Raw genomic sequence first — 55,618 nt, forward strand, 5'->3', positions numbered from 1 at the left:
ACCTTTTTTGGGCGAAAATCTGGTTTTTTTGGCGATGAGACACAAGACGAGATGCCAAATCTTGCCTCAATAAACCGAAAACTTGCTCATATAAAATCTCACATACTACATAAATAAGAGCAAGCTAACCGCCATGACCGTCATACCGGCAATCAGGCCGTATATGGATTTATGTGCTTCATCATATTTTTTGGCAGCGGGTAACAACTCATCTAATGAAATAAACACCATTATCCCCGCCACGGCAGCAAAAATAATACCGAACACTAAATCTGTTAAATAAGGCAGTAAAACTAAATATGCAACAAGAGCTCCGAGTGGTTCGGATAAACCGGATAAAAAAGATAACTTGAACGCCTTCCTTTTACTCCCTGTTGCATAATATACCGGAACCGATACAGCGATGCCCTCAGGTACATTGTGAATAGCAATGGCAACCGCAATTGAAATACCTAATGTCGGATCTTGCAGAGCTGAAGCAAAAGTGGCAATCCCCTCTGGAAAATTATGAATCCCTATAGCCAAGGCTGAGAAAATCCCCATTTTCATTAAACCCGGATCGTCCGAAGTTAAGCCCGGTCTGTCCTTCATATCTTCCACTTTCCTTAACTCATGTGGATTATTCTGTTTTGGAATTAATTTATCAATTAATGCAATCAATAACATACCGGCAAAGAAACTAATAACGGTAATCCAATTTCCTGCAGGGCTACCAAGTTCTGAGACCAGTGCGTTTTGTGCCTTTACAAAAATTTCAATCATAGAAACATAAATCATCACACCCGCGGAAAACCCTAATGCTAACGAAAGAAATTTTGTATTTGTGGTTGAAGTAAAAAATGCTAAGACACTTCCGATTCCGGTCGCCAAACCGGCCAATAATGTCAGACTAAAGGCGAATAATACATTTATATCCATCCTGGTTTCTCACCTCAATTCACAAAAATAATATGCTACTATTGTTTAAGAAATACAAAATTTCCCCTTAATGACTCATCTTATATTCCCATCTAAAAAGTTTGAGTCAACGAGAAAGATAAGTTGGAGGGACTTTTCACTTTAAGTATCGAGGCAAGAATTTTTCCTAATATAAACATTTAGTAGTGAAAAATTGATAGGATCATATGAATTATTTTATGACAAAAAAACCAGCCTATGCAAGACTGGTTTCTTTTGTTTGATGAAAAGCCACATTTGCCGTAGCTTTATAATGAAGTTTTAAAACCACCACTCTCAGACAAGTGGGTGTTTGCAATAGTGATCCTGCTTGCCCTCCACGTCATATAGACAGAGATTTGTCATTCACACTATATTCTCTTAAACTCCCTATAAATACTTAGGTGAAAAACTTAATTATTTATACGAACAATGCAGCTTACATTTTGATAATAAACTATTCTCCCGTAAAATTCAATGGAAAATTTATGTTGATTTGGTAGCGCTGTCATTTGTTTTTTAAAAATGTTGCCGGCATAATGACCGCAACTACTTCTCCTTTGACACAGAGAATATCCCCGGCATATACTTCTGTTAAAACTTTCCATTTTTTCGGATGAATTTCCTCTAACTTTCCAATAGCTTTTAATACCACGTTTTGCGGGGTCGGCTGTAAAAAGTCAACATGCAATGAACCTGTTACAAATCTTGGCGGTTCGATACCGTCACCGAGTTCATGTCCATTTTTATAGTGTAGTGCTAATGATGCAGACCCTGTACTATGGCAATCAACAAAAGAAGCAAGTAAACCTCCGTAAACGAAACCCGGGATAGCTGTATGTTCCGGTTTTGGTTGATAATAGGTGACTGTTTTCTCTCCGGGTGTTAACCAGCCTGTCCGAAAATGATGACCTTTTTCATTTAGTCTGCCGCACCCGTAACACCATGCAATTTCTTCCCCATAATAATCTTGAACTGCCTGTTCGACCAATTCTTCCATATGAAATCCCTCCTTCTATAACATTATACGATAAACGATTAAGAATAATATATTCATAGTTAAAATTTTTCAAGGGATTCGGGAAAATTGGCTGTTTACCATATTACAATTACTTGTTTTCCTATTCCATAAAAATTTTGGTTGAAAAAGCTGAATTATATTCTCTTTTTCAAGACTCATTTTATATTCTCTTGATAGGTAAGTTTATTCAAATCTTTTTCTTTTGGAATAACATCGTTTTCACAATTGACAAAACCACTGTCAGAAACTAAGATTTAGTTAAAATGATAATTTCATATAAGAAATAGGTGGCTCATTTAAATATGAGTCTTAAAAGGGAAGTTCGGTGCAAATCCGACGCGGTCCCGCCACTGTAATTGGGAGTTCTCTATCGGATACCACTGTTTTCATAACGGGAAGGTGTAGAGAATGATGAACATAAGCCAGGAGACCTGCCTGTTTCAAACGCCATAACCCTACGTGGATATAGGGGGTGTGTCTGTTGCATTGAAAAAGTAGTTTAATATAACTTCATGCACAAATACATCTCCTCCATGAGATGTTTTTTTATGGCAAAAAACAACAAAAGGAGGAATGATTAGTGAATTTCGCAAACAGAGTAGGAAAAAGAATTTTCGTTTTTATCGCATTAATTTTACTGATTACCCAAAGTAGTATCTCTTCTTTACACCACGTTTTAGCAGATACACCTGAAAATAAGGTCAATGTTTCCGTTATGAAAGAAGATGGCAGCTTTTTGATCGAGCGCTCAGTCGTTGATTTTTCCGATGGGGATACGGCTGGTGATGTGCTAAAAAAGGCTGCAACCGATGTCACCTTTGAAGACTCCGATTATGGCCCTTATTTAAAAGCAATAAAGGGTGTTGTTGCTGAAGGAAACAAATATTGGGGATTTTTTGTAAATGGAATCGCTTCAAATACTGGTGTAATGGATAGCAAAGTAAAGCCGGGTGACCAGTTGCTATTTCGAGTAATTGATTGGACAAAGAACCCTACTGTGCAACCAGAAGAGATCTCATCAATTATTGAAAAAACAGCGGCTCATTTGCTTAGTAATAATTCTCTTGATTGGTATGGAGTCCTTACTTTAGGCATTTTAAATAAAGATATTCCACAATCCATAATTGATTCAAAAATTAATGAAGTTGTGGCCAATAACGGTGAGTTTCGGAAAGTAACCGATTTGGAGAACACAATTATTTTATTATCTGCTGCCGGTAAAGATGCAACAAATATCAAAGGCATCAACTTGATCGACCTTTTAGTTACACACGAACGAATGACGAATCAAGGAAATAATGGGCCGATTTTCGCCTTATGGGCACTTGATAGTGGTAATTATACTATTCAAAATCCAAATGCCGAATGGACAAGGGAAAAATTAATTAACCATATAATAGGTGCCCAATTAGACAATGGTGCATGGTCCCTATACGGCCCGACTCCTAGTGTGGATATAACGGCAATGACACTGACGGCCATGGCTCCTTATTCAAATCAGGAAAACGTAAAAGCGGCCATTGAGAAAGCTGTAACTTGGCTCTCAGCGAATCAAGCAGACACTGCAGGGTACTACGATACTTTTAACGGTGGAGAATCAAGTGAATCGATTGCCCAAGTAATTATCGGATTATGTGCTAATAACATTGATCCAACCGGTAAACAGTTTACAAAATCTGATTTGAATTTAGTTCAGCGTCTTCTTCATTTTCAAAGTGATGACAATGGATTTGCCCATTTACTGACACAAGGCTCAAATAGCATGGCAACGAATCAAGCATTTTTCGCATTAGCCTATTACCAAAACTTTTTAAAAGGTGAAGTACCTAGTAAAGAACCAAATCAGCCTGAAGTACCCGAACCAACAACTCCAGAAACACTTTCACCGGAAGAATTTGCAACGGCTTTAAATAGTAGCCGTCAATACTTGCTTGACCATCGTGTTAATGATTTGTATAGTACCGTTGCATTTAATGCTTTAGGGGTAACGATTCCAAGTGATTATATTGATCAGTTAATAAACCAGGTTACTGCCAATAAAGCTGAGTTTCGTAAAGTAACTGATTTAGAGAGTATTATTTTATCTTTAACCGCTGCTGGCAAAGATGCGACAAAGATTGCCGGCTATAACTTAATTGAACAGTTGGTTAATCATAAAAATATGACGAATCAAGGAAATAACGGGCCTATCTATGCCCTGCTTGCTTTAGATAGTGGTGGCTATCCTGTTAATGAAAAGGCTGACTGGACAAGAGAAAAGATAGTTGACTATATTGTAAAAACTCAACTTAATAACGGGGCATGGTCTTTAGCAGGAGAAACGCCCAGTGCAGATTTAACCGGGATAGCGATTGCTGCTCTTGCTCCCTATTCAGAAAATGAAAATGTTCAAGCAGCCATTGAGAAAGCTGTAGACTGGCTTTCCAGTAATCAAACGAGCTCAAGCGGATTTTATGATACTTTCGCTGGAGGAGAAGCAAGTGAATCGATCGCATCTGTCATTATCGGTTTATCAGCAGCAGGAATTGATCCGACAGGTAGTGATTTTACAAAAGCAGAAGGGAACCTAGTCAAACGATTATTGGACTACAAAAATGCTGATGGCGGATTTTCTCACCTTATATCGGAACGTGAACCCAACCCGATCGCTAGCTCTCAGGCAACTTTGGCTCTCGCTGCATATCAGAAATATAAAAATAATCAAGGTTCTGTATTCCATCTCGTTGGCGACCTCGAACCGGTTCCAATAAAAAATTCGGTCGAAATAAGTAAAGAACAAGATCAACAGGTGAGCAAAACCGAAGCAACGAAAGATTCTGCCGCAAATCAAAACGGCAAAGAACAAAACAATTCAGAGAAGACACTGCCAGAAACTGCAACGAACACATATCTCTTTCTATTCATCGGGATCGTACTCGTTACACTTGCAGTTACGGTAACTGTTTATCAGCATAGGAAAAAGGCTGTTATCAAGTAATTTCAACACGTATCAGCGTTTCGATTAGAGTTATCAAAATTGTTTATCAAGTACTAAACATATATCAGCTCCTCGAGGGGAGTCAAGCATCTTAGAATCTGTAGACATCATGCTCGATCAGTGAACTGGCCACGCCTTAAAGAATAAGGATACTGGACACGAAAATTGTTTGGAGGCCTACTTTAAAATTGAATTTACCCGGTAAATGATTCTTAATAAAGGAGGGTTATCGTGAGAAGCGAGAGCCCTCCTGTACAACCAAATCATGGTTTTGGACGGAAAGCCACGAAGAGACGCTTATTCAACCATTCAAGGAGGGAGAATCATTGAAACTTTGCAAAAAAGCACTATTTATCTTATTATCCGCTTTCATCCTATTGTTTGCAGTCGGTTGTCAAAAAGACAGTGCATTACCTAAAAACGAATCTGAAACGCTTTCCGAGAAAACAACACTCGAAAAACCTTCTAAAGAAGAACCTGAACTGAAAGGAAATCAGGAAAACGGTTCAACAGAAGAGGGGAATTCAGAAAACAATTCAAAGGAAAGTGAGGCAAAAGCTACTACTGAAAACAAACAATCAAATTCAAACACAGATAAAGCAACTGAGAATACAAGCAAAAAGCAAGAAAATACAAATACCAATACAGCAAATAAAGCGAATACCCAAACTTCTAAATCCGTTGAAAACAAAGGTACAACACCGGCACCGAAAACTGAATCCGGACAGCCAGTGAACGGAGGAGGGCAAACTCCCGCTCCCGCTCCTGCTCCAAAACCGAAGAAGGATACCGTTACTGTATCGGTTGATGGTTACCAGGGGCCATTAAATGCACCAATTCCAACCGTATTTCTTTCCCCGACAGAGGTAGAAATTGAACCGGGAAATACCGCACTCGATGCCACATTAAAAATTTTAAAAGAAAAAAAGATACAGATTAGTGTCAGAGGATCCGGAGCAACCGCTTATGTCGAGGGAATTAACAACATATATGAATTTGACTATGGCCCACTAAGCGGCTGGTTAATCGAAGTAAATGATGTATTAATAGATAATAGCGCGGGGATTGAGCCAATAAAAAATGGTGATAAGATTGAATGGATCTATACACTAGACTACACGAAAGATACAACCTACTAAAAATTTACAGGTGATAAATAATGATGATCAGTAAAAGACAGACAGTTGGAGGGGGCAAAGCTGATGGATAACGGATTCCGCTCTCTCCATCCTTTTGTCATATTTCTCTATTACGTTTTAGCCATTGCCATGATTATGCTCTATCAGCATCCATTTTTTTTGACCTTTGCTTGTCTTCTTCTCGTGATTTTTAACTTTGCCTTAGATCAGGGGAAAATGCTAAAAAAATGGGTGTCCATGATGATTGTTTTATCCTTGTTATTCCTGATTTTAACACCCTTGACGAACCATCGCGGTAATCATGTTTTGTTTTATCTATTTAACAGTGCAATTACATTGGAAGCATTGATTCAAGGATTGCTAAATGCCTTGACCCTTATCGCCATTCTTACTCTAACGATTACTTTTAACTATTGCATGACTGCGGATAAATTTTTATTTTTATTTTCCAAGTGGATGCCAAAATGGTCTTTGTTAGCCATGCTTTCTGTTCGATTTGTTCCCTTGCTGAATAGGCGGATTGTGGAAATCATAACCGTACAAAAAGGAAAGGGCTTATCCGTTACTTCCGGTCCTCTTAAACAAAGAGTCAAACATGGTTTATTGCTTGTTCAAGTGTTACTCACTTGGTCACTGGAAGATGGTATTCAAACAGCTGACTCGATGTCAGCAAGGGCTTATGGATTACAAAAAAGAACGAAATATACCCCCTATAAACTACATATGAATGATGGTTTCATGATACTCATCCTGACAGGTTTAACAGGCACCGGCATATTTGGCTGGTGGTTGGGTGATGGCGTCCTTACCCTAACACCATTTTTAGAACCAACCATTTTATATGGGCGTGAATGGGTATTTTTTACGATTTATGTTCTCATCATTGGATTTCCGCTAATTGTGGAAGGAAAGGAGGCTATACAATGGCAATATTGGAAACGGTAAAGGTAAGTTTTACATACCCGGATCAATTGCTACCAGCCCTCAATCAAGTTTCATTTTCTGTTGAACCCGGAGAGTTTATTGTCATTTGTGGGCCTTCCGGAAGTGGTAAATCAACTTTGCTCCGAATGGTAAAACAAGAAATTGCCCCCTACGGAGAGCGATCCGGCGAGATTTTTTATAATGGAAAAAAATTGACCGAATATGAACCTGTCAAAATCGCTAAAGAAATTGGAATGGTGTTTCAAGACCCTGAAAATCAAATCGTGATGGATCGGGTATTTGAAGAACTTATTTTTGGATTAGAAAACATCGGCATGCCGACGGAAACCATGCGAACAAAACTTGCAGAAATGGTCCATTTTTTCGGAATCAATCACCTTCTTGATAAGAAGATTCATCTTTTATCCGGCGGGCAAAAACAAATTGTCAATCTTGCCTCCGTTTTGCTAATGGAACCGCGGATTCTTTTACTTGATGAGCCAACAGCCCAACTCGATCCCGTGGCCGCAAAGGATTTCCTTCATATGGTAAAGCAAATGAATGATGAATTTGGAATAACAGTTCTTATTGTCGAACACCGATTGGAAGAAGTCTTTCCTTTAGCCGATCGGGTTTTCGTTTTCGACCATGGTTCGTTAAAAATATCCGGTCCACCAAAGGATGTGATTGCGAAAGTTTGGCAAGAACAGTACCGACCATTATTTCCTTATTTGCCAAGTACGGCATTATTATATTTGGAACACGCAGATAACTTACAAATTGCCGATATTCCTTTAACCGTCAAAGAAGGAAGGAAATGGGCTTCTCAACTGAAGACTCACCAGTCCGATACCTCCTTCAAAAAACAAGAAAATTATAATGAAAAACAGAACCCTATTCTGCAAGTAAAAAACATTTATTTTCAATATGAAAAAACAGGCAAAAAAATATTACAATCTTTATCTTTAACTATTAATGAGGGGGAATGGTTAACAATTGTTGGTGCCAATGGGACTGGAAAATCGACATTACTTAAGGTGATGGCCGGTCTTGAAAGTCCCCAGCGAGGGAAGCTAATTTATAACGGGAAAAAGTATTCAAAACCAATTTCCACTGATATTGCCTACTTACCGCAAAACCCGAAGCTCCTCTTTATACAAGATACCGTCCGAGGAGAATTAATCGAAACGGCACAGCAATTTCATCTTGAAAATTATGAAGAGAAAATAAATTGTTTGGTAGAGTTATTAGGAATTCAGTCCATCCTTGATCGTCACCCGTATGATGTAAGTGGCGGGGAAATGCAAAAAAGTGCATTAGCGTGTGTATTATTACCACAACCGAAAATACTCTTACTCGACGAACCAACGAAGGGACTCGATCCGGAAATGAAAGTTGCGTTAGGCAAATGGCTTAAATCGATGCAAAGCCGCGGCTTAACAATTGTAATGGTTACGCATGACATTGAATTTGCCGCACGTTTTTCTGACCGCAGTGCGATGATGTTTCAAGGAGAAATTACTGTCACTACTTCTACAAAAGACTTTTTTAAAGGTAATGCTTTTTATACAACGGTAGTTAATCGGATGACACGGGACGGAAACATTCCAGAGGTGGTAACAGTTGAGGAGGCTGAAGAAAAATGGGGTTCTCAGAAAATCAAAAACTAAAAAAACAGAAATATAAAAACTTGCTTATTGCTGGGTTACTAATCCTGTTAGCAGTCCTGCTCATCTTTGTACCATTATTGGTTGAAGAACAATATATGTTGGCAAGTATTCTATTTATGGTTTGTTCCTTTTTTCCTTTGATGATTAAGTATGAACATAAAAAGGTTACCAGTAAGGAACTCGTTTTAATCGCTATTCTTGGGGCAATTGCTGCCGTGAGTAGAGTACCTTTTGCCAGCATTCCAAGTGTCCAGCCAACTACCTTTGTTATCATTATGGCCGGCGCTGTTTTTGGGGCAGAATCTGGTTTTGTTGTAGGTGCATTAGCTGCTATCGTGTCAAATATTTTTCTTGGCCAAGGACCTTGGACACCTTGGCAAATGTATGCCTGGGGAATGGTTGGCTTTGCTGCCGGGCTTTTAAAAAACACTTGGGTTATGAAAAGTTCAGTAGGACGCTCGATTTTTGGCTTTATCACCGGCTTTTTATTTGGATGGTTTATGAATCTTTGGGTTGTACTGACCTTAATGAATAGTTTTAATTGGGCACAGTTTATCGGGTTTTATACGGCTAGTTTCTATTTTGACTTGGCCCATGCTTTATCAAATGTTTTCTTTTTACTTGTATTTTCGCAAAGCTGGCTAAAGATTTTAAAAAGATTTCAAAAGAAATATGGTTTGTTGACAGCATACGGATAAGATGAGCGAATGACCCCCTCTTACCGGCATCTTGTACTTCACGAATGGGGTTAACCGAAATACTGACACCTTGATGGTTTGTAGCTTTTGATTTAGACGACAATAGAACGAACAGGTACATTACCTTTTTGGTGGTATTTTACTCAGAGTCAGAACAATGGGGAATCTTTCCAAATCCATTGGATCAAGCTTTTAAATCATAAAGGGGCACATCCATAAGTCAAAAAATGACTTTGCGGACAGCCCCTTCATTTCATTTGATGCCGTTTAAACGCTTCTATAAATAATTGGGGATCTGAATGTAAATGATACGTATAAACACCATGGTTTGTATGCAAATACAAAGTGCCCCCTTCACTTCCAAAGGGTTTATAGGAAAGGTCGAATATAGTTTCTAAGGGGAATTCATGATACCGGGTCACAAGTTTATCTTTATATAAGTACATATATCGTTCCTCTTCAATGTACTTTTGTTGGAATCCAATGTAATCGACTTCACGCTGAACCTTTATATATTTTAGCACCGCTAAGATTTCCCTCATAGATTTACCTCCTCGACAATCACCTGTATTGCTAAAGGTATCTTTAGTTTATCAAGAACAAACTTCCTTTTTAAAGATGTTACTCTGTGAAAAAAAACTCGGCAATCACCGAGTTTTCTTTGTAGATATATTAGGATGTGCAAAATATTGGTAAACAGCCTTTAGACAAGTTTAGATTCGGGCACTCTTCCCTTTTCTTACAAAAGGATTTGCATATAAAAATACTGGTATACAATCTTTAGACCATTTTAACCTAGCCTTTGGCGCCACCCGCCTGCTTTTCTTATTCTCCCAATTCTTTTTTATATTGCTCAAATTCCTTGCTTGTACAACGGACCCAATGGTGAGGTCGAATTTCGCGGAACTTTGGTTCTTCACTTGTATCATGAATCGATGGATCATAAGTAATCCGCGTACGACCCCGTTCATATTCAGGATCCGGCAGCGGTATCGCTGACAGTAATGATTTTGTATACGGATGGACCGGATTTTTATATAATTCTTCACTATCCGCCAACTCTACCATATGTCCAAGATGCATAACCCCAATCCGATCACTGATGTATTTAACCATGGAGAGGTCATGAGCAATAAACAAATACGTTAATCCACGTTCTTTTTGAAGTTTTTTCAATAAATTTACAACTTGTGCTTGAATCGATACGTCCAAAGCAGAAATCGGTTCATCACAAATAATTAATTCCGGTTCTACGGCAAGGGCACGGGCAATGCCAATCCGTTGCCGTTGACCGCCACTGAATTCATGCGGAAAGCGTGTCGCATGTTCTTTATTCAACCCAACCGCTTCCAACAGTTGTTCCACTCTTTCTTTCCGTTCTTTTTCATTTTTTACGAGGTGATGGACATCTAATCCTTCCGCAATAATATCCAATACAGTCATCCGGGGGTTGAGCGATGAGGATGGGTCTTGGAAAATCATTTGCATTTTCCGGTTAAATTTCAATTTTTCCGCTCTTGACTTTTTCGCATGAACATTTTCTCCGTGAAATAATACTTCCCCATCCGTCGCATCGTAAAGTCGGATAATTGTCTGACCGGTTGTTGATTTACCACTGCCGGATTCTCCAACTAGCCCGAACGTTTCTCCTTTGTAAATATCAAAAGAAACGTCATCAACAGCTTTAATTAGCCTATTTCGTCCGGCAGGGAAATATTTCTTCAAATGCTTGACTTCAAGAATTTTTTCCGTTTTCATCACGTTCATTCTCCCCCTTTCTTACCGGTTTTGGCAAAGCCTTCAATTCTCCGTCTTACGGACTCAGGCATTTCAATTTTCGGTGCATTTTTATGAAGTAACCAAGTTGCCGCATAATGTGTATCCGACACTTTAAACATCGGCGGTTCCATCACCGCATCGATTTCCAAGGCAAATTCGTTCCTTGGTGCAAAAGCATCACCCTTTGGCGGATTCAACATATCCGGCGGTGTACCCGGGATCGTATAAAGTTCTTCATCTTCTGCATCCAATGTCGGCATGGATCCAAGTAAGCCCCAAGTATATGGGTGTTTCGGGTTATAGAAAACATCGTCAACCGTTCCGATTTCAACAATTTTTCCGGCATACATTACCGCTACCCGGTCTGCTACATTAGCCACAACCCCTAAGTCATGAGTAATAAAAATAATGGATGTTTTTGTATCTCGTTGAATTTCCTTCATTAGTTCAAGAATTTGGGCTTGAATCGTTACGTCCAGCGCCGTTGTTGGTTCATCGGCAATTAATATTTTTGGGTTACATGCAAGGGCGATGGCGATGACAACCCGTTGCCGCATACCGCCGGAAAATTGGTGCGGATATTGATTTACCCGAATTTCCGGATGTGGAATGCCAACTTGATCCAAAAGTTCTATTGCCTTTTTCTTTGCTTCTGCACGATTCATGCCTTGATGTTTGATTAAACCTTCAATAATTTGATTCCCGATTTTCATTGTCGGGTTTAATGAAGATAAAGGATCTTGGAAGACCATCGATATTTCTTTTCCACGGATTTTTTGCATTTCCTTTTCGGATTTTTTTACTAAATCCTCTCCCTGAAAAAGGATTTGACCGCTTTTAATAACGCCTGCCGGTTTGGGAAGAAGCCCCATTAATGTCGAAGAAGTTACCGATTTTCCTGAACCGGACTCTCCAACAATAGCCAATGTCTCACCTTCATTCAGGTCAAAACTTACACCTCGAACAGCTTGTACTTCACCGTTGTAGGTGTTAAATGAAACTCTTAAATCTTTCACTTCCAATAGTTTACTCATTTAAAGACACCTACCTTGATTATTTATGCATTTTCGGATCAAACGCATCACGAAGACCATCACCTAAAATATTAAATGTGATCATGATGAGCGAAATTAATATCGCCGGATAAACCAATAAATGCGGGTAGATCCGTAAGTTTTGGAACCCGATATTGATCAATGAACCTAACGATGCTTTTGGTGGAACAATCCCTAAACCGATAAAGCTTAAAAATGCTTCAAAAAATACCGCACTTGGAATGGAAAACATCGTGTTAACAATAATAATCCCCATAATATTCGGCAATAAATGCTTTCTAATAATAGAACCGTTTGATGTACCTAATGTTCTTGCAGCTAATACAAACTCCTGATTCTTTACCTTCATGACTTCACCGCGAACAATCCGCGCCATACCGGTCCATCCGGTTATCGCAAGGGCGATGACAATTGACATAATCCCCGGTTGCATAAATAACATCATTAGTAAGATAATAACTAGGTTTGGAATACCTACCAGAATTTCAATAACCCGTTGCATATAATTATCTACTTTTCCGCCAAAGAAACCGGAAATCCCACCATAGGCAACACCGATTAAAAGGTCTAAAAGAGCTGCAACAAAGGCTATAATTAAAGAAACCCGAGTTCCTAACCAAAGTCTTGTCCATTGGTCACGGCCTAAATGGTCCGTACCTAACCAGAAATACTGATCTCCCATACCTTTTGCTTCATATACGTGATAAGTAGCTTCTACTTTAGCTGAATTTCTTTCGCCATTTCCTTTACTTTTTACTTTAAAATCAATAAATTTTCCTTTATTCTCCTTATCAAAACGAAGAATTGCTTTCCTCTTTGCCTCTTCCACAGTGGAACCTTTAAAATCATCGGTTAAAGTACCGTCGAATCCAAGCCACGATATTTTTTCTAAAACCGGTGCATGCGGCGGTAATTTTGCACGACTTAAATTTTGGTCATCATTTCCGTATTCAGTCATATGAGGACCAACGATACTCATAATAATAATGATGACTAATAGCATGAGACTGATTAGCGCAGGTTTATTTTTAAAAAATGTTCTTTTTGCCTCCTGCCCGAATGTTCGACTAGGTTTAGAAATTGTCTCACTTGTATCTTCCTTACGTACTAGAGGTTTAAATAGATCTTTCGGTAGATTATTTAAATTGTTGTTTTCCATATTATTTATTCCCTCCAGTCACTCGAATTCTTGGATCAATTAATCCGTAAAGGAGGTCAACGATTAAAATAATAACGATAAAGGCAAATGCATAAAGAAGGGTTGTTCCCATAATTGTCGGATAGTCATTGACTAGAACTGAGGAAACAAATTGTTCCCCAATACCGGGGATTGCGAAAATTTGCTCAATAACCATAGAACCGGTCATTATGTTTACAGCCATTGGTCCAATAACCGTTACTAGTGGAATAAGAGCGTTCCGAAATCCGTGTTTCCATACCCGACCGGCTTGACTAATCCCTTTAGCTTTAGCAGTAAGCATATAGTTAGAACCTAATACGTCAACCATCTCAGTTCTGATAAACCTTGCTGCTGTTGCTAATGGAGTAATTGCCAATGCAATTGTCGGTAAAATCGTATGTTCAGGTTCACCCCAAAGAGCTACCGGAAACCATCCCAGTTCAACTGCAAATACATATTGAAGAAGTCCGGCAAATACAAAGGAAGGAATAGAAGTACCCAGTACAGCGATTATTGTTGAGGTATAATCCAGAAAACCATTATGGAAAACAGCAGCAATCAATCCTAATGCGATACCTAAAATCGTTCCAATTACCATGGCTTGAAAACCTACAAGTGCTGATGGCCCTATTCGATCCATTAATATTTGGGTAACCGGGGTATTATCAAATTTAAATGAAATTCCTAAGTCCCCTTGGACAAGTCCGGTCAAATAACGAACATATTGAACCGGAACCGGATCATTCAACCCGTATTTTTCTAAGACGATCGCTTTTTGTTCTTCACTCAATTTATCTTCTGCATTCAGCGGACTTCCAGGTAACATTTTCATGAGGAAAAATGAAAGTGTTGCAATAATAAATAGTGTTACAATCATATATCCTAAACGACGTAGAATATAGCGAGCCATTTTGCCACCTCCTAAAAAGTAAAAAAAATAAATGTTCTCTATTGTATGAAATTTATAGTTACATGAGGAAAGAGAGCGCACGCCAACATCTTGGCATACACTCTCTAATTTTAACTCCAGTTCAAAATATTAGTAAATATATTTTTTCATTTATTTAATATAAGCCCATTTCCATTCATAGTCAGCACCAACTTGGTTGGCAATAATGTTATGAACTTTTGGTGAGCTTAATAATGCCAATGAACGTTGATAAATCGGTGCAATCGCAGCATCTTCAAGCAAGATTTTTTCTGCTTGTAACATAGCTTCATAACGTTTGTCTTGGTCATTCGCTAATGTTGTTTGGGCATCTTGAAGCAGTTTATCATATTCCGGATTTGAATAACCCATATGGTTGTTTGGACCATCGGTAACCCATAGACTTAAGAAAGTATATGGATCTAGGTAGTCCGGACCCCAACCGGAAAATTGGATATCATAGTCCTCGGCTGTATCAAGATCAAGTCTTTGTTCAAATGGAACGTTTTTAATGGTAATTTCCAATCCCGGTAAGTTTGTTTTTAATTGATTGGCAACATATTCATTAAAGACTTTTGCATTTTCACCGTCATCGCCTAAGAACTCTAATGAAACACTAGTCACACCAAGTTCTTTCAAACCTTGTTCCCAATATTTCTTCGCTTCTTCTTTATTATAGACAGCTAAGTCACCGCTTGCTGCACGGAAATCTTTATCCTTACCCGGTACTTTCACAAAATCTTTTGGTATTAACCCGTTGGCAGCGATGGAACCGTTATTGAGAATTTCATTAACGCCGGCTTCTTTATCGACTGCCATCATGATTGCTTTCCGAATATTGACATTTGCCAATGGTGTTTTTTCACCGTTACGTACTTGGTTTAATTTTAAATAGAATACGTTAGCTTGCGGAATGGTGATAAAATCGTCATTGGAAGAATACATGTCAACTAAATCTGAAGATAAACCTGCACGGTCCACTTGGCCTTTGTCATATAAATCAACACCGGCTTGCGGGTCTTTCACGACAACAAATGTAATTTTATCCAATTTAACGGAATCTTTATCCCAGTAATTTTTATTTTTTACAAGTTCCCATTTATTAGAAGTACTTGTCCATTTCTCTAAAGTAAATGGTCCGTTGAATAGTAATGTTTCGGTACTTGTTGCATATTTATCACCTTGAGCTTCAACGAATTTTTGATTCAATGGTAGGTAAGTTCCGAAAGTTGTCAGTGATTCAAAATATGGTGTAGGGTTTTCTAATTCTACCACTAAAGTATAGTCGTCTTCTGCCCGCACACCCAGTTGTTCAACAGGTACTTCACCTTTGTTAACGGCTGTTGCGTTTTTAATGACGCCACCCATCATATATGGACCATATTCTGAACCTGTTGCCGGGTCAACTGCACGGCGCCATGCGTATACGAAATCATGCGCTGTTACAGGGTCACCGTTAGACCATTTAGCATCTTCCCGTAATTTAAACGTCCAAGTTAAACCATCGGCAGATACTTTATGTTCGGTTGCTATTCCATCCTCAATTTTCCCGTCTTTCCCTAAGCGATATAAACCTTCCATTGATTCGCCCAAGAATTGAAAGGCAAATGTGTCAGTTGCCAGTGAAGAATCCATAGTCGGAATTTGATCAGCATTCATTAAACGTAATACTTGTTCCGAATCCTTTGATCCTTTTCCAGAACTCTTATCTGAGCCACCGCCACAAGCTGCTAAAACTGTGCTTACTAATAATAAAGCAGCCAGTAACAGCGACCACTTATTCTTCTTCATAAATATTGCCCCCCTAAATTTTAATCTTCTGAAATTTGGGACTGTACGTCCCTGTAAAGGATATATTACGAAGTATACAGTTAATTATTATTTTTGTAAAGAAAAAATTTTATATTAGTATAAGATTTATCAGGACTATTCATAATTTACCAAATTAGGTATTTTACGGTTTACTTTGTGTATGCATAATTTTAACATTTTTTAATTTATTATAATAACATAATAATTAAACAATTTTCCTGCAGTTATTAAACAAATCTGTAGAAAGTAGTTTTCACTAATCTGTACATGGTATAATGACAACGACTACTTAAAATAGGTGAAATCAATGATAGAAAAACGACAAGCAGGTTTATTTTTAGTGAATATGGCAGTTATTTTCGTAGTTTTTTTCTTTGGGTCCGAACATACTTTAATCAGTTTCATTAATACCGTGTTTTACATCGGGTTGATTTATGTGGTAACTGTCTTGTTCATGTTCACGGTAAAGGGTGGATTTTTTGACGGGCTTGTCTTTGGATTTAGGCGATATAACCATATTATGTTTAAAAGAAAAGATTATTTGGAAGAATGGAAGAAAAAACCTCTTCCGTCAGAATCGTTCAATATCCGATTATACCGATTATTACAATTTCAATGCTATATCCTAGTAGGAGGGTTAATTGTTCTACTTATCATATATTACATGGTTCGATAACTTTAGGGAGAACTCAGCCATAAATATATTTTTAACTGACTACTAAATGGGATAGTAGTTAATTAAACTATTGAAAGAGGTTAGTTTCCATAATCGATCTAAAAATGCCCGGCTTCCACAAACATCGGAAACCGGGCATTTTCATTATATCTATTCTATTATTCTAGTGATTATTTTCCGGCTACAGCAGCTTCTACTTCACTCATCGAGATGCCCAATGCTTTTGCCACCCCTTCACCATAAGCCGGATCCGCTTTGTAGCAGTTTGTAATATGACGTAATTGAACTTCTTTTGTCGTTCCTTGCATATTACGGGCTGTATTTTCAAATAATCTTTGTTGCTCTTCCGGTGTCATGAGGCGGAACAATTTACCCGGTTGTTCATAATAATTGTCATCATCTTCACGAAAATTATGATAATCAGCAGTACCGAAAATATCTAGAGCCGGTTCCTGATGTTCCGGACTATCTTCCCACTCACCGTAGCTGTTCGGATAATAAGAAACGGATCCTCCTTCAGCCGCATTGAAAATTCTCATTGCACCGTCACGATGATAGGGATGGAAGTTTTTCGCATTTTTTGGATAATTTACCGGAATTTGCCAATGATTTACTCCTAATCGATAGCGTTGGGTATCCCCGTAAGAGAATAGACGTCCTTGCAACATTTTATCCGGGGAAAATCCAATACCCGGCACAATGTTTGTAGGTGCAAATGCTGCTTGCTCTACTTCGGCAAAATAGTTTTCCGGGTTGCGATTTAATTCAACCACACCGACTTCAATTAATGGGAAGTCTTTTTGATACCATACTTTTGTTAAATCAAACGGGTTATATGGTAGATTGCGAGCTTCCTCTTCGGTCATGACTTGAATGTACATAGTCCATCTCGGATAATCACCACGTTCGATAGCTTCATATAAATCTCTTTGATGGCTGTCACGGTCACGGCCGATTAATTCTTGTGCTTCTTGATCGGTTAAGCATTTAATTCCTTGTTGTGTTTTGAAGTGGAATTTTACCCAAATGCGTTCATTATCTGCATTAAACATCGAATACGTATGACTGCCAAACATATGCATATGTCTGTAGCTTGCCGGGATACCACGGTCACTCATGGTAATCGTCACTTGGTGTAAAGCTTCAGGTAGAGAACTCCAGAAATCCCAGTTTGCCTGCGCACTATGCATGTTTGTTTTTGGGTCACGTTTGACTACGTGGTTTAAGTCAGGGAAACGTTTAGGATCTCTCATGAAGAATACAGGTGTGTTATTACCAACAAGATCCCAATTTCCTTCTTCTGTATAAAATTTCATGGCACAACCGCGAATGTCCCGCTCGGCATCTGCGGCCCCCCGTTCTCCGGCTACCGTTGAAAAACGAATAAACATATCTGTTTTCTTACCAACTTCAGAGAAAAGAGCTGCCTTTGTATATTTCGTAATATCATTTGTTACAGTAAAAGTTCCGTATGCACCCGAACCTTTTGCGTGCATCCGCCGTTCCGGAATGACTTCCCGGTCAAAATGAGCTAATTTTTCAATAAACCAATAATCCTCCATCAAAAGCGGGCCACGTGGACCTGCCGTTTTCGAATCCTGATCATTTGGCACCGGAGCACCGAAAGCTGTTGTCAGTTTTTTCTTTTCACTCATCCTATGTACACCCCCAAAGTTTTTAAACTGATTAATAGCTATACTATATCATAATTATTTTTACTTTACAATTATTATAACTTAAAAATCGCAACTCCCTTATTTCGACAAAATTAACCAATTATTTAGGTCTTTATTTTGATATAATACTTATTAGATCAAGTGTCAGGCGGGATTACACTAAAAAATATTAAAATCGCGTTATTCTCATTTATTTATTTTTATTGATAATAAACCTAACTTTACTTTCACTTATTTTTTGTATAATAATTTCACAAGGATGAATTTTATCTTGATATTTTTCGGATATGTTGATAATATGAAAGAGCAATATTTTTGGAAAGCTAATATTCAAAATAGTGAGTCTTTCCAAGCAGATAATTTTTGACCACTTCCTGATAGGGGAGTTAAGGCCACGGACAGCCGGGTCAAATGCCGATTGGTAGCTTCGGTTGCCTTATTGATTGAGTTTAAAGCTCAAATTTTATAAGTTGGTTACTTTACAACCGGTGCAGGTGCACATCAACTTGTGAAACGATCAATAAGAGTGGTAAAAGTAATTATTTGCTATATAGACTCTGATCTTATGAAGAAATTTTGAATATTAGAGAACTTCCAAACGACCGGCCTTATGAGAAGTAGATGGTAAATCTTAATTGTATTTTTATTTGGATGATTCTTTAATATTGACTTTAATCTTCAAGCAAGTGTTGTGCGCGGCGCCGCGGTTTACACTTGCTTTTTTATTATTTTATAAACAAAATCCAATCAGTAAGGAGAAATGAAAATGGGAAAAGCGCTTGTTATCGGTGCAGGTGGCGTTGCATCTGTTGCCATTCATAAAATGGTTCAAAACAGTGATGTATTTGAAGAAATTTGCATTGCCAGCCGGACAAAAGCTAAATGTGATGCGTTAAAAGAAAAATTGGACGGCGGGAAGACAAAAATTACGACAGCCCAAGTGGATGCTAACAATGTAGACGAGCTCATTACTTTAATTAAACAAGTTAAACCGGACATTGTCGTAAATTTAGCACTTCCATATCAAGATTTAGCAATTATGGATGCTTGTCTGGCAACAAAAACTCATTATTTGGACACAGCTAACTATGAACCGGAAGATACGGCAAAATTTGAATATAGCTGGCAATGGGCTTATCGTGAACGTTTTGAAGAAGCGGGAATTACCGGCTTGTTAGGAAGCGGCTTTGATCCGGGTGTAACAAGTGTCTTTACTGCCTATGCTTTGAAACACCACTTTGATGAAATCGAGTATATCGATATTCTTGACTGTAATGCCGGCGATCACGGTTATCCATTTGCAACAAACTTTAACCCGGAAATTAATATTCGGGAAGTTTCTGCTAACGGGCGTTACTGGGAAAACGGCAACTGGGTAGAAACAAAACCGATGGAAATTAAGCGGGTTTATGACTTCCCGGAAATCGGCGAAAAAGATATGTATTTACTGTATCACGAAGAGCTTGAATCACTAGCCAAAAACGTACCCGGACTTAAACGGATTCGCTTCTTTATGACGTTCGGACAAAGTTACCTCACTCATCTTAAAGTGCTTGAAAATGTCGGCATGACTTCCATTGAGCCGATTGAATTTGAAGGAAAACAAATAGTGCCGCTTCAATTTTTAAAAGCCGTTTTACCGGATCCGGCATCTCTCGGACCAAGGACAAAAGGAAAAACAAATATCGGCTGTATTTTCCGCGGCAAAAAAGATGGAAAAGAAAAAACCTACTATCTATATAATGTCTGTGACCATGAAGAATGTTATCGTGAAGTCGGTTCCCAAGCCGTATCCTATACCACAGGGGTACCGGCCATGATAGGTGCCATGATGGTATTGAACGGATATTGGAAAAAACCGGGCGTTTGGAACTTAGAAGAATTAGATCCGGATCCGTTCATGGATGCATTAAACAAATGGGGACTCCCGTGGAAAGAAAGTTTTGATCCGGAGTTAGTGGACTGATGAGATTTGAAGAATTACCAACTCCTTGTTATGTCGTTGATGAAAAGCTTTTGGAAAACAACTTAAAAATCTTAAACGGGGTAATGGAGCGGACAGGTGCTAAAATTGTTTTGGCGCAAAAAGCATTCTCTATGTTTAAATTGTATCCGCTCCTCGCCAAGTACTTGAACGGAACAACGGCAAGCGGCCTATATGAAGCCCGGCTCGGATATGAGGAAATGGGAAAAGAAAATCATGTCTTTTCCCCGGCCTACCGTGATGATGAAATGGATGAAATTGTTTTGATTTGCGATCATATTATTTTTAATTCTTTCTCACAGCTGGAGAAGTTTAAAGATAAAGTTTTGAAGGCCGGTAAAAAAGTTGGGTTGCGCATTAATCCGGAATGTTCCACACAAGATGGGCATGCCATCTATGATCCATGTTCACCCGGATCCCGCTTAGGGGTAACAGTCGACCAGTTTCGCCCTGAATTGTTGGAAGGTGTTTCCGGGCTTCATTTTCACACCCTCTGCCAACAAAACGCTGATGATCTGGAAACGACATTACATGCGGTTGAAGAAAATTTTGGCCAGTGGTTGCCCCAAATGGAATGGATTAACTTTGGCGGTGGACATCATATTACAAGAGAAGATTATGATATCCCGTTACTTGAAAAATGTATTAAGAGGATGCAAGATACGTACGGTTTGGAAGTCTATCTTGAGCCGGGGGAAGCTGTAGCACTTAACGCCGGGTATTTAGTAACAACTGTCCTTGATACAATCAAAAACAAAATCGATATTGCCATTCTTGATACATCGGCCACTTGCCACATGCCGGATGTATTAGAAATGCCTTATCGTCCACCGTTGTTCGAGTCTGGTGAGCCGGGTGAAAAGCCATATACGTACCGGCTTGGCGGACCTACTTGCCTTGCCGGTGACATCATTGGTGATTACTCGTTTGATCAGCCATTAAAACCCGGCGATCGCCTGATTTTCGGTGACATGGCCATCTACACAATGGTGAAAAATACCACTTTTAACGGTATGCCACTCCCGACTATTGCGGTTAAAAAGAAGGACGGCGATTGTGAAATCATCCGCCAATTCGGATACGAAGATTTTAAGATGAGGTTATCATAAATTTGCAAGAGGCTTTCCGGAAGTAATGGGGCACTTCCTGTTAGAAAGCCTCTTTTTTCATGCGCTTAACGTCAAACTTCCGGTAAGGCAAATTTGTCCTACTAACAGCCACTGAGAATCTCTACTGATTGAAGTTTTCACTTTATTCGCGGGCTATAATTTTCCTTCAGCCATCAATCCTCATATATGTATGGTAATTTTATTTAAAACAGTCATTGTAATGTTAATTCATGTTATTTAACAATATAATTTTTTTATTATACAATAATGATGATGAGAAATTTTCAAGTTATAACTTTTCTCAAATTTGTACAAACTTAATAATACAGGGAAATTGTACTACCCGGGCCTTTTGTTTGACAAATATATTTATTATTATATAATAATTATTGTAAAAGAAATTTGTTATGCGCTTCACAAAATTTTCCCATATTTTTACAGAATTCTAAAATATTCTCAATAATACATAGGAGGTATTTATTATGTCATTAGTAGGAAAGCAAGTATTACCATTTAAATTACAAGCATACAAAAACGGCGAATTTGTAGAAGTAACGGAAGAAGATTTCAAAGGACATTGGAGCATTTTATGTTTCTATCCGGCAGATTTTACATTTGTTTGCCCGACTGAACTCGAAGACCTCCAAGAACATTATGCGACTTTCAAAGATCTTGGCGTTGAAGTTTATTCCTGTTCAGCCGATACACATTTTACTCATAAAGCTTGGCATGACCATTCCGATGCCATTAGTAAAATTGAATATACGATGATTGGGGACCCTTCCCATAAACTTATCGAAATGTTTGATGTCCTAAGGGAAGAAGAAGGTCTTGCAGATCGTGGAACATTCATTATCGATCCGGATGGTGTCATTCAAGCAGTTGAAATTAATGCAGACGGTATTGGACGTGATGCAGCCAGCCTAGTTGACAAAATTAAAGCAGCTCAATATGTTCGCACACATCCTGGTGAAGTTTGTCCGGCAAAATGGAAAGAAACTGGAGAAACGCTGAAACCGAGTCTTGACCTTGTCGGAAAAATTTAAGGAGTGCTTATAAATGATACTAGATGCGGATATTAAAGCACAATTAAATCAATATCTTCAGTTAATGGAGAGCGATATCATCATTAAAGTAAGTGCGGGTTCTGATAAAGTATCAGGTGACATGCTGGCTCTTGTTGACGAGCTGGCTACGATGTCACCGAAAATTAAAATTGAACATACTACTTTACAAAGAACACCAAGCTTTAGTGTGAATCGTGTGGGAGAAGATACCGGAGTTGTTTTTGCCGGTATTCCTTTAGGCCATGAATTTACTTCACTTGTGCTTGCGCTATTACAGGTAAGCGGTCGACCGCCAAAAGTTGAACAAAAACTGATCGACCAAGTTAAAAGCTTAACCGGTGAATATCATTTTGAAACATTCGTCAGCTTAACTTGTCATAATTGTCCTGAAGTTGTTCAGGCTCTAAACATCATGAGTGTCCTTAACCCGAATATTACACATACAATGATTGACGGTGCGGCTTACAAAGAAGAAGCCGAAAGTAAAAACATTATGGCGGTGCCGACTGTTTTCTTAAACGGCGAGGAATTTGGCAGCGGCCGGATGTCACTCGAAGAAATTCTGGTCAAACTTGGGAAAACATCGGACCCATCTGAGTTTATGAATAAAGATCCGTTTGACGTTCTCGTTGTCGGCGGTGGTCCTGCCGGTGCGAGTGCCGCTATTTACGCCGCTCGGAAAGGAATTCGTACCGGAATTGTGGCAGAACGATTCGGCGGTCAAATCATGGATACCAAGGGCATTGAAAACTTTATCAGCGTAAAATACACTGAGGGGCCGCAACTTGCTGCCAGTTTAGAAGAGCATGTAAAAGAATACAATATTGATATAATGAACTTGCAACGGGCAAAACGTTTAGAAAAGAAAGATCACCTTGTCCATATTGAATTGGAAAATGGCGCAGTGTTAAAAAGTAAGACGGTCATTCTATCAACCGGTGCACGTTGGCGCAATATTGGCGTACCGGGTGAAGAAGAATTCAAGACAAAAGGTGTCGCCTATTGCCCGCATTGTGACGGTCCGTTGTTTGCCGGAAAACATGTTGCGGTCATCGGTGGTGGAAATTCCGGGATTGAAGCGGCAATTGATCTCGCAGGAGTTGTTAAACATGTGACCGTTATTGAATTTATGCCGGAATTAAAAGCCGACCAAGTACTTCAAGAACGTCTTCACAGTTTATCAAATGTGACAGTGATTACAAACGCCCAGACAAAGGAAATTACCGGAACTGATAAAGTAAACGGACTAACTTATATTGACCGTGCAACCGGAGAAGAACACCATATTGAACTAGCCGGTGTTTTTGTTCAAATCGGTCTTGTTCCAAACACCGATTGGTTAGAAGGTACGGTTGAACGAAATCGCATGGGTGAAATTATTGTTGATAAGCGTGGTGCAACCAATATCCCGGGTGTCTTTGCTGCCGGTGACTGTAGTGATAGTCCATATAAACAAATTATCATTTCCATGGGATCCGGTGCAACGGCGGCCTTGGGAGCATTTGATTATTTAATCCGAAACTAACCCGGAAACCAAAAAAACTACGCAAAAAACCGTTATACTGCTTATTCTGTAGTATAACGGTTTTTTATATTTTTATTCTTTCTATGTGTTTTTGGTGTCTGACTTCGTAATGTTATTCATTTACAATTGGTAATATACCCTTTTTATGATAATACAACAGGAAGCGGATCGTCTAAAACAAGTTCATCGACTTTTACAATTGCGTCATATGCTAAAATTTGCACACCTTGTTGCGCTGCTTTTAATAAGGATTCTGAAAAAGTTTTATCCATTTCTTTATTAGGAGTAAATGTGGAGCAACCTTTCATTTGTACGACAAACAAGATGGTTGCACTGTATCCCTTTTGTACCGCTTTCGCCAACTCCAATATATGTTTTGTCCCTCGTGATGTCGGTGCATCCGGAAATAGTGCTAGCCCGTTCTTTTCCAATGTGACACCTTTCACTTCAATAAAGCCGCTTTCATTTCCCTTTTCAAAATAGAGATCAAACCGGGAATCGCCAAACGGAACTTCCCTTTTTACCATGTTTACCATTCCAAGTTCTTTCACCTTTCCCGCTGCAATTGCCTCAAAAACAACGGTATTGGGAGCTTGTGAATCAATATTTACCCAAATATGATTTTTACAAACAGCAATGAGAGAATATTTTGTTTTCCTATTTGGATTATCACTGACTTCCAACCGCACGTCAGCATCCGGTTGTAGCAACTCTGTTAAACGGCCGGTATTTTTAATATGAGCCGCTTCTTTTTTTCCATGAATGAAAACTTCGGCAATAAATCTATTCACCCGCCGATGCAGTTTACCATGGACTATTTCCCCATACTTCATAAGTTCACTTCCAATAAACGGTTTTAGGTTATGTGATGAATAATCGTGTAACAATGGAGGCGTTTAATAATAGGAAAAGGAAGTACAATTGCCAAATCGGCAATTTATACTTCCTGTAACTGACGAGTTTTGTCATCCGTATTTGTCGGTATTTCTTCCTCTAGGCCAAGCGTCTTTGCTGTAGAGGAATGAATTTCTTGAAGAAGGTCCGGGTTTTTAGCTAAAGATACACCATAGGAAGGAATCATTTCTTTAATTTTTGATTCCCATTTCGGCATATATTGCGGGAAACATCTGTCCAATACTTCAAGCATAACATGTACGGCTGTTGAAGCGCCGGGTGAAGCACCAAGTAAAGCGGCAATCGAGCCATCACTGCTATTTACTACTTCTGTACCGAATTGAAGTGTTCCTTTCCCACCGGTCTCCGTATCTTTAATTACTTGTACACGTTGACCTGCTACGACCATATCCCAATCCTCAAGTTTGGCGTTCGGAATAAACTCACGTAACTCCTCTAACCGTTGTTCATTTGATAACATAAGTTGTTGAATTAAGTATTTTGTTAGCGACATTTCTTTTACACCGGCAGCCAACATCGTAAGTACATTATTTGGTTTTACGGAGCTAATTAAATCAAAGTTTGAACCGGTTTTTAAGAATTTCGGTGAGAAACCGGCAAACGGTCCAAACAACAATGTCTTTTTATTATTAATATACCGGGTATCAAGATGTGGCACGGACATCGGCGGGGCGCCAACTTTTGCTTTACCGTAAACTTTTGCATGATGTTTTTCGATAAGTTCTTCATTTTTACAAACCATAAATAATCCGCTAACCGGGAAACCGCCAATATGTTTTGATTCAGGAATTCCCGTTTTTTGCAATAACGGCAAAGAACCGCCACCGGCACCGATAAAAATAAATTTTGCTATATAAGACTTATTTTGACCGGCGTCAATATCATGTACTTTTACTTCCCACAATCCTTCACTTGTCCGTTTAATATCTTTCACATAATGTTTATAGTTAATCTCGACGTTTTCCTCTTTTAAGTGTTCAAACAACATTCGAGTTAATGCACCAAAGTTGACATCTGTTCCGGAATCCATTTTTGTAGCCGCAATCGGTTCATTTAGTTTACGGCCTTCCATCATCACCGGAATCCATTCTTTCAGTTTTTCCGGATCATCCGAAAATTCCATCCCTTGGAACAGCGGGTTATCAGCTAATGCATTAAAGCGTTTTCTTAAAAATTCTACGTTCTTATCCCCTTCGACAAAACTCATATGGGGTAATGGCATGATAAAGTCCTGTGGATTACGAATCAAATTACTTTTTACAAGATAAGACCAAAATTGTTTTGATACTTGAAACTGTTCATTAACTTTTATTGCTTTGCTAATATCTATGGATCCGTCCGGTTTTTCGACGGTGTAGTTGAGCTCGCACAGTGCAGAATGACCCGTCCCCGCATTATTCCATTCATTGGAACTTTCCTCTCCGGGTTTTTCGAGCTTTTCAAACACTGTAATTTCCCACTCCGGTATCAATTCCTTTAACAACGAACCGAGCGTGGCACTCATAATTCCGGCGCCAATTAAGATGACATCTGTTTTTGTTTGTCTATTACTCATTTTCCCCACCTTATCCCCTTTTGAATTCTTGGAAAAGCTGCAGGCGGTTGCATTCCGAAAAAAGACGGAAAACAGTCAGACTACACACCTTTCCCGAATCAATTATAACCTAATTCTAGTCTACCAGAATCTTTCAGTGATTAAAACATTATTTTACTATTCTAAGATAGTTACAATTTACACCAAATGTGGAAATTATGCAAATATTTGATTTGTGATTTTTTAAACAAAATAATGTTCATTTCTTAGGTTTGTTGTCGTTTCATCACCGACTTTATAAATCTTTGAGATTCTTATCCAACTGTTGCTTTCTTTCCTCCGTTACTTTAAAAAACGCCCGAAAAAAATCCATCGTGACTTTTTCCAAGCGTTAATTTATCCTACCTTAACAGGGAGTTCACCCCCACCTCACAATTTTCGAGTTTACAAAGAAGATTGGTGGGGGATGTGTTGCCCGCATGCGTCCCATCAGTGGAAGATGAAGAAACCCCGTACTGACAGAAGTTGCACTTTATATTAACCTACGAAGATAGTAAATCACTTTATTTATTTGCAATTACCTTGGTGTTTTACAATGCGGACATACAGTTTTTAACGAGTCATATTGTTGTCCGCAGTTACGGCAGAATACGACTCCTAACACGGCAGAATCTTTTGTCTCATTTGTGCCGGCAATTTGTGCTACTCCGTTTTCAACATTTTCAATTATTTTTCCTTTAATCTTTTTTAACAATATAATCACTAATATCATTGTTGTGAGGTTAATGATAAAACCACCGATTAAAAGTGAAATAATGATTTGGTCAGACATGTTTTAACCTCCTATGCTTCAACCGCTCTATCATCATCCTTTTTCTTTCTAAAGAATACAAAGTAAGATCCAACCCCCACAATAAAGGCACCTGCCCCGGCAAGAGATCCGATGAATAACGGTGTATTATTATATAAACGAACAAAGAAGTTTGTTGAAACTAAAATATCTCTAACTTCTTTTTTAATAACGTTGCCGGCCGCATCCACCGCTACAATTCGAACATCCTGCGGTGAATTCCCACTCGGTACTGTAAATGTATAGTTTCCTCCGTCTACTGTGTATTCAACTTCTTTATCATTTAAAAAGACCGAGGCTGAAGAAAGCACTAAATTATCGGTAATGGAGACGACTACAGGTTTGGTATCTACCGGATATTGCGTGTCATCTTCAATATTAATTGGGACAATTACCGGTGCTGTTTTATCAACACCAAATGAAATTTCCGCCGCCTTTTTTGCATCAATATTTTCATTTACATTCCCGGCTGCATCTTCGGAATATAGGGCGACTGTATACTTCCCGTCACCACTGAAATTTTTTTTATCAATTACGTACGTATACTGACTCCACTGATCATTACCCCCGGTTTCTGTAACCTTATAGTCCTTACCTTCAACTAAATCTTGCGGAACTCCATCTTTTGTCATCTTTACTTGGATACTATCTTTATTTAAGTGGTCTACATTCGTTTCTGTTACAATTACATCCATTTCTTTCTGAACAAATTTTCCATTTAGATCCCGTAAAGATTCGTCAAATACATATACGGATCCAAAACGATTTACTGAGAAAGTAATCGTTTCGGTTGTTTCATTTCCTGCCCGGTCTGTCAAGGTAGCTTTCAGTGTATAAATATCATCATTTTCCTTCGTTCTTTCAAAATTATTAAAGGTAAATACTTGGCCATTCGGTATATCAGAAAAATTTCCGTTTAACTTAACGGTTTGTCGGTTTGCTCCTGTTAATTCAATTTTTACTGTTTTTGCGTCAAAATTTGTATCCGAATAAGTAACAATGGGAATAACATCACCATTATTGGCAGAGCGATCTTGAACACCTGTAATTGTTAATTCAGGAGCTGTTTGGTCAACAATGAATTCATCTACCTTATAATCAGCCATTACATTACCGGCCATATCGGTAAAATCAATGTCAAAACTATACTTTCCATCCTGGGCATAATGAATGGTCGCTGTGTGAATATCTCCGTTCGTCCTCCATCCGCTTAAAGCAGGAAACGCAATGGAATTCCCATTATCTGTTGCCGTACCGGTAATCCGTATCCGACTTGGATCAAAATTATGTTCTTTAATGACTATAGTTGCCGTCCGATCTTGCTTAAAATAATTGCCGTTGGTAGCAGAGTTATTATTGTAGGAAACTTGAATTTCCGGTTTTGTCTGATCAATTGTAAAAGAATCTTGTTCAACTGCAGGGGCTTGATTACCCGCAAGATCTTTATAACTAATATCAAATGTATAGTCCCCGTCAGCTGTATAATCAACGGTTGCAATATGCAAAGTTTGATCCGGGTTTTCGGGATTTGGTACAGTGCGCCAACCGTTTAGCTTAGGAATCACTCCATCTGAATTTGCGATGACATACTCAACATCCTCGGGTTTAAAATTGCGCTCAGTTATTACAATGGTCGCTGTCCGTTTTGCATTATAAAATTTAGCATTTTCCGCATCCGGTCTATTGTTATCATACGAATATTGTATGGTAGGTGCTGTCTTATCAATACTGAAATGAATTTGTTCCTCGGAAGTGTTTCCTGCCCGATCCGTCATTTTTACTTGTAAAACTATATCATTACTATTGTTATTGACTGTAATAGTTTTCGTCATCTCCGTAACTATGTTATGATCGGTTTTTGTTTGCGTCCATCCTTCCGCGCTACTGCCGGCAGCATATGTCTTATCATTATTGATTTTAAGTGCGCCTGATTGATTGTTTTTCGTATCATATGGGGAGACGACCGACCATTCAATTTTTTCAATCCCGGAATACGTATCCGTTACGGTTAGATTAACATTAACTTGACCAGCATATAAATCCAAGTTTTTATTATCCTTGAACTTTGCTTCCGGTTTATCAATCTTGATGTGTTCTTCCAGTTTATGTTGTTGCTCAGTTTCAATGATCGTGCCTTTTGGTGTTGCAAACGCACTTTCGTTATTTACTTTGTCAATCGCCTTGGCAAAAATTTGCCCCTTAAAATTCTTTGGAGCAATAAAAGAAAATTCTCCATCTGTTTCAACAGGCTCAATACTGCCAAGCTCAGACTCCGTTATTTGCGCTAATTGACCATCTTGTAACACTTTAAAATATTTTCCCTCCGCATAATCCTTTAAATAAACGACTATTGATTTTACTCCACTCGTATATTGTTGCGGTTTGGTCAAATCGGAGGCATGAACGGTAACCCGTACTTGCTCTTTAAAGAAAAATCCATATTCCGTTAATTCCACATAGTTCTGGATATTCCCTGTTAATCCCTGTCCACCATCTGTCGAAAAAATAATATCATTGATTTCCGGAACTACTTCGTCTTTATATGTTATGATTTCCTTCGTACTTACGTTTCCTGCATTATCAACAGCCTCGATAACTACATGATATGATCCGTCTTGTTGCGGTTCATAATCGGCTGTATGAAGGCTTTCAATTACCGGGTTCAGTTGTTTTTCCGGATATTCGTGATAATGTTTTCTGATTGCTTCTTTCCCATTAATTCGAATAATTACTGAATTAATACCCGATTCTAAATCGTTATTATCTCCGGAAGTTTCATCACTTACAGTAAAGTTATAAGTAACATCACCGTTATACATGTATCCATCAACATGCGGGTCAACCGATATGTTTACAACAGGTTTATTTTGTTCCACCATAATAATCCCGCTGTTATCCGCTTCAATATTTGAGTTCTTACTTGTTACCGGTACCGTTTGTTCATTGTTAACATTATCTTTAATGACGACCTTAAAAGAACCTGCAAATGCCTCCTCATCAAGAATAAATTCTGCCTGTGCAGTTCTCCCATCCATTTTAAAGCTTCCGGGAACTAACTCCGGAACAACAGAATCATCATCGGTTATCAGTTTTATCGATTGAACTCCGGAACCATCGTCCTGGGCTTGAACAGTTATTTTTACTTGTTTATTGAAGAAAGTACCAAAGGTTAAAAAGTTAAGAATCCTAGAAAGGGTATCGTCGTTTTCTTGCTCAAAGGTAACCGCCTTTTCCCCTTCAACAAGATTTGGTGCTGTCTTATCAATTTTTACATTTATCACTGTTACTTTAGATATATTCCCTGCTTGATCCTCTGCCCAAATGGAATATTTTCCATTGTAATCGATATCTGCTGTTTCAAAGGTATATTCCCCTGTTTCTTGATTATATGTTGCCAACTCACCGTTTCTTAAATCAGTTCCTTGACAATAATACACTTTTTCGATATCGGTAGAATATGTAACCCCCTCAAAGGTTTGGGTTGGATTTTCAATATTACCTGAAACAGTTATCTTACCATTATGCCATTTTTCCTCATCTATTGTGGGTTTGCCTACAACCGGAGCTATTGTATCAAACAAAATAAGAATTTCATTATCTAATGGTACATTCTTTGGCCATTTTAGACCAAATTCTTTTACTTTGATATCTTTGATGGTCTTCGGTTCATTAAAGTTATATTTTGTTCTCCACCATTTTTTATTAATCTTTATGCCGTCGTAGGGTTCAAGCGGAATAACCTCGGCTTCTGCTTCTTTAGAAAATACAAATACTTCTTTATCATCTTTAACATATGAATCTACTATTTTTCCCTTTTTCGGAAGGACTGACACGAATTCGGTCCATGAACCCGTTAACGAGTCCATTTTTTGAAATTTAACTTTTACCACTTTATCCGAAGTTATATTTGATATGTTAAAAATAACATTTCCCTCTTCATCTTCAATAAAATTAGGGTCATTACTTATATCCGTATATTGCGTCTCATTAATAGTTACAGATGCAACCCGGTAGTCAGCATCCGGTGTCATTGTCAAAATAGCCGTTCCACCATGCCGGACGATGCCTTTATCTAAGTGAGCCGTACCGTTTTCTGTTGGTTCTGCACGGACCGAGTATTCATTAATTGCAAAGAACACTTCTACGGAGCAATCCTTTGTCACATTTCGAAATGTATATTGGTAACTGTTATCCGCTTGTTTTTTTAGATTTTCATCCCTTTCCAGATCAATTTCTGCACCATCAATACGAACACCCGCCAAGTGATAACCGGCGGCAGGAACCATAAGAAAGGAAAAATCCGCTCCTTGCTGAACTTGTCTAACTTGCCCGCCATCGGAAATAATATCGATATCTCCGTCTTTTACTTTCCCTTCTCCATTAACAGCGAAAGAAATGGTATGGGTTGTTACAGCAAATATAACCGTAATGGTAGTATCCTCTGTTATTTTTTCAATTCTTTTGGAAAATCTTTTTTTATCGGTTATTGTCTGGTTTTCGTCTCCAATTGTGACTGATTGAATATCATACCCGTCTTTTGCCGTAATTGATACCTCAACCGGTTGTCCTGCTAATACAGATAATGTTCCGTTGTCTGTTAACTTAGTTCCATTTATGATGACTTCACCATTATTCTCGTTTGTATCAACAGTAACGTCAAACTCTTGAGGAGAAACCTCTTTTTCGATAAAAGCTACTTCAATGGTTGTATTCGTCTTGATATTTTGGATGGTTTTTGTAAACTTACTTTCATCGGTAATTTCTTGATTTTCACCGCCAATGGAGATAGATTGAATTTTATATCCATCATCCGGGGTAACATCTATATCTATCGATTCTCCCGCTGTAACCTCAAGTGTTTCACCGTCCTTATAGGGATTCCCATTCAATCTTACTTTCCCATAATCGTGATTTATTTCGACGGTCATTTGAACCCGGGCTTGTCCTTCTACATCCTGCAATGATTGTGCAGGTTCTGTCGTATTGGCAAATGTAATCACGCTGATTGGCATGTTACTAAAAACTAACATAATTGCCAGAATCATTGATACGAAACGAATCGTCTTTGATCCTTTCTTTTTGTGCATTTCTCTCCCCCCAAAAACACTTTATACTTATCTGCCAGATCTTCTAAAACTGAATTATTTTAAATGGTCTCATCCGTATGGGTTACTTTCATATCTTTTATCATTTTAAAATCTTTAACTTGCTTAACTGTAGGCTCTTGATATGGCAATTCTTCTGTTTGGTCCAGAACTGTTGTTTCATCGGCGGCCACTGTTACATCCTCATCCAACACCTCAGTCCTGTCATCAAATAACAATTCAGTTTCTTCTGTTAACAGCATTGTTTCTTGATAAGCTGTTGTCTCATCATTCAATACAACGGTAGCCAATGATGGATCTTCCGGTTGATTTACCATCGTCTCTCGGGTAAGTTTATCTGAGTTTTTAACAGGTTCCGTTAATTTCCCCCTTTCTATATTAAAAACATCCGGTTTGTACAGTTTTATACCTGTAGATGAATTCCGTTTGCGTAGTTCTTGAATTTGTTTTGCCGCTGTTCTGCCTGAAAGATCTCCAATAACTGCAGGTATTTTTAATTTAAAAAACATAATAATGGCAATGATAAAAAGTAAACCTGCCAGAGAATAACCTACAACAGAAACAATGAACCAATCTGTTGCATCGATGGAAATCACCCCCCTTGGTTCCTATATGCATTCGTGATAGACTTTTCAATTGTTTCAAAACGATTGATAATCTCATTTTTCATTGTTTCCGTTTTATCTGTTGTTGTGACAACATTTACCGTGCTCTTTTTCACGGTTTCAAAAACAGCACGAATTTCTTTCTCTTTAACGCCATCTGCTTTAAATTTTCTCGCATAATTTTCAATTGCATTAGCTGCTAATTTATAAAGTTCCAGTTTTACAAGTTCGCTTTCGTCCGGATTTTCTTCAACTAATGTAAGCAAACTTTGAATATTTTCCCAGTAAGGCAAATATAATCCTTTATCGGAAGCTTCTTCAATTTGGGAGTTAATTTCAGCGTTAAATTTACCAATATCCCGATAAATAATGGCCATCTCATAATAGTCTCTGTCAGCCGTGCCATATGTAACGGCATCTTCAAACCATTGTGTTGAACTTTTCATTCTTGTAATCTGGTTATCATTGTTTTCCGTCCTGCCATAATCATAGTAATACCAATATAATTTACCGATTTCGAAGGCAAGATCTGCATATTCAGTATCGTCTTCCGCTACATTTGTAAAATTAGTCGTCATCTTTTTCTTCAATTGTTCTTCTTCTTCAACCGTAAAAACCGTATCACTTTTAAAAAATTCAATTAAGCCGAGATACGCATCATTGGCAGTTGGTTTAATATCAATCGCATTCAAATAATATTTTAGTTTTTCTTCGTTCTTCGTTGCTTTCTCAGCCCATTCGATATTATTGTTATAATCGTTGTTGTTTATTTGATTGTTCATAACCTGTCCAAATATCCCAATCCCAAGAGAAAAAATAGCTGCACCTACGACAAAACTAAAACGTCGCAGTTTCTTTTTTTGCTTTATTCGATATTCATCATCCGCTTCTTCATAATGATTCAGCGCATATAATAATTCCGCACAAGATTGATAACGGTCATCCGGATTTAATTGAGTACACTTCTGAATAATTCTTTCTAAACCCCCTGATAAATTTGGGTTCCATTGACGGATTGGATATAACTCATAGGGAGGTTCACTCGGATTATGACCTGTTACTAAATGATACAAAGTTACGCCGAGACAATACACATCTGTTCTTGGATCGGTTTGACCTTGTCCGCCAAATTGTTCCGGTGCTGCATATCCTTTTGTACCTAAACTCACTGTATCTGCCAAATTTTTCTCTTTATATTCCCTGGCAATACCAAAATCAATTAATTTTATATTTCCATCCGGTTTTAACATGACATTTGCCGGTTTCATATCTCGATAAATAATGGGCGGATTACAAGTATGTAAGTAGTCAAGAACTTCACAAAGTTGTTTCGCCCACTCAATAACGATTTCTTGGGGCTGTGCACCGTATTCTTCGATGATTTGACTAAGGGGCTCCCCTTCTATATAATCCATTATCACGTAAATAACGTTTCCGCTGTCTATAATATCCACGATCCGAGGAAGTGAGGGATGGTCCAGATTTTTTATCATATTGGCTTCCGCGATCGCGCTTTGAATCACCACTTCATTATGTTTATTTCTCGCCCTTTTTTGAATCTCTTTAACGGCCCACTGTTTGTTCAGTCGCTTATCCATCGCAAGGTAAACTTTGGACATGCCGCCTTGACCGATTAACTTTAAAATCTCATATTTTTCATCTATAACAGAACCTATCGCAACCAAACAATATCCCTACCTTACAAAATTTTGACAAGCAAAACGGTAATATTATCTGTTTCATTCCTCGTCTTATTTAGCTCAACTAATGCTTTTGCTCTTCGTTCCATTTCCGCTTCATCCGTTAGTACTTCCGGAGCGAACGCTTGATATATTTCCTGCTCCGTAACCATGTGACGAAAACCGTCTGAACATAGCATAAACAGCTCACCTGTACGAGGAACTCCTGATATAAATACCGGCTCTACCAGTCTTGATGCTCCGATACACTGCAAAAGTACATGCCGTCTTGGATCTGTCTTTGCTTGTTCCGGTGTAATGATCCCCCATTTTATATCCCGAAAAATGAGTGTTTGGTCTTCCGTCATCTGTTCGATACCGTCATTAATGCGATATACCCGTGAATCGCCAACATGACCAATTAACAAGGCTTTTGTATCGATTAAGAGAAGTGCTGTTGCCGTTGTCCCAAGCTTGACCTGTTCTTTTCTCCCGTACTCAGCGATTCGGTGATTTTGTTCCCTAATCATCCGTTCCCAACGATATTGAATATCACCCATATTTAACTGTTCAAGTTGTCCGGGGAGTTCCTTTTCAAACCAATCAGAAAAGGCATTTATCACACTGGCACTGGCAACCTCTCCTTTAGAAAGCCCCCCCATCCCATCACAAATAACGGCTAAAACAACTTTACCCAAGTACGTTTCCGCAACCTTTAATAAATAACTATCTTGGTTACTCTTTTTTCTGATTCCAATATCCGTACATGCTGCTGTCAGTACTTCCATTTCAGCATCATCCTTACTTAGATATAAAATGTAAACTCTTCATTTGCCAGTTTTAGTTTTGTACCTGAGAAAATTTCAATCTCCTGATGAATAGGTATGACACGACCATCTACATATGTTTTATTTGTTGAATTATGATCCATGACAAAATATCGGCCGTTTTTTGTAATAATATCGGCATGACTCCGACTGATGGCGCTATTATCGAATATAAAATAATCACAGTACTGACGTTCTTTTCCTATACGGAAGGAGGGTTTATCGATATGAATCTTTTCCCCTGTTTTTTCTCGAATTAAATAAGGAAAACTTGGTTCTTCAAGCATGTCTGCCCCAAGCACCGTGGTTCCTTCCGTTGTTTCTCCTAATACGGTTGTTTCACTGAAATTCTCGGTTTGAATACGATTTAATTCAGTTTTTTCCTCTTTCATAAGAGGTATCTGCCGAGTGCTATCATCCATGTATAATGGTAAACCACAATTGCTACAAAACTTTGAGCTTTTCGGCAATAATTCCCCACATTTTGGACAAAAGACAGATACTTCTCTTCCGGACACTGAATGATTACGATTCATTTCTAACGGATTATAAGCTATGTCTTTATGATGTTCATTTGATTTTTCAACTTTTACCCCGTGATTTAACTGATATGCTTGGTTTGTTGGCCCGGAAAAAACAGTCTTATTATTTTCTGCCGTTTTCCCCATCAATTCAAGAATCATTTTTTCAAATCTATTAATTGAAAACGGCGTACCACTTTTGAAATATTGTATATATACTTTTATATAGTCCAGATTTTCATGTTGAGCAAAAACAACATGAAACGGCATCTCTTTAAAAAACTCTGACGGATAATGCGGGTGTTGATTATTGACTATTGGCCAAAACAAGCAGGTAACTCTTTTTGTCCTTGGTTCGATAAATATATAGTCGAGATTTAACATTAAATTACTTGTATTCATTAAATTCTGTTCACATTCCTTCACAATTGTCACCAGATGATAGACAATACCTAAGAACATTTTCTTTGTCATAATGCTACTTAAGTATGTTTTTAATGGGATTAGTCCGGAAATTGTGCTTTTTAAAAGAATCGCCTTTTTCTTATGTTGAATACGAATGGGTAAAAGGTTTTCTGACACACCTCTTTCAATCGCATGTAATTCCCGTTCATTTATGACTTCGGGGTATACAATTTTATTTTCGACATACCATATGTTTTTCTTCTGTTCAATCGTTGTTTTTCCCATAACAATCTCCCGCACTTTAAATCTTACATATAATACTTATAAACTATTGGCCCTTCGTATTGCTTTTTCCTGAGCCTTTTTGTATTCCTTTGCAGCTTTTTTCAATACTTCCGCATAGGACTCTAAATATTTGGTAAAAGCTTTTGTTGTTGAATCATTATCATCTAATGTATTCCATTGGGTCAAAAAATTATCGTAATCTTTTCCGCTCCAGAACGCTTTTAAGGTTGTTACTTCATTTGTTGCTTTGGTCATATAATTTTTTTGCTTATCCAGATAGGTTTCAATTGTAGCAGCAGTCTTTTCTAATTCGTTATAATTCACTTTAATATACGAACTCACGGCTCTCCCCCCTTTGATCTACTTAAAGGCATCGGCTAAAGATTCGTTTGCTTTCTCTGTTTTTTGATAATCAGGAGAAACTTGTTGCATAAGTATTTTAGAAAAATCATTGACAACCTGATATCTGGCATCACTATATTGATCTCTAAAATTATAAAATTTTCCAATTACTGTTTTGCCCGCTTGACTGTTCCAGCTTGAATCAAGTTTCCGAATTGCCGTTTCTACATCTGCAAAATCATCCTTAATCCGATTATTGATTTCGCGAATTTTCACCGCCGTCTTTTCGACCATATCCGTGTTAATAACAATTTTTTCACCCATATAACCCCGCCTTTACATTGTTTAATTTTCCTTAATTAACATACCTTCCATAGTTTTTTTCTAGTAAACTAGTTTTCTTCACGTACCTTAGAAGTATCAACACGCCCGAGATAATATTGTGCATTTTCACATTGATCAATGAAGTCCCGAATTCTTCTTGCACAAACCTCACTGCCAATCCCTTCAAAATCCCTTGAGATACCGGATGCAATACTCTCCAACTCATGAATAATGCTTCTCAACTCTCTTTGAAGACTACCTAAGCTAGCCACAAAGCTCCCCCCCATCATAAAATCCATTATTTTCACCTACGCATCTTGCAACTTACACTTGTTCCATAATATTCCGTTCGGCCTTTTCAAAAGCCTCTGCTGTATCCTCCAGGTAGTTTATGTAAAATTTTAGTTTCATAGAGTTTGGCAATCGATTTGCTCGGATAATATCTAGTAAATCAAGAAAACCGTTTGTAAAATATAAGGAATTCATGTCTGCGTCAAGATTTTGGAGTCGCTTGCGTACATTTTCTAACCGCTCGGCATAATGTCTTAACTTATCTGTATTTACTTCAATAACTGGTGTTGCGACGGCATAACCGTATGATTTCATTACATGATTAAACCAGTCTCGAATCTGTGAAACTTTCGTGCTCATAAAGTCAATGAGTTGGTTAATTTTATCGTTCGTCCATTTGAATGCTTTACCAAAACCCTTGCCTATTTCCTTTGCTAATTCAAGGACTGTTTCTATAAAAACTTCCATGTCTGCACCTCTAGTTACCAGTAAATATATAGCTGCAACGGCTAAAGTTATCGAACCAGCCAAAGCTAATGTTGCCGAGAATATCGCTTGCGGACCGGCCACTATTAAAAAAGTTGTTACTCCGAGAGCAACTCCTCCAATAAGTACTGCTTTTACCAATTTATTGTCTGAAACCCAAGCGGATACAATCAGTACACCACCAAAAACATCGACAAGGACATTTCCCAATTTTTCCGGTAAAGTGTCTACAAACTCCGTAAACTTACCTACAGTGTATTCGTATTTACTCTTTTCCCCGCGGTAAGCTTTTCCCGATGGATCAAATTTCAGATTTTCCGTTGAATGCTCCATGATTGCAAAATTAACTATCTTATCAAAAATTCCATCCTTTTTCTTCGTTGCTAATGTTTCACAGTAAATTCCCGGTACCGGCTCAAGAATACTTCCAACCACGCTCCATTGGTAGTGCCGGAAGTTATCGTCCAAAACTTGGTTCATTACGTCGATTTGCTCTTTATAATGTTCAAAGTATTCCTTAGAAAAACCCGGTCCATCGAAATTAACACTTTGCCGGACTCGAGGGAAGATGTTTTCATAAAAAGTCGACATAATAGTTCCATGCACCGATAAATTCCCACCTAAGGAATGACCGGTAAACGCAATATTGTCATATTTTGTTATATAGTCACTCTCATTGATTTCCGCCAAAAATTCATTTACCTTTTGTTGTTGCTTAGTTAAGGTCGAATTAACCAACGCTAAATCCGCATTCACCCAATCTTGTTTAACATGTTGCAGATCAAGAATATCCTCACTTCCACGAAAAGAAACGATATGTCCGTCACCTGTGTCAATGACGATGCCGTAAAAGCCGGTTTGACCTTCTTCATTATCATTTTTGTAATCTGCAATTTTCCATTTATTATTGTTTATTGCTTCAATCTTCTCTATTTTCTCTATGACTTTCTCGTAATGCTTGACATCCTTAGAACTTAAATTTTCATGATTATGGTGAATTATATATTTTATAGCTTCAGCAACGGTCACTTCCCCTTCTAGCTGTTCCAATGCTACATGAAAGTCCATGTAAGCAAGATCAGTAGCTATTTTTAATTCCTCATCAGAATAAACCAAGTTACTCTCCTCCTTGGAGCAGTTGATCTAATTCATGCTCACTCAAGTTTACACTATCCTTTTTAACTGAAAATTTAAAATTACTCAGTGTGTTTTTATCTTCAAACCAACTATTACTGACCTCAGGAAGTCGAGAAAAATCCTCAATGACCTCATCATAACTTTCTTCCGGTATTACCCAGATATTTGCTCGCAAGTCAATATTTTGAATATCATTAAAAGTCCTTTGGAATGCGTTAGTAAGAGCAACACCTGTATTATTTGGGCTTTCTTTAACTACTATATATCCACCAAAGAATTCAGGTTTATGTTTTGCAATATAATCATCTAGGGAGATACCTACTTCTATTTCACCTGTATCGATAGTGCTAAATGCTATCATTAAGCTTTTTGCAGTTATTCCTTCACTTTCTAAGTTGCTATTCAGCATATCTTCAAGCTGTTTTGATACTAGAACACCCGCATAATTATCAGAAATTATTTCACCTTTTGTGTTCATTTTTGCAGAGAATACAACACCCGAATCCACTGCTTTAACATTTGCCTTAACATAATCATTCGTCATGGTTCCATATCTATTTCCGAGTGCAAGGACTTCAAACGTACCTCCGTACATTTCAGATAGTTTTTCTTCAATTTGTTTTGCATGGATTTTATTTAGACTCTCACAACCCATTAAACTTAATATTGATATCATCACAATCAGCAACCTCGCTTTTTTTCCTAGTTTTTTTACCATTCTTACTCTCCTGTTCTGTTACTAAATTTACTTATAATGGAATTAAGTAACATATGTTTGCTAAAGTAATGTATTATTGCATTTTAAAAGATCTATTTTGGAAAAATCCATTTACCTTTTTCTGCTACCCTAGTAATGTTTGTCAAATTTATTTATTTCTAAATCTGAATTCCCTAGTTTTGGACAGCTTTGCGGATCAAGAATATTTCATTTCCACAAAAAGAAACGCTGACCGTTACTTCTATCAATGACAATTTTGTAAAACCCAAATTTATCCTCATTATTATTATAGTTGACCAACGTCCGAATTTCATCGATTTTTCTAAATAATTGATAATATTTCATTTAGCATTTGAATTATTTTCCTCTATTTGAATTTGGATTTTGAAACCTGGATACATTAAGCTAATTCAGTAGCATAACGCAACTGTTCATCAGTATAAGTCAAGCCACTCTCCTCCTTTGAGTAGATTATTTAATTTACTCTCATCGATGTTTACACCCTTTGCTGTTACTGAAAATTGAAATGAACCAATTGTGTTTTTATCTTTAAACCAACTATTGCTAACATCAGGAAGTTTTACGAACTCCGATATAACCTCATCATAACTTTCTTCTGCTATCACCCACACATTGGCCTGCAATGGAGTGTTTTGCAATTCCTCGAAACTTTCTTGGAATGCCTTCGTAAGAGCTGAACCTGTATTATTATTACTTTCCTTAATTACTAGATAACCTGAAAAATACTCTGGTTTATAGGTAGAAATATAATCGGACAATTTCATATTGGGTTTTAAATAACTAACATCCTCCACGCCAAAGCCAAAGGTTAGGCTGTCAGCAGTTATTCCTCCGTCTGCTAAATTTTTATTTAAAATATTTTCTACTTGAGTGTTCATTGCCCTTCCCGGATAATTACTTGAGACAATTTTTCCTTTTGTATTCATTTGACATTCAAACACAACATCCGTTTTTTTTTGACTTCACAAAAGCTGTTACCGTATCATTGGTCAATGTCCCAAATCTGTTGCCCAGTGCGAGGACTTTAAATTTCTCCCCTTCATACATTTCGGATAGTTTTTCTTCAATTTGTTTTGCTTGGATTTTATTTAGACTTCCACAACCCGTTAAACTTAATATTAATATTGCCATAAGGAGGGATTTTCCTAGTTTTATTAACATTCCCTGCCTCCTTTTTGTCATGGAAATTTATAATAATAGGTATTAAAGTAATATAGGTTAAAAATATATGTATTATTGCGTATTAGGAAGATTCTTATTCTAAAGATCATTTATCTTTTTATACTAACTCCTGAAAAACTGTCACATTACTACTGAAATTTTTTATCTCCACCTTGGAGCAGTTGATTTAACTCATTCTCATCGATGTCCGCACCCTTTGAATTAACAAAAACCAGAAAGTTACTTAGTGTATCTTTATCATCAAACCAACTATTGTCTACATCAGAAAGCTGAGAAAAATCCGTCGCAATTTTATCAAAATTTTCTTTCGGTATAACCCAGACATTTATACGTATCTCAATATTTTGAACCGCATGAACCGTATCTTGCAACGCCTTCGTAAGAGCAGCACCTGTATTATTTGGACTTTCTTTAACTACTATATATCCACCAAAGAAGTCAGGTTTATGTTTAGCAATATAATCATCTAAGGAGGTACCTATTTCTATTTCACCTGCATCGACATTACCAAATCCTGTCATAAAACTCTTAACGGTAATACCCTCGCTTTCCAACTTACTATTCAACATCTCCTCAAGCTGTTTAGATACTAATGTGCCTGCATAATTATCAGCTAATATTTCCCCTTTTGGACTCATTTTGGCAGAAAATACAACGTCTGAATCTACCGCTTTTACATCTGCTTGTACATAATCATTTGTCATTGTTCCATATCGATTTCCGAGTGCAAGCACTTCAAATGTTCCCCCATACTTTTCTGTTAATGCTTTTTCTATTCGCTCTGCAGTATACTTATCTAGATATCTGCATCCCATTAATAATAAGATTGACATGATAATGAGAATCACACCTACCTTTCTACCTAGTTTTTTAAACACTTTTATCCTCCTTTTCCATTCGATAATATATGTTGCAACAGAAAAGTAATTCTTATATTGTTATTTGTTTTAATCTGGTAATTGGAAATACATTTTATTTGTTCTTGTTTTGAACTACGATCTAGTTTAGTAGCTTTTGGTTCTCAATCAGAAAAAACCTCACTTCATTTTCCTCCTTGGAGAAGTTTACCTATTTCACTTTCATTCATATTTAGACCGTCATTTGTAATTGATAATTTCAGAAAACTAATTGTTTCCTTTTCTTCAAACCAACTATTACTAATATCGGGTAATTTGGTAAACTCACCTATTAAATCATCATAGTTTTCTTTTGAAATAATCCAAACATTTACCTGCAATGGCGTATTTAGAAGGTCCTCGTGTGTTTTTCTTAATCCGTTTAAAAATGCATCTCCTGAAAGATTTTCATTTTCCTTTAAAACTAAATATCCGGAAACATACTCTGGAGAATAGTCTGATATATAGTCACTCGGTTCCATATTTAAATTTAGCGTAGTAATATCTTTCCCTCCGAATATAAATAAGAGACTTTCAGACGTAATTCCTTGTTTTTTTAGGTTTTCTTTAAGAAGAACTTCAATTTTAGTTTCGATTAATCTACCTTTATAGTTATTTGAAACAATTTCCCCATCTGTATTCATTTGACATTCAAACACAACATCCGTTTTTTTTGACTTCACAAAGGCTGTTACCGTATCATTGGTCAATGTCCCAAATCTGTTGCCCAGTGCAAGAACTTCAAATTTCTCCCCGTCATACATTTCGGATAGTTTTTCTTCAATTTGTTTTGCTTGCATTTTATTTAGACTTCCACAACCCGTTAAACTTAATATTAATATTGCCATAAGGAGGGATTTTCCTAGTTTTATTAACATTCCCTGCCTCCTTTTTGTCATGGAAATTTGTTTTTAATAATGGATATTGGTGTAATACAAATTTATTAAGAATTTTGTATCATTGCGTATTTAGAAGATTCCTTTTATAACGATCATTTACCTTTGCTAATACATGAAAAACTTTCAAATACTACCGGATTTTTCCCGGCTTCATAAGAGGTACCTATACGCAAATCAGTGCCTGTATAACTAGTCAAGTTTAACTCCTCCTTGGAGCAGTTTATTTAGTTCATTCTCATCTGGGCTTACACTATCTGTTTCAATTGAAAATTTAAAACTACTCAGTGTCTCTTTATCATCAAACCAACTATTATCTATATCAGGGAGTTGGGACATTTCTGCAACAATCTCATCATAATTTTCTTCAGGTATTATCCAGACGTTTGCCCTTAGTTCTATATTTTGAATCTCATTGAATGTTTTTTGAAATGCATTCGTTAATGCTGCACCCGTATTATTTGGGCTTTCTTTTATTACTAAATAACCAGCAAATAGATAAGGTTTATATTTAGAAATAAACTCATTTAAGGGTGTACCTAATTCTACTTCACTTGTGTTTGACTTACTAAATCCAGACATCATACTCTTCGCTGTTATCCCTTCACTTTCTAAATTACTATTAAGCATCTTTTCAAGTTGACTTAAAACTGTTTTACTAATGTAATTATCTACCAATATTTCCCCTTTTGGGCTCATTTTGGCTGAAAATACAATGTCTGAGTCAACAGCTTTAACATTTGCTTGTACATAATCATTTGTCATTGTTCCATATCTATTTCCGAGTGCGAGGACTTCAAATGTTCCTCCATACTTTTCTGTTAATCCTTTTTCTATTCTCTCAGCGGTATATTTATCATTACCGCACCCCATTAATCCTAATATTGACATGATAATGAGAATCACACCTGCCTTTTTGCATAGTATTTTATTCATTGTCAATCCTCCTATTCCAATCCGGGAGTAAATTTTACTATTATGATAGTTAATTACATATTGTTAATTACCTAAAACGGTAAATGATTTACATTTTAGCGATTCTTTAAAGTTTCACATATGCATGATTAGTATCTTCCTTTAATTTTTCAACAGAATAGGTCAAATTACTTTCCCCCTTGAAAAAGTTGATTTATTTCATACTCAGCCATTTTCACACCATCTGTACTCATAACAAATTTAAAATAATTGAGTGTATTTTTATCATCAAACCAACTATTATCTATATCAGGGAGTTGGGACATTTCCACAACAATCTCATCATAATTTTTTTCAGGTATTATCCAGACGTTTGCTACTAACTCAATGTTTTTGATTGTGTCAAATGTCTTTTGGAATGCATTAATAAAAGCTGCCCCTGTATTATTTGGGCTTTCTTTCACTACTAAATAACCACCAAATGAGTCAGGTTTATGTTTAGCAATATAGTCATCTAAGGACATGCCTACCTCTATTTCTCCTGTATCTGTACTGACTATTCCTTGCATCATGCTTGAACCTGAAATTCCTTCACTTTCCAAATTTTTATTGAGTAGCTCTTCAAGTTGCCTTGAAACTTTTCTAATTGCATAACCATCAGCTATTATCTCGCCTTTTGTGTTCATCTTTGCCGAAAATACAACACCCGAGTCAACCTCTTTAACATATGCCTTTACATAATCATTCGTCCTTGTCCCAAATCTGTTGCCCAGTGCAAGGACTTCAAACGTACCTCCGTACATTTCAGATAGTTTTTCTTCAATTTGTTTTGCTTGAATTTTATTTAGACTTCCACAACCCATTAAACTTAATATTGATACTGCCATAAGGAGGAACGTTGCTTTTTTTCCTAGTTTTATTAACATTCCTTCCCTCCTTTTCTGACACTAAAATTTATTTGTCATAATTGCAATATTTAGAGAAGAGTACAACAATACTGTTTTAGACTTGTTCCATAATATTCCGTTCGGCCTTTTCAAAAGCCTCTGCTGTGTCCTCCAGGTAGTTTATGCAAAATTTTAGTTTCATAGAGTTTGGCAATCGATTTGCTCGGATAATATCTAGTAAATCAAGAAAACCGTTTGTAAAATATAAGGAATTCATGTCTGCGTCAAGATTTTGGAGTCGCTTGCGTACATTTTCTAACCGCTCGGCATATTGTCTTAACTTATCTGTATTTACTTCAATAACTGGTGTTGCGACGGCATAACCGTATGATTTCATTACATGATTAAACCAGTCTCGAATCTGTGAAACTTTCGTGCTCATAAAGTCAATGAGTTGGTTAATTTTATCGTTCGTCCATTTAAGTGCATTACCAACAACTTTTCCTATTTCCTTAAACAAATCACTGAATAATTCAAGCATGCTTTCAATGGTTGCTCCAAAGGCTATTACAGTGACAACTATGGCGACAACAGCTAAAATCAATTGTCCAATAACTGCAAGGGCAGGAATTCCGCCAATGGCAACAAGGGCAAGAACTCCACCACCAACTGCGATTGCTAATGGGACTTTATAATACATGACAAAAACAAGTATGCCGCCTAATGCATCAACCAGAAAACTACCTACAGGTGCCCATAGATGATCGATGGACTCAGTAAACTTACCAAACATAAGTTCCCATTGACTTTTTCCACCATTAACGAGATTGGTTTCTCGTTTTGCTTTACCTGTAGTTTCATCAATAATTAAATTTGAAGTTGAATGTTCCATAACTAAATAGTTCAAAGGATTCCATGTCGCTTTTGTGGCTAATGTTTCAAAGTTAATGCCCGTAGCCGGATTTAAAATAGCCCCAACCACACTCCATTGGTAATGACGGAATTCACCGTCTAGTTTTTCACTAATCAACTCAATTTGTTCCTTGTATTCTGCAAGATATTCTTTGGAATATCCCGGTCCGTCAAAATTAACAGCTTGCCGAATTCGAGGGAAAATATTTTCATAAAAAGTCGACATTATTGATCCGTGAATAGCCAGGTTACCACCTAGAGAGTGACCTGTGAATGCTACATTATCATATTTTGTTATATAGTCACTATTATTGATTTCTTCCAAAAACTCATTTACCTTTTTTTGCTGCTCGGTTAATCCGGGTTTTAGCAATGCTAAATCAGCTTCACTCCAGTCTTGAAGAGCATGTTGTGAATTTAACATGCTTTCACTTCCCCGAAAAGCAACAATATGTCCATCACCCGTATCGAGAACAATTCCGTAAAGACCAGTTTGATCCTTTTTATTATCATTCTTGTAATCAACAATTTTCCATTCGACATTATTTCTTTTTTCTATTGCCTCTATTTTATCTATGATTTCTCGGTAATGGTTAACCTCATTATCGCTTAAATCTTCATTATGATTCTTGATTAAATATTCTATAGCTTGCACAACATTAATGTCACTATTTAATTTCTCATATGCTTTGTGTAAATCCATATAAGCTAAATCAGTAGCAATCTTTAATTCTTCATCTGAATAATTCAAATTAATCCCCCCCTTGGAAAAGTTGATTTATTTCATTCTCAGCCATGTTCACACCATCTGTACTCATAACAAATTTAAAATAATTGAGTGTATTTTTATCATCAAACCAACTATTATCTATATCAGGGAGTTGGGACATTTCTGCAATAATCTCATCATAATTTTCTTCAGGTATAATCCAGACGTTTGCTACTAACTCAATGTTTTTGATTGTGTCAAATGTCTTTTGGAATGCATTAATAAAAGCTGCCCCTGTATTATTTGGGCTTTCTTTCACTACTAAATAACCACCAAATGACTCTGGTTTATGTTTAGCAATATAATCATTAAACGAAATACCTACTTCTATTTCTCCTGTATCAATACTGCTAAATCCTGTCATACAACTCTTTGCTGTTATTCCTTCACTTTCTAAGTTGCTATTCAACATATCTTCAAGCTGTTTTGATACTAAAACACCCGCATAATTATCAGCTATTATTTCACCTTTTGTGTTCATTTTTGCAGAGAATACAACACCCGAATCCACTGCTTTAACATCTGCCCTTACATAATCATTTGTCATGGTTCCATATCGATTTCCGAGTGCAAGTACCTCAAATGTTCCGCCATACTTTTCTGTTAATGCTTTTTCTATTCTCTTAACGGTATATTTATCATTACCGCAACCCATTAATCCTAATATTGACATGATAATGAGAATCACACCTGCCTTTTTGCATAATATTTTATACACTGTCAATCCTCCTATCCAATCCGGGAGTAAATCTACTATGCATGATAGTAAATTACATATTGTTACTTACCTCAAAACGGTAAATGAATTACCTTTAAGTGATTCTTTTAAAGTTTCACATAAGCATAATTAGTATCTTTCTTTAATTCTTTAACAGAATAAGCCAAATTACTTTCCCCCTGAAAAAGTTGATTTAATTCATTCTCATCTAAATTAATGCCATCCTTATTCATAATGAATTTAAAATGGTTACGTGTATTTTTATTATCAAACCAGCTATTATCCACCTCAGATAGTCGAGTAAAATCTGCAATAATATCATCATAACTTTCTTCCGGTATTATCCAAACATTTGCTACTAACTCAGTATTTTGGATATCAGTGAATGTCTTTTGGAATGCATTGATAAACGCCGTTCCTGTATTATTTAAGCTTTTTCTTTAATAACTAAATAACCAGAAAAGTACTTAGGTGATTGTTTGGAAATATAATCATTTAATGATGTACCTAATTCTGTTTTAAGTGGGTCTTTACTTCCATATACAAACATTAAATTGTTAGCTATAATGCCTTCACTTTTTAAATGGTTATTCAGCAGCTCTTCAAGTTGCCTGGAAACTTTTCTACTTGCATAATCATCCGCTAAAATTTCCCCTTTTGGGCTCATTTTGGTAGTAAAAACGACACCCGAATCCACTGCTTTAACATTTGCCATAACATAATCATTTGTCATGGTTCCGTAACGATTACCAAGTGCTAGTACTTCAAATGTTCACCATACTTTTCTGTTAATCCTTTTTCTATTTTGTCAGCGGTATAGTTATCTACATGAACGCAACCAATAAAAAATAAACTTATTGCAATCGAAACAATCATTACAACTGCCATTTTGCTTATGTTTTTAGTCAACATAATGCCTCCTGCTCATTATCCGGAGTATAATTTTTATTTCGTGGAAAAATATGTATGTAGGCAGTCTTATTGAAGTTATAGACTACAAACGATTGAATCATCGTTTGTAGTCTGTATTCTTCTTATATATTACTTGAATGCATCAGCTAAACCTGTGTTGGTTGATTCTGTTTGGAAATAGCCTTGGTCAATTTGAGCTCTTAAGAACTTTACGTAATTATCGATAATATCGTAGTAAGTTTGGAAGTATTTCGCTTCAAATTCCTTATATGCATCAATCGTTGCTTGAGAAGCTTGCCCTTGCCAAGTATCTGCAAGGCTTGCAACTAATTTTGCCGTTTCTTGCAGTTCAGTAGAAAGCTTTTGGTTTAAAGACTCAATTGTTGAAGCAATTTGTGCCACCTGATCGGTATCAACGCGAATATGTCCAGCCATGTTTATCCTCTCCTTTTTTTCTACTAATTTTGTAGTTTACGAACTTGTGTTATGTTATGTTGCTGGGTTTGTACATAGTTATCTTTAATTTGTTTTAGTGCTTGACCCGCTACCGATAATTTTTGGGCCATTTTGTCTAAATCCTCCGTGAAGCCGGTAATTTGATCGACAAATGCTAAATTGTCGTCACCTTCCCAAGCCGCTCCCATTGTTTGGGCTGTTTGCATCAGTTGCTTGGCTATGTCTGAATAACTTTGCGAATGTGTTTCGAGTTGACCGGAAGTTGTTTCCAGTATCTCAGGTGTAACTAAAATCTTTTTACCCATGATTTTTCCTCCTTTAGATTTTATAAAAATTATTTATATTAGCATGAGTTTTGAACCATTCTTAATACCTAGTTCAAAAACAGTCATGTTAATATTGAAAATTATTCCTGTTTCTGCATCGCATAATACAGCATCTTGTGTAGCTTTATATTTGCCATCAGATAAGTCACTTAGTAGAGAAGAAACTAACACGAGCACCTCGCTCATTCTACTTTCTAAAGGGATATAAACATCAAAACTTTGATTCGCAGCAGGAAGGAAAATTTCAACAAGTACTTTATTCACTGCCGTCTCCCTCCTTTTCAGTGTTTAACAGTTTTACCTTTACACCCTTACCATTTTGTAAAGAAAAACCAAAATCAGCACTGATTTCCTCTCTCATCTCTTCTGTATTTTTTGAAGGTTTCAGGTGAAATTGTTCTATAATACCATTGCCCACCCAAATACCATCGCTACCATTAATATGTTGTTTATACCACTTGGCAAATGTAATATCTCCACTAAGATTCCTGGCTTGTTCGGTAATAATAAAGGTTACATTATACTTCACTTGTCCCTTTTCCAAGACTAACCAAAGTTTTTCGGCACCTTCATCAGAAAGCGTATTTTTTAAACCGGCAATGGAATTAATAATAATTACTTTTTGCTCAAAGTGTTCAACTTCCACACCTTTCTCAAGTGCATCTTTATATGTGTTATTTCGGTAAACGACCAGATCAAATAATGAAGATACAATGGTCTCACATTCATTGGGAGTTGAGTAATAAAGGATATCTTTATGATCTTTTGCTTTAAAACTCCCTATTGGATCGATAACGGTAACATTAAAACCGCATTTTTGTACCATAAGAATAGATAATGCTTCAATAAATGGCCCATATTCCATCCCTCCGGATAAAACCAAATGGATATAGGAAGCGCCAAATGGATAATAATGGACATCTAATGAATTTCTTTCTACACCAATCGGAACCGTCAAACTGCCCTCTTTTGCATACTCAGCCAGAAATGCAAGATCTACCTTCTCCGGCAAAACTGGAATTCGTTTGGCTGTTTGACCTTCCCATTCTTGCTGTAACTTGATACATTCATCTTGAATATACTGATAAGGAACCGCATCTTTTGTAATATAGGCAACTTGAAATTCATATAAAGAATCTTTCTTAACGAGTCCCCGACCTTTATATTTGGAAGGAAACAGGCCTTCCGTTTTCCCGACAATTATTGAATAGTCGGATTCATCATTCAACTGTAACGTCAACAACTGCTTAAAGTTTTGCAATAATCGATAACGTACTGCATTTGTTCCAAGAGCAGTTAGCACAAAGTAAATGCCATACCTTGTACCTTCACGGGAAAGATAAGATACCGCATCTTCTTTTTCTGGATAAATTTCATTAAAAGCAGCAAAATTATGAATCACGATAACGATAGATGGAATTTTCCTTCTCGTTGCTTGTGTATAGGAAGCATGGTCACCGCCATAGTCAGCGAATATTTTCTTTCGATCTTCAATTTCACTTTTTATCATTTTAAATAGATTACTAATTTTTTCGTTTTCATAAGATAAAATAACGTCTCCTACATGCGGTGCCTTGGCAAAAGCACGTAACGTTTCAGAAGCAAAGTCCAATAAATAAATATGAACCTCTTCAGGTGTATGCTCATGGATTAACGAATAGACCATCGCATTTATAAAAGTTGTTTTTCCGCTGCCTGCCGAACCGTATACAATCGTATTACCTTCTTCCGTTAATGGCAGACTGAGAAGTGCTTGCCGTTGCCGGGCCGGATCGTCATACTCACCAATTACCGGATTAAGCACTATAGGGTCCACCTTTTTGACTTGATATTTTTTCTTCAAATCATCCAGCAAAATTATTGGCGGAATAGGATCTAACCATAGCGGGCGAATGTTAATATTTTCCTCCGCAGCAATATTGCTTAGGTATTCAGTAATTACATCCAGCTGTTTCTTTGGATTCAGATCCTGATTTTTCTTATTATCCATTTTTGCCGCCTTAATTGGACGTCCGTTTCTGTCTATAACGACGACACTCAGATCCTTTTCAACTTGTACCTTATCAGCTGGATAATATGGGGCTCCTGCCCAAGCTGATTGCCCTAATTCAAATATTTCATTATAGCCAACCTGTAGATAAAATCGACCGGTTTCTGTCAGTTCAGCGGCATCCGGGCGTTTTAACATGTCCATACTATCCGCTCTTTCCTGAACTTTTAGACTCACGCGGAATTTACTGTTGCTCCATATTTGATCATCCACGACACCACTTGGCTTTTGTGTGGCTAAAATTAGATGAACACCTAAACTACGGCCAATGCGGGCAGCACTGACTAACTGACTCATAAATTCAGGCTGCTGTGTTTTTAATTCAGCAAACTCATCAGAAATGATAAACAAATGCTGCAATGGTTCGTTTACAATACCTTCACGGAATAACTTCTGATATTTATAAATATCGATATTACTTTCACCAACATTTTTACTTACTTCCGCAAAAATAGATTGCCTGCGTTTTAATTCACTTTCAATTGATATTAATGAACGTTTGATGGCAGCCCCATCCAAGTTCGTTATAATACCGGCAGTATGCGGCAAGTTTTCGAATGCTTTTGCCATGCCCCCACCTTTGTAATCGATAAGGATAAAGGCAACTTCATTTGGATGATAATTAACAGCTAGAGATAAAATATATGTAATAATGAATTCACTTTTCCCGGAACCGGTCATCCCTGCAACTATGCCATGTGGTCCATGAAATTTTTCATGCAAATCCAGTTTAAATGTTTCACCCAAAGTATCTACCCCAATAGGTGTTTCCAAAGACTTGGTTGGATCATTTTCTTTCCAGCGAGTTAGTGCATTTAAATGTTCAACTTTGCCAACATCAAACATTTCTAAAAATGTAACCACTAACGGTAAGTTCGCGGAATTCTCCGATGTATCTAGTGGAATATTAGCTAGCTTGACACTTAACTCATATGGATCTTCCGTTAAAAAGATGTCCGGCGTAAACGGTATCGATATCCCGGTAATATCATTTTTATCAAATAATTTTCCGCCATTCTCTTCAAGTTCAACAACCATCGTACATTCTTTTGGCAGGTTTTGCAGTTCATTATAAAAAGTAATGACACTAAAGTGGATATTCTTTTTATGGGAAAATATTTTTTTCAACATCTCTGCCCGAGTTGAAAGCCGTTTACTTAAGGCAAAGACAACATAATACGGTGTCACATCTTCAAATTGGCTATCACTCTGAAGCAAACGATTCTCAATTTCCTTTTCGATATAAGCTGAAACCTCTTTAACCTCATTATGATTTGTTCCGATAAACCGAATTTTTCGGTCATTGCTCCAAACATGCGGCAGCCACTTAGTAAAACCAAAATCTTTTTCTTCTTCCTGATCATAGATAAAGATCATTTTCACTTCATCATAGCTATAAAAGCCGGCCAACTGAAATATGAATCCTTTGGCAAACTCAACGATTTGTTTACGTTCCCCGATAACACCTGAAATATGATTCTCAAATAAAGATAGCGTAATGGGAATGTTCTTTAAAATTTTCGGGGAGTTTACTACTGCATGTAATTCTTCTTGCAGGTTATCTTCCTCAATTGTAAACTTCTTTTCTCCTGAAGATATTTCCGCATCCAACAAGCCTTGGCCGTTACCGACACGGAGTTTCAAAAAGTCATTTTGTCCGATTCCCCGCTCCCAGAGGTTTCGTTGCACATTTTTGATACGGTTCTCCACATCAGTGATTGGAACATGATTTTCCCTTAAAATTTCCTCCTGTTTTTCAATTTCTTCATTAAAAAGAACTTCAAACTTCTCTAAATATCTTTTATATCTTTCTTGACGAAGCTTTTCCTTTTTTCTCCTTCTTCTTGCATCAAATTTTCTGGAAATAATGGGCCACATCACTGTTCCGAGCAACATACTGGCAGACATAACAATCGACGGCATTGCCCTTGAAATATCACCTGTTGCCATGGCATTATTTATAGCAAAAATAGCTGTTGCCATGGAAGCCATTCCCATTGTCATGGATGGTCCAATTGCTAACATAATCGGCATCTCATCGCCAATTGCATTTTGTGGTGGAGGATCGATTTTGAAAATTGCCGTTTCAATATCCCTTTTAAATCGCGGTGACCGATAAAAATAATCAATCGCTGGTACTTCAATTTCATCCTCATCGTCAGTGGGCTCTATTTGTTGTTGGATAAAAGGAGATAAAAATTTTGTATGAATTGAAACTTTTCCATCCGGATTATTAAAAGCAACAAACACATTGCCGATGATTATTTTGAACCCCATAATATAAATAACATCACCAACATGTAATACTTGGTTATTTTTTACCCGTTTCCCGTTTACGAATGTTCCGTTTGTACTATCGTTATCTGTTATTCTCCATTCCCCGTTATAAAAGGATAATTTGGCATGGGAGGCAGATACAAAGCGATTATGTATGACAATTTCATTTTGTTCATTTCTACCAATGTTTATATGGCAGTAATTTTCTGCTACCATTTTAGTAAAAGTTTGGCGATCTTCTGTACTGGGCTCTGTAAATACAAGTGTTTTATGTTCATAACCGTTAATATGTAAGTTGTAAATACTTAGTGGACTAATAACCGTATTTCTAATGATTTTTCCGCTATTGTCGAGTACCTTGACATCTTTATTTGATTTCAAAATCCATTCTCCATTAATTCCTTCAATGCTGATTAATTTTTTTTGCGTGCCTGCTTTAGGGTCAGTAATCCAATATTGACCTCTTATTTTTTCAGGAAGAGTAATGGATGTGATACTTTCTTTATTTAAAAGTGTGACAATCATTTCTGTTACTCCTTTTTTGCAGGTTGAATTTGCTTAGGATACTAGTAAAATAAATTAAATAGAGTTGGCTATCAATTCTGAATAGTTTTGCCTAACTATACTATACCTAAAATCCTTTTAGATTCATATATCCCTTAAGTCCTAGGAATATATACTAAAAAAAGGATCTTACGCGATGTTATTACATGGATACGTATATAGTTAGTCAATAAATCAAAATAAAAGCCCATCTGAATAATTAATCAGATAGGCCTTTAGACATATTTTGGCAAGGTTTCTAGTCATATTTTCCTAATTATTATTCTGAAAATTGGTTATAAAGCCCTAGGTTTATTGGTACCAAAAAACCATTTTCCTAAAAAACTTACACTAAAAGTACATGATTTTGTGTCGTAATTCTATGGGTATGGTTATATTTAGCGTGCAATTTCCTGTAGACCCTTTTGGATGTTAATTTTCCGGTTGTATCGTTTTCATTTTTTAATAAAATTTCCCTAAAGAAAATGATTATACAATGAACGAGTGACTGTTTACGTAGAAAAGTATTGGGGTGAATTATCCCTTTTCCACCGGATTGTCGCTATATGAAACCCAGTCACTGTAACTTCCTGCGTATAGTTTTACATTTTGATAGCCTGCCATTTTTAGAGCTATATAATTAGGTGTGGCCGTGACACCTGATCCGCAATAGACAATAATTGGTTCCTTTTGATCCAACTCGGCAAATCTTTTTTTCTGTTCTTCGCTTCCTTTGAAGAAACCATTTTCCAACCCTTCTGCCCAAAATTTATGAATGGCCCCCGGGATATGTCCGGGAATTTTATCAATTGGTTCTTCTTTTCCCAAATAGCGTGCTTTTTCTCTTGAATCAATTAAAATTGGCGACTTTTTCTTATTGGCGACAATTTCCTTAATCTCTTCATAAGTTGCCAGCATCTCTTTTCGAATACTTACCTTATATTGAGCAGATTCCGGCTTTGGCACTTCTTTTGTTGTCGGGTAACCCGCTTCAACCCAACCTTTAAAACCTCCATTTAACACGTAGACTTTGTCATGTCCAATATATGTAAGCAGCCACCAAAACCGGGATGCGAACGCCCCCTCTCCTCCATCATAGGCGACGACCGTTTTCGTATTGTCAATTCCCGCTTTCTCTATTTCACGTCGAAACTTTTCAATATCCGGAAGCGGGTGCCTCCCTCCATGTTTAGAAACAGGTGCAGATAATTGTTTTTCCAAATCGAAAAAGTTTGCACCCGGAATATGGCCCGCCTTATATAGACGTTCTCCCTCATCCGGCTTGCTTAATGAAAAACGGCAGTCTACAATTTTAACATCTTTATTGGCTAATTGTTCGAGCAACCATTCTTGATTAACAACATACTCCACTTTAACAACCCCTGTTCATTAGTTTTATTATAAAATCAATGTGGGCTTAGAGTCAGCAATATCCTTTATCCTCGTGAATTTTTTGTATATATTCTATTATAAACCCAAATGATTAGCAGGGGATATTGCTTAGGACGACCTTACATAAGGTTTAAACTCAATTACTTATGGTACGGTTCACCGTGGTAATTTAAGAGGCAAAAAATAAGCATTGGGATTTTATTCCCAATGCTTTACCTAATTAATAAAAAGCTACCCTATATTAGGTTGTAATTATATTATTACTTAAGTTAAGCATGAATACCGG

47 protein-coding genes, 1 other RNA gene and 1 riboswitch are annotated in these 55,618 nt (G+C 37.2%); of the genes, 10 read left to right on the forward strand and 38 right to left on the reverse strand.

The window, feature by feature from the left end; translation table 11 throughout:
- Positions 1 to 105: 105 nt before the first annotated feature.
- From zupT to BT1A1_RS16850, 3 genes are all read right to left on the reverse strand, one after another.
- A complete protein-coding gene (zupT, locus tag BT1A1_RS16845; RefSeq protein ID WP_034773484.1) occupies positions 106 to 918 on the reverse strand; it encodes a zinc transporter ZupT in 813 nt (270 codons plus the stop codon).
- A 263-nt stretch (positions 919 to 1,181) separates the two neighbouring features.
- Positions 1,182 to 1,380: non-coding RNA, 6S RNA (ssrS, locus tag BT1A1_RS18080), on the reverse strand.
- Positions 1,381 to 1,444: 64 nt separating this feature from the next.
- Positions 1,445 to 1,936, reverse strand: coding sequence for a PaaI family thioesterase (locus BT1A1_RS16850; protein ID WP_034773486.1), 492 nt, complete (start codon positions 1,934 to 1,936; stop codon positions 1,445 to 1,447).
- Between the two features lie 289 nt (positions 1,937 to 2,225).
- A riboswitch (cobalamin riboswitch) is annotated at positions 2,226 to 2,411 on the forward strand.
- Between the two features lie 126 nt (positions 2,412 to 2,537).
- Here BT1A1_RS16850 and BT1A1_RS16855 point away from each other — a divergent pair.
- From BT1A1_RS16855 to BT1A1_RS16875, 5 genes are all read left to right on the forward strand, one after another.
- Positions 2,538 to 4,934 carry a DUF4430 domain-containing protein gene (locus BT1A1_RS16855; protein WP_034773488.1) on the forward strand — a complete coding sequence of 799 codons (2,397 nt, stop codon included), beginning with the start codon at positions 2,538 to 2,540 and terminating at the stop codon, positions 4,932 to 4,934.
- Between the two features lie 326 nt (positions 4,935 to 5,260).
- The gene (locus BT1A1_RS17570) at positions 5,261 to 6,073 is read left to right on the forward strand and encodes a DUF4430 domain-containing protein (protein WP_051989211.1); all 813 of its coding nucleotides are present in this window, start codon (positions 5,261 to 5,263) and stop codon (positions 6,071 to 6,073) included.
- A gap of 63 nt (positions 6,074 to 6,136) precedes the next feature.
- A complete protein-coding gene (locus tag BT1A1_RS16865; protein WP_034773490.1) occupies positions 6,137 to 7,018 on the forward strand; it encodes an energy-coupling factor transporter transmembrane component T in 882 nt (293 codons plus the stop codon).
- Complete coding sequence (locus BT1A1_RS16870) at positions 6,997 to 8,667, forward strand: ABC transporter ATP-binding protein (protein WP_034773492.1); 1,671 nt, start codon at positions 6,997 to 6,999, stop codon at positions 8,665 to 8,667. Before BT1A1_RS16865 ends, BT1A1_RS16870 begins: the two co-directional genes overlap by 22 nt.
- The gene (locus BT1A1_RS16875; RefSeq protein ID WP_043988494.1) at positions 8,640 to 9,365 is read left to right on the forward strand and encodes an ECF transporter S component; all 726 of its coding nucleotides are present in this window, start codon (positions 8,640 to 8,642) and stop codon (positions 9,363 to 9,365) included. Before BT1A1_RS16870 ends, BT1A1_RS16875 begins: the two co-directional genes overlap by 28 nt.
- A 248-nt stretch (positions 9,366 to 9,613) precedes the next feature.
- Here BT1A1_RS16875 and BT1A1_RS16880 read toward each other — a convergent pair whose 3' ends face one another.
- The 6 genes from BT1A1_RS16880 to BT1A1_RS16905 all read right to left on the reverse strand — a co-directional run bounded on the left by BT1A1_RS16880 (position 9,614) and on the right by BT1A1_RS16905 (position 16,098).
- On the reverse strand, positions 9,614 to 9,907 hold the full coding sequence (locus BT1A1_RS16880) for a hypothetical protein (RefSeq protein WP_034773494.1): 294 nt from the start codon (positions 9,905 to 9,907) through the stop codon (positions 9,614 to 9,616).
- 283 nt (positions 9,908 to 10,190) lie between these two features.
- Positions 10,191 to 11,123: an ABC transporter ATP-binding protein gene (locus BT1A1_RS16885; RefSeq protein ID WP_034773571.1), complete on the reverse strand. Its 933-nt coding sequence runs from the start codon at positions 11,121 to 11,123 to the stop codon at positions 10,191 to 10,193.
- A gap of 5 nt (positions 11,124 to 11,128) precedes the next feature.
- Entirely contained in the window at positions 11,129 to 12,178 is a 1,050-nt protein-coding gene (locus BT1A1_RS16890) for an ABC transporter ATP-binding protein (protein ID WP_034773496.1), read from the reverse strand.
- A gap of 19 nt (positions 12,179 to 12,197) precedes the next feature.
- Complete coding sequence (gene opp3C, locus BT1A1_RS16895; protein ID WP_034773499.1) at positions 12,198 to 13,358, reverse strand: oligopeptide ABC transporter permease; 1,161 nt, start codon at positions 13,356 to 13,358, stop codon at positions 12,198 to 12,200.
- Between the two features lies 1 nt (position 13,359).
- Positions 13,360 to 14,289, reverse strand: coding sequence for an oligopeptide ABC transporter permease (gene opp3b, locus BT1A1_RS16900; RefSeq protein ID WP_034773501.1), 930 nt, complete (start codon positions 14,287 to 14,289; stop codon positions 13,360 to 13,362).
- Between the two features lie 150 nt (positions 14,290 to 14,439).
- Entirely contained in the window at positions 14,440 to 16,098 is a 1,659-nt protein-coding gene (locus BT1A1_RS16905) for a peptide ABC transporter substrate-binding protein (protein WP_034773503.1), read from the reverse strand.
- A gap of 328 nt (positions 16,099 to 16,426) precedes the next feature.
- Here BT1A1_RS16905 and BT1A1_RS16910 point away from each other — a divergent pair, with 328 nt between their 5' ends.
- Entirely contained in the window at positions 16,427 to 16,795 is a 369-nt protein-coding gene (locus BT1A1_RS16910; protein WP_034773505.1) for a DUF3899 domain-containing protein, read from the forward strand.
- A gap of 170 nt (positions 16,796 to 16,965) precedes the next feature.
- Here BT1A1_RS16910 and BT1A1_RS16915 read toward each other — a convergent pair whose 3' ends face one another.
- A complete protein-coding gene (locus BT1A1_RS16915) occupies positions 16,966 to 18,450 on the reverse strand; it encodes a catalase (protein ID WP_034773507.1) in 1,485 nt (494 codons plus the stop codon).
- Positions 18,451 to 19,237: 787 nt separating this feature from the next.
- Between BT1A1_RS16915 and BT1A1_RS16920 the strand changes: the two genes are divergently transcribed.
- From BT1A1_RS16920 to ahpF, 4 genes are all read left to right on the forward strand, one after another.
- Positions 19,238 to 20,437: a saccharopine dehydrogenase family protein gene (locus BT1A1_RS16920; protein ID WP_034773509.1), complete on the forward strand. Its 1,200-nt coding sequence runs from the start codon at positions 19,238 to 19,240 to the stop codon at positions 20,435 to 20,437.
- Complete coding sequence (gene nspC / locus BT1A1_RS16925) at positions 20,437 to 21,564, forward strand: carboxynorspermidine decarboxylase (RefSeq protein ID WP_034773512.1); 1,128 nt, start codon at positions 20,437 to 20,439, stop codon at positions 21,562 to 21,564. The genes BT1A1_RS16920 and nspC overlap by 1 nt, the downstream gene beginning before the upstream one ends.
- 482 nt (positions 21,565 to 22,046) lie before the next feature.
- Entirely contained in the window at positions 22,047 to 22,610 is a 564-nt protein-coding gene (ahpC, locus tag BT1A1_RS16930; RefSeq protein ID WP_034773514.1) for an alkyl hydroperoxide reductase subunit C, read from the forward strand.
- 13 nt (positions 22,611 to 22,623) lie between these two features.
- On the forward strand, positions 22,624 to 24,156 hold the full coding sequence (ahpF, locus tag BT1A1_RS16935; RefSeq protein ID WP_034773516.1) for an alkyl hydroperoxide reductase subunit F: 1,533 nt from the start codon (positions 22,624 to 22,626) through the stop codon (positions 24,154 to 24,156).
- Positions 24,157 to 24,299: 143 nt separating this feature from the next.
- Here the strand turns inward: ahpF and sfsA are convergent, their stop codons facing one another.
- The 28 genes from sfsA to BT1A1_RS17070 all read right to left on the reverse strand — a co-directional run bounded on the left by sfsA (position 24,300) and on the right by BT1A1_RS17070 (position 55,311).
- A complete protein-coding gene (sfsA, locus tag BT1A1_RS16940; protein ID WP_034773518.1) occupies positions 24,300 to 24,989 on the reverse strand; it encodes a DNA/RNA nuclease SfsA in 690 nt (229 codons plus the stop codon).
- Positions 24,990 to 25,093: 104 nt separating this feature from the next.
- Positions 25,094 to 26,626, reverse strand: a complete 1,533-nt coding sequence (locus BT1A1_RS16945) for a malate:quinone oxidoreductase (protein WP_051989212.1) — start codon at positions 26,624 to 26,626, stop codon at positions 25,094 to 25,096.
- Positions 26,627 to 27,182: 556 nt separating this feature from the next.
- Positions 27,183 to 27,437, reverse strand: a complete 255-nt coding sequence (locus BT1A1_RS16950; RefSeq protein WP_034773521.1) for a hypothetical protein — start codon at positions 27,435 to 27,437, stop codon at positions 27,183 to 27,185.
- An 11-nt stretch (positions 27,438 to 27,448) separates the two neighbouring features.
- Positions 27,449 to 32,542 (reverse strand): InlB B-repeat-containing protein, encoded by a 5,094-nt coding sequence (locus BT1A1_RS16955; RefSeq protein WP_034773524.1) that lies wholly within the window; start codon positions 32,540 to 32,542, stop codon positions 27,449 to 27,451.
- Positions 32,543 to 32,601: 59 nt separating this feature from the next.
- Positions 32,602 to 33,156: a hypothetical protein gene (locus BT1A1_RS16960; RefSeq protein WP_034773527.1), complete on the reverse strand. Its 555-nt coding sequence runs from the start codon at positions 33,154 to 33,156 to the stop codon at positions 32,602 to 32,604.
- Entirely contained in the window at positions 33,153 to 34,850 is a 1,698-nt protein-coding gene (locus tag BT1A1_RS16965; RefSeq protein ID WP_034773530.1) for a serine/threonine-protein kinase, read from the reverse strand. Before BT1A1_RS16965 ends, BT1A1_RS16960 begins: the two co-directional genes overlap by 4 nt.
- A 14-nt stretch (positions 34,851 to 34,864) precedes the next feature.
- Positions 34,865 to 35,632, reverse strand: coding sequence for a PP2C family protein-serine/threonine phosphatase (locus BT1A1_RS16970; RefSeq protein WP_034773532.1), 768 nt, complete (start codon positions 35,630 to 35,632; stop codon positions 34,865 to 34,867).
- A 17-nt stretch (positions 35,633 to 35,649) separates the two neighbouring features.
- Positions 35,650 to 36,882 (reverse strand): FHA domain-containing protein, encoded by a 1,233-nt coding sequence (locus BT1A1_RS17575; RefSeq protein ID WP_051989213.1) that lies wholly within the window; start codon positions 36,880 to 36,882, stop codon positions 35,650 to 35,652.
- A gap of 36 nt (positions 36,883 to 36,918) precedes the next feature.
- A complete protein-coding gene (locus tag BT1A1_RS16980) occupies positions 36,919 to 37,224 on the reverse strand; it encodes a WXG100 family type VII secretion target (RefSeq protein WP_034773533.1) in 306 nt (101 codons plus the stop codon).
- An 18-nt stretch (positions 37,225 to 37,242) separates the two neighbouring features.
- Positions 37,243 to 37,548, reverse strand: a complete 306-nt coding sequence (locus BT1A1_RS16985) for a hypothetical protein (protein WP_034773534.1) — start codon at positions 37,546 to 37,548, stop codon at positions 37,243 to 37,245.
- Between the two features lie 68 nt (positions 37,549 to 37,616).
- On the reverse strand, positions 37,617 to 37,820 hold the full coding sequence (locus BT1A1_RS16990; protein WP_156103294.1) for a hypothetical protein: 204 nt from the start codon (positions 37,818 to 37,820) through the stop codon (positions 37,617 to 37,619).
- A gap of 52 nt (positions 37,821 to 37,872) precedes the next feature.
- A complete protein-coding gene (locus BT1A1_RS16995; protein ID WP_034773536.1) occupies positions 37,873 to 39,441 on the reverse strand; it encodes an Mbeg1-like protein in 1,569 nt (522 codons plus the stop codon).
- 1 nt (position 39,442) lies between these two features.
- Positions 39,443 to 40,180 (reverse strand): hypothetical protein, encoded by a 738-nt coding sequence (locus tag BT1A1_RS17000; protein WP_034773537.1) that lies wholly within the window; start codon positions 40,178 to 40,180, stop codon positions 39,443 to 39,445.
- 434 nt (positions 40,181 to 40,614) lie between these two features.
- Positions 40,615 to 41,127: a hypothetical protein gene (locus BT1A1_RS17005; protein ID WP_156103295.1), complete on the reverse strand. Its 513-nt coding sequence runs from the start codon at positions 41,125 to 41,127 to the stop codon at positions 40,615 to 40,617.
- Positions 41,128 to 41,134: 7 nt separating this feature from the next.
- Positions 41,135 to 41,362 (reverse strand): hypothetical protein, encoded by a 228-nt coding sequence (locus BT1A1_RS17010; RefSeq protein WP_034773539.1) that lies wholly within the window; start codon positions 41,360 to 41,362, stop codon positions 41,135 to 41,137.
- A gap of 149 nt (positions 41,363 to 41,511) precedes the next feature.
- Entirely contained in the window at positions 41,512 to 42,261 is a 750-nt protein-coding gene (locus BT1A1_RS17015) for a hypothetical protein (protein ID WP_034773542.1), read from the reverse strand.
- Positions 42,262 to 42,425: 164 nt separating this feature from the next.
- Complete coding sequence (locus BT1A1_RS17020) at positions 42,426 to 43,157, reverse strand: hypothetical protein (protein ID WP_034773545.1); 732 nt, start codon at positions 43,155 to 43,157, stop codon at positions 42,426 to 42,428.
- A 210-nt stretch (positions 43,158 to 43,367) separates the two neighbouring features.
- Entirely contained in the window at positions 43,368 to 44,111 is a 744-nt protein-coding gene (locus BT1A1_RS17025) for a hypothetical protein (protein ID WP_034773547.1), read from the reverse strand.
- A gap of 167 nt (positions 44,112 to 44,278) precedes the next feature.
- The gene (locus BT1A1_RS17030) at positions 44,279 to 45,016 is read right to left on the reverse strand and encodes a hypothetical protein (protein ID WP_034773549.1); all 738 of its coding nucleotides are present in this window, start codon (positions 45,014 to 45,016) and stop codon (positions 44,279 to 44,281) included.
- Positions 45,017 to 45,092: 76 nt separating this feature from the next.
- Complete coding sequence (locus tag BT1A1_RS17035; protein ID WP_034773553.1) at positions 45,093 to 46,640, reverse strand: Mbeg1-like protein; 1,548 nt, start codon at positions 46,638 to 46,640, stop codon at positions 45,093 to 45,095.
- A 1-nt stretch (position 46,641) separates the two neighbouring features.
- The gene (locus tag BT1A1_RS17040) at positions 46,642 to 47,376 is read right to left on the reverse strand and encodes a hypothetical protein (RefSeq protein ID WP_034773555.1); all 735 of its coding nucleotides are present in this window, start codon (positions 47,374 to 47,376) and stop codon (positions 46,642 to 46,644) included.
- A 427-nt stretch (positions 47,377 to 47,803) separates the two neighbouring features.
- Positions 47,804 to 48,091, reverse strand: coding sequence for a hypothetical protein (locus BT1A1_RS17045; RefSeq protein WP_156103296.1), 288 nt, complete (start codon positions 48,089 to 48,091; stop codon positions 47,804 to 47,806).
- Positions 48,092 to 48,132: 41 nt separating this feature from the next.
- Positions 48,133 to 48,288, reverse strand: a complete 156-nt coding sequence (locus BT1A1_RS18940) for a hypothetical protein (RefSeq protein ID WP_156103297.1) — start codon at positions 48,286 to 48,288, stop codon at positions 48,133 to 48,135.
- A 129-nt stretch (positions 48,289 to 48,417) separates the two neighbouring features.
- Entirely contained in the window at positions 48,418 to 48,723 is a 306-nt protein-coding gene (locus BT1A1_RS17050; RefSeq protein ID WP_034773559.1) for a WXG100 family type VII secretion target, read from the reverse strand.
- A gap of 23 nt (positions 48,724 to 48,746) precedes the next feature.
- Positions 48,747 to 49,049, reverse strand: coding sequence for a WXG100 family type VII secretion target (locus tag BT1A1_RS17055; protein WP_051989214.1), 303 nt, complete (start codon positions 49,047 to 49,049; stop codon positions 48,747 to 48,749).
- 33 nt (positions 49,050 to 49,082) lie between these two features.
- A complete protein-coding gene (locus BT1A1_RS17060) occupies positions 49,083 to 49,334 on the reverse strand; it encodes a hypothetical protein (RefSeq protein ID WP_034773561.1) in 252 nt (83 codons plus the stop codon).
- Complete coding sequence (gene essC, locus BT1A1_RS17065; RefSeq protein WP_034773563.1) at positions 49,327 to 53,922, reverse strand: type VII secretion protein EssC; 4,596 nt, start codon at positions 53,920 to 53,922, stop codon at positions 49,327 to 49,329. Before essC ends, BT1A1_RS17060 begins: the two co-directional genes overlap by 8 nt.
- Before the next feature lie 555 nt (positions 53,923 to 54,477).
- On the reverse strand, positions 54,478 to 55,311 hold the full coding sequence (locus BT1A1_RS17070) for a sulfurtransferase (RefSeq protein ID WP_034773566.1): 834 nt from the start codon (positions 55,309 to 55,311) through the stop codon (positions 54,478 to 54,480).
- Positions 55,312 to 55,618: the final 307 nt, after the last annotated feature.

Source organism: Caldibacillus thermoamylovorans (assembly GCF_000751775.1).
GTDB lineage: Bacteria > Bacillota > Bacilli > Bacillales > Caldibacillaceae > Caldifermentibacillus > Caldifermentibacillus hisashii.

Bases quoted from the DNA above. Each gene is read 5' to 3' on its own strand.
- BT1A1_RS16875 (WP_043988494.1), top strand. From the start codon at position 8,640: ATGGGGTTCTCAGAAAATCAAAAACTAAAAAAACAGAAATATAAAAAC.
- zupT (WP_034773484.1), bottom strand. From the start codon at position 918: ATGGATATAAATGTATTATTCGCCTTTAGTCTGACATTATTGGCCGGT.
- BT1A1_RS16885 (WP_034773571.1), bottom strand. From the start codon at position 11,123: ATGAAAACGGAAAAAATTCTTGAAGTCAAGCATTTGAAGAAATATTTC.
- BT1A1_RS18940 (WP_156103297.1), bottom strand. From the start codon at position 48,288: ATGTTGACTAAAAACATAAGCAAAATGGCAGTTGTAATGATTGTTTCG.
- BT1A1_RS17005 (WP_156103295.1), bottom strand. From the start codon at position 41,127: ATGAATACAAAAGGAAAAATTGTCTCAAGTAATTATCCGGGAAGGGCA.
- opp3b (WP_034773501.1), bottom strand. From the start codon at position 14,289: ATGGCTCGCTATATTCTACGTCGTTTAGGATATATGATTGTAACACTA.
- BT1A1_RS17010 (WP_034773539.1), bottom strand. From the start codon at position 41,362: ATGTTAATAAAACTAGGAAAATCCCTCCTTATGGCAATATTAATATTA.
- BT1A1_RS16870 (WP_034773492.1), top strand. From the start codon at position 6,997: ATGGCAATATTGGAAACGGTAAAGGTAAGTTTTACATACCCGGATCAA.
- BT1A1_RS17045 (WP_156103296.1), bottom strand. From the start codon at position 48,091: ATGGCAAATGTTAAAGCAGTGGATTCGGGTGTCGTTTTTACTACCAAA.
- BT1A1_RS16915 (WP_034773507.1), bottom strand. From the start codon at position 18,450: ATGAGTGAAAAGAAAAAACTGACAACAGCTTTCGGTGCTCCGGTGCCA.
- essC (WP_034773563.1), bottom strand. From the start codon at position 53,922: ATGATTGTCACACTTTTAAATAAAGAAAGTATCACATCCATTACTCTT.
- BT1A1_RS16945 (WP_051989212.1), bottom strand. From the start codon at position 26,626: ATGAGTAATAGACAAACAAAAACAGATGTCATCTTAATTGGCGCCGGA.
- BT1A1_RS17000 (WP_034773537.1), bottom strand. From the start codon at position 40,180: ATGGTAAAAAAACTAGGAAAAAAAGCGAGGTTGCTGATTGTGATGATA.
- BT1A1_RS17025 (WP_034773547.1), bottom strand. From the start codon at position 44,111: ATGAATAAAATACTATGCAAAAAGGCAGGTGTGATTCTCATTATCATG.
- BT1A1_RS16880 (WP_034773494.1), bottom strand. From the start codon at position 9,907: ATGAGGGAAATCTTAGCGGTGCTAAAATATATAAAGGTTCAGCGTGAA.
- ahpF (WP_034773516.1), top strand. From the start codon at position 22,624: ATGATACTAGATGCGGATATTAAAGCACAATTAAATCAATATCTTCAG.
- BT1A1_RS16955 (WP_034773524.1), bottom strand. From the start codon at position 32,542: ATGCACAAAAAGAAAGGATCAAAGACGATTCGTTTCGTATCAATGATT.
- BT1A1_RS16950 (WP_034773521.1), bottom strand. From the start codon at position 27,437: ATGTCTGACCAAATCATTATTTCACTTTTAATCGGTGGTTTTATCATT.
- BT1A1_RS17575 (WP_051989213.1), bottom strand. From the start codon at position 36,882: ATGGGAAAAACAACGATTGAACAGAAGAAAAACATATGGTATGTCGAA.
- ahpC (WP_034773514.1), top strand. From the start codon at position 22,047: ATGTCATTAGTAGGAAAGCAAGTATTACCATTTAAATTACAAGCATAC.
- BT1A1_RS16970 (WP_034773532.1), bottom strand. From the start codon at position 35,632: ATGGAAGTACTGACAGCAGCATGTACGGATATTGGAATCAGAAAAAAG.
- BT1A1_RS16850 (WP_034773486.1), bottom strand. From the start codon at position 1,936: ATGGAAGAATTGGTCGAACAGGCAGTTCAAGATTATTATGGGGAAGAA.
- opp3C (WP_034773499.1), bottom strand. From the start codon at position 13,358: ATGGAAAACAACAATTTAAATAATCTACCGAAAGATCTATTTAAACCT.
- BT1A1_RS17055 (WP_051989214.1), bottom strand. From the start codon at position 49,049: ATGGGTAAAAAGATTTTAGTTACACCTGAGATACTGGAAACAACTTCC.
- BT1A1_RS17020 (WP_034773545.1), bottom strand. From the start codon at position 43,157: ATGTTAATAAAACTAGGAAAATCCCTCCTTATGGCAATATTAATATTA.
- BT1A1_RS16905 (WP_034773503.1), bottom strand. From the start codon at position 16,098: ATGAAGAAGAATAAGTGGTCGCTGTTACTGGCTGCTTTATTATTAGTA.
- BT1A1_RS16920 (WP_034773509.1), top strand. From the start codon at position 19,238: ATGGGAAAAGCGCTTGTTATCGGTGCAGGTGGCGTTGCATCTGTTGCC.
- sfsA (WP_034773518.1), bottom strand. From the start codon at position 24,989: ATGAAGTATGGGGAAATAGTCCATGGTAAACTGCATCGGCGGGTGAAT.
- BT1A1_RS16890 (WP_034773496.1), bottom strand. From the start codon at position 12,178: ATGAGTAAACTATTGGAAGTGAAAGATTTAAGAGTTTCATTTAACACC.
- BT1A1_RS16985 (WP_034773534.1), bottom strand. From the start codon at position 37,548: ATGGGTGAAAAAATTGTTATTAACACGGATATGGTCGAAAAGACGGCG.
- BT1A1_RS17050 (WP_034773559.1), bottom strand. From the start codon at position 48,723: ATGGCTGGACATATTCGCGTTGATACCGATCAGGTGGCACAAATTGCT.
- BT1A1_RS17030 (WP_034773549.1), bottom strand. From the start codon at position 45,016: ATGTTAATAAAACTAGGAAAAAAAGCAACGTTCCTCCTTATGGCAGTA.
- BT1A1_RS16910 (WP_034773505.1), top strand. From the start codon at position 16,427: ATGATAGAAAAACGACAAGCAGGTTTATTTTTAGTGAATATGGCAGTT.
- nspC (WP_034773512.1), top strand. From the start codon at position 20,437: ATGAGATTTGAAGAATTACCAACTCCTTGTTATGTCGTTGATGAAAAG.
- BT1A1_RS16865 (WP_034773490.1), top strand. From the start codon at position 6,137: ATGGATAACGGATTCCGCTCTCTCCATCCTTTTGTCATATTTCTCTAT.